Origin of the sequence: Desulfococcus sp., assembly GCF_050178255.1 — a bacterium.
In the GTDB taxonomy this organism is placed as follows: domain Bacteria; phylum Desulfobacterota; class Desulfobacteria; order Desulfobacterales; family Desulfococcaceae; genus Desulfococcus; species Desulfococcus multivorans.
Map to the genome: position 1 here is coordinate 1 of NZ_JBFXGG010000022.1, position 41136 is coordinate 41136.

Here is a 41136-nt window from a genome sequence, read left to right on the forward strand (position 1 = left end):
TTTCTTTTGCTGTTTCCGCTCATCTTCTTTCCTGCTTTTTTTTACGGGCCTCGCTTATCACTTTTTGACAATAAAAAAACGGGCTTCCGCCCGTTTTATTGGTTATAGACCCTACTGCTCAGTGGATGTTATCTAATTCTCATCGGTCTTAAATGAACAAAGGTTTAGATATACACACAGGAAAAGGCGCCGCAGACCGCTTCGTATCCCATTCATGGCCTACCTTTACCAAAAAGGCGGACGTGTAACTGGAGCGGGCAACGAGATTCGAACTCGCGACACCAAGCTTGGGAAGCTTGTACTCTACCAACTGAGCTATGCCCGCTCAAGATGAATAAATTATAGCAAAGCATTCCTGTTGTCAATGATTTTTGCGATTCTTTTTTTATTTTCAACTTTCGACTTTCATGCGATGGCCGGATAGCGGGCGGTTAAAGTCGAACGTTGCGTTTTATTTTCTTGACGCGTTCCGTATGATCCATCGCGCCGCTTCGGCCAGATTTTCCACCGTCATGTCCGGATGCGGCCCTTCATCGACCCCGGGGAACGCTGCCGTGTTTCCGGCGCTCACCAGAACCGAGCCGCCGCATCCGGCCCGTCTGGCGCACTCGATGTCCGTCGTCCGGTCGCCGACCATGTAGCTCTTTTCAAGATCGATGGGATATTTGTTCCGGGCGCGGCGAATGAGACCCGGCCGGGGCTTGCGGCAGTCACATCCTTCCTCCGGAAGATGGGGACAGAAAAAAACATCCGTAATGCAGCCGCCTGCAGCCGCTGCCGCGCGCTTCATGTTGCGGTGAATCCGATCCAACTCCACCGGGGAAATGAGCCCCCGGTGGACCGCCGACTGATTGGTGACGACGATGACCGCGAACCCGGCGTCATTCAGCATCCTGACGGCCGAAAGGCTTCCGGGGATGAAACGGACGTCGGACCAGCGTCGGATGTAATCCGGGGAATCGTGGTTGATCACGCCGTCCCGGTCGAGAAAGACGACCCTGAGCGGTTCCCGGGTCACTGGGCGATGGTGAAGGCATCGGGGAAACCCTCGCACCGCAGAGCGTTCTCATAGGATTCCGCTGTCTCGAGGGATGTGCATTTTCCCACCACCACCCGGTACAGGGGGTGTCGTTTCCCCGGTGAATAGCTGGGCAGGACCTCGGCGCTCCGGTATTTCCCGGTCAAGGCATTCGCCAGTTTGAGCGCCGTTTCCCGGTTTCCGAAGGCGCCCACCTGAATGGCGAAATTTCCCCGGTTCAGATCTCCGGAGGAGAGGATCTCCGCCGCTTGCCCGTGGGGTCTGTGCCGGGGAGCGGCAGTGGCGACGGCCGTGACCTCCACCTTCGCCGTCCCCGGTCCGAGGATATCGAGACGCCTGGCGGCGCCGTAGGAGAGGTCGATGATCCTGCCGGCCACGAAGGGCCCCCTATCGTTGATGGTGAGCCGAAGGGTGCGCCCGTTCTCGATGTTCCGGACCTCGACGTGGGTCCCCATGGGAAGCGTTTTATGGGCCGCGGAGATGCCGTACATATTGTAGGTTTCGCCGTTGGAGGTTTTCCTGCCGTGAAAATCCTTGCCGTACCATGAAGCGATGCCCGTCTTTCGATAGCCGTGGGCCGTCGGGAGGGGGTGGTACCAGATGCCGTTGATCTGGTAGGGCCGCTGCGTGGGGGGGATCCGCTTGAACGCGGGCGCGGCGTCGATGCCTTTCCGCGCCGTCGTCTTTCCGGGGGCGCCGCATCCGGCCAGGGCCCCCGTCAGGAAAAGACCGATAAGGATGCACCAGGGGTGCAAGGTCCGTCTTGCCGGCATTCTCATGGGTTTCCTCCTCCCGATCAGGGTTTTTCCAGTGCGATGCTGAGCACCTGGTGCATTTTGTCCACGAAATGGAACTGGATCTCCTCCCGGACCTTTTCAGGAATGTCTTCCAGATCTTTTTCGTTCTCCCTGGGGAGGATGATGGTCTTGATCTTGGCCCGGTGGGCCGCCAGGACCTTTTCCTTGATGCCGCCCACCGGCAGGACCTGGCCCCGGAGGGTGATCTCGCCCGTCATGGACAGGTCCTTCTGAATGGGTGTGTTGGTGATGAGGGACGTCAGGGCCGTCAGCATCGTGACCCCGGCCGAGGGGCCGTCCTTGGGAATGGCGCCCGCCGGGATATGGATATGGATATCATGTTCCTCGAAGAATCCGTCGGGAATTTTGAGCTTCCCGGCGTTGGCCCGGATGAAGCTCAAGGCCGCGGTGGCCGACTCCTTCATGACGTCCCCGAGTTGTCCAGTCAGGATCAGCCCCTTCTTGCCCGGCATGGCCGTCGCCTCGATGAAGAGGAGGTCTCCCCCCACCGGGGTCCAGGCCATCCCCATGGCGACCCCCGGGGTCTGGAGGCGGGACTTGCTTTCCGAGGTGAACCGGATCGGTCCGAGATATTCGGCGATGTCCCCGATCTTGATGGAAACGGATTCAGCCTCGTTCATGGCGATTTTGGCGGCGACCCCGCGGCAGAGGGCGGCGATCTCGCGCTCCAGGTTCCGGAGGCCCGCCTCCCGGGTGTAGCTGTTGATGATCATCCGGACAGCCCCCGCGGTGATGTTGATCTGTTCCGCCGTAAGGCCGTGGGCCTTTCGCTGTCGGGGGATCAGATACCGGTTCGCGATCTTGATCTTTTCATCCTCGGTGTAGCCCAGAAGCTGCAGAACCTCCATGCGGTCCCGGAGCGGCGGCGGGATGGTGTCGAGCATGTTGGCCGTGGTGATGAACATCACCCGGGACAGGTCGAAGGGAACGTCCAGATAGTGGTCCGAAAACGAGAAATTCTGTTCGGGATCCAGAACCTCGAGCAGGGCCGAGGAGGGATCGCCTCGGAAATCGCTGCCGACCTTGTCGATCTCGTCGAGCATGAAGATGGGGTTGTTGGATTCGGCCCGTCGGATCCCCTGAATGATCCGGCCGGGAAGGGCGCCGACATAGGTGCGCCGGTGGCCCCGGATCTCGGCCTCGTCGCGGACCCCGCCCAGGGAGATCCGAATGAACCTGCGGCCGATCGCCCGGGCGATGGAATGGCCGAGGGAGGTCTTGCCCGTCCCCGGAGGGCCCACGAAACAGAGGATGGGGCTTTTCGATTCGGGATTGAGTTTGCGGACGGCCAGATATTCGATGATGCGCTTCTTGACCTTTTTCAGGCCGTAGTGGTCTTCGTCCAGGATCTTCCGGGCGGCCGCGATGTCGAGGTTGTCCTCGGTGCTCTCGTTCCAGGGCAGGGAGGTGATCCAGTCGAGGTAGGTGGACGCGACGGTGTATTCCGAAGAGGACGGGTGCATCCGGGAGAGCCGGTTCAGCTCCCGCTCCGCCTCTTTCCGTGCTTCTTCCGGAAGCTTCTTGGCTTCGATCCTGGCGCGGTAGTCCTCCACCTCGACGGTGGTCTCGTCGCTTTCCCCCAATTCTTCCCGGATGGCCTTGAGCTGCTCCCGGAGATAGTATTCCCGCTGCCGCTTGTCCATATCGCCCTTGACCTGGGACTGGATCTTGTTGCCCAACTCGAGAATGTCGAGCTGGTAATTGATCAGCCGGGTGACCTCCTTGAGACGCTTCTTGACGTCCTGAATCTCCAGAACCTTCTGCTTCTCCTCCAGGGTGGAATTGATGGTGGAGGCGATCATGTCGGCCAGAACCCCGGCCTCCTGGATCGACTTGGCCATATTGATCAGCTCGGGGGGCAGCCCGGGCGAGAGCTGAACGATCTTGGCGAAGATGTCCAGGATGTTGGACATGAGGGCTTCCACCTCCCTGTCCTTCTTTTCCTCTTCGACGATGTGGGTGATGACCGCCTGGAGGTAGGGCTTTCCTTCGACGTATTCCGCCACCTTGAATCGGCTGATCCCCTGAACCAGGAGCTGGGCCTTGTTGTCGTCGGTTTTGGCCATTTTGAGGATAAGGGCGCTGGTGCCGATCTTTTCCAGTTCCTCCATCGGGTCGGAGTCCGGTTTGATCGGGCCCTTGGCCACCAGCAGCCCGATGATCCGGTCCTTGGCCATGGCCTCGTCGACGAGCTGGACGGATTCCCCCTGCATGACCACCAGGGGCAGGACCATCTTCGGGAAGAGGGCTGCATCGAACAACGGAAGAATAGGAAGTGTTTTCGGTAAATTATCAGGATCAAAATTCTTTTGAGGTTGTGCTTGTTGCATCATGGATGACCTCCGAAACGCTGTTGATGTCGCTCAAGGGTGAAATGGGCTTCCATGCCGATTTCGCCGCCGTCGTTCACGTTCCCGGCGGAAACGGTATCATTCTTCGGAAATGGATATCTTGTGAGGTTTGTCGGCCGGCTGCTTCGCCAGCGTGATATGGAGCATGCCGTCCTGGTAGGCGGCGGTGGCCTTTTCCGTGTTGATGGGCACCGGCATGAAGAGGATGCGTTCGAATCTGCCGCACTGGATTTCGGCCAACCGGTAGGTGGCGCTTTTGTCCCGGGGCATCTCATAGCGTTTGCCGATGATCTTCACGGCCTTGGCGTTGATTTCGATATCCAGGTCCTCTTTTTTGACCCCTGCGATTTCAGCGAGAACGACGATCTCGTTCGGGGTTTCGTAGATGTCCATGGGCGGGGTCCACGAGCATTCGGTGCAGGTGAAACGTGGACTCATGGATCGGAACATCTCCTCGATGTTCCTCTTGAACTCTGCGCTCAATTGATCTAAATCGTTGCCGAATCGAATTTTGATGTAATCCATTGTCAAACCCCCGTCTTCAATCCTGGTGTCCTTATGTTGTCCAAAGCCGTCACTTTGTGAAAGTAACATCATTACAGGCGTCTGTAAAGCAAAATGCTGTGAGGCATCGGCGGCTCGCACCCTTTCCGGCCCTGAAGGAATCCGTTGTGTTTTGTATTTGTTTGCCGTATGAGATCCGCCATGGAACAGCATGACGCAACGGGCCGTCGGGTCATGGGCGGGCAGTATTTCCTCTACTTCGGCGTATTGGGGATGTTTCTGCCCTATTTCAACCTTTACTGCTTTCATCTCGGCTTCAGCGGGATCGAAATCGGCGTCCTTTCGGGGGTGCGGTCCCTGGCGATGATCATCTTCCCCATCGCGTGGGGTATTGTCGCGGACCGCCGGCAGGCCCGGCGGCCCATCTACATCCTCTGCAATTTTGCGGCGACGGGCGTCTGGGCGCTCTATCTTTTCTGGGACGACTTCATCGCCATGTTCTGGATCACGTTGGCCTACGGCGTCTTTTTTTCGCCCATCATCGCCTTCATGGAGGCGTTCACCATGGAGGTCCTGGGCGGGGAGAAGAAGCGCTACGGGCGAATCCGCGCCTGGGGGACGTCGGCCTTCATCGCCGTGGTGATCCTGCTGGGGGAACTCATCGATGCCGCCGCCGTCGACGTCATCCTGGTGCTGATTCTGGCGGGATCCTTTCTTCAGGCGGTATTTTCGGTGAGGGTGCCCCGGACGACCCGGCGCCGCGTCATCGGCACGGGGCGTGCCAAGGACTTTCTACGCCGGCGCGCCACCCTGATTTTTCTGGGGGCCGCCTTCCTGATGCTGGTGAGCCACGGGGCGTATTACGGCTTTTTTTCCATCCATCTGGAAAAGCTGGGTTACGACAAGAGCTTCATCGGCATCGCCTGGGCCCTGGCGTCGGTGGCGGAGATCCTGGTGATGCTCAACTCCGATCGCATCTTCCGCCGGTTTTCCCTGGAAAACGTTCTCCTGCTCTCCCTTCTCATCGCCGTCTTCCGCTGGGCCGTTCTCTCCCGGGCGGGTTCCGCTGCGGCGATACTGGCGTCCCAGGCGCTCCACGCCCTGACCTACGCCGCCTTTCACATCGCCGGGATCCTCTATGTCGACCGCCTCACGCCCGACGGGTCAAAGACCCTTGGACAGGCGGTGAACAACGCCGTGACCTACGGGCTTGGCATGATGGTCGGATTTTTTCTGAGCGGCTGGCTTTACGACGCCGTGGGGGCGTCTCTCCTTTTTCTTGCAAGCGCCGGGATCGCAGGCGGGGGTGCCGTCCTATTTCTGGGGGTCTGGATTCCAGCCAGGCGGACCGGGACGCGGGGGTGACGGATGCCGGATTATCGCTTCGAAACCATCGGCATCATCCGATCGCCGTTCAAGGAAAAATTCGGTATTCCCCGGCAGGCCGGTCTCATGGCCCGTGCCCGGGCCGTCCTTGAGATTTTTCCGCCCTACGACCGGGATGAGGCCTTTCGGGGTCTCGAGCGGTTCTCCCATATCTGGATTCTCTTCGTGTTTCACGGCTGCATCCGCACGAGGTGGCGGCCGACGGTCCGGCCCCCGCGCCTCGGGGGCAACCGGCGGGTGGGTGTCTTCGCCACCCGGTCCGGCTTCAGGCCCAATCCCATCGGCTTGTCGGCCGTCCGGCTGGAAGGGATCGGCGCGTCCGGCACCCGGGACGGATGTCGACTTCACCTCGCCGGGGTCGACATCCTGGACGGGACGCCCGTCCTGGACATCAAGCCCTACCTCCCCTATGCCGACGCCGTTGCGGGTGCCGACGGCGGATTTGCGAGCGATCCGCCCGCCGCCGATCTGCCGGTGTCCTTCAGCTCCGCGGCCGCGGCGGATCTCCGTTCCAGAGAGGCCGCAATGCCGGGCCTTACGGACTTTATCACAGACATGTTGAAGGCCGACCCCCGGCCGGCCTACCATGCCCGTCGCCGGGAGCGGCGGCGCTTCGGCACCCGAGTCTTCGACGTCGATGTGCAGTGGGAGTTCCGGGAGGACGGCATATGGGTGACGGGGGTGGCGGACGGGGGGGATCGCCCTCCGGCGTACTGACGCCGGAGGGCGGGCGTTTCTATTTTTATCCGATGGGGGTGTTTTCCATCATGGACCAGATCCCGCAGGGACAACCGTTGGCGCAGAAGCCGCAGCCGATGCACCGGTCCGGATTCACGACGTATTCAAAGGCGCCGTCGCTTTTTTCCTCCCGGGTGATGGCCGCCTGGGGGCAGAGGGTCGCGCACATGCCGCAGTCGCGGCAGGTGCCGCAGGAGGCGCACTGACTGCCGCAGGCGTCGGTGTTCTCAAAATCCGTCAGGCGCGGATCGAAATACTCGAGGGTGATCCGGCGCGTGTCGATGACGGGCCGGATGCCGCCCTGGGGGCGCTTGCCCGCGAGCATGTCGTCGATGGCCAGGGCGGCTCTCCGTCCGGCCCCGATGGCGTCGGTGATGAGACCCGGCCGGACGATGTCGCCGATGGCGAAGATCCTGGGGTCGGTGGTCTGCTGGCTTTCGTCGGTCACCACATACCCGCGGTCGGTCCGAACGGTGTCCGGCAGGAATGCCACATCGGGGGCGTCGCCGATGGCGATGAAAACGGTGTCGGCCGGCAGGACTTCCCCGGTGTCGAGCACCACCCCCTCCCCGGTGATCTCCCGGGTGAAGCACGGCCAGCGGAATCGGGCCCCCACGGCCTCGGCGTCCGCTTTCTCCTTACCGAAGGCCAGCGGCTTCTGGACGTCGATGAGGGTGATGTCCCGGGCCCCCAGCCGGTGGGCCTCGGTGGCCACGTCGCACCCGACGTTTCCGGCGCCGATGACGATCACCCGTTCTCCCGGCAGGAACGGATCGTCCTTGGACCGGGTCAGGAATTCGAGGGCCGTCATCATGCGCTCCTTGCCGGGGATCGGCAGGGTTCGGGGCTTCTGCGCCCCCGTGGCGATGACGATGTAGTCGAAATCCTCCCGAAGGCGGGCCAGGTCCTCCTTTTTCAGCTCCTGCCGGAGATGGATGTGGGGAATCACCTCGCGGATCCGTTCGAGCTCACGGGTGAGGACCTCCGCGGGCAGACGGCTCTCCGGAACGGCGGCGGCGACCTTGCCGCCCAGGATGTTCCGGGTGTCGTAGAGGATCGCTTCGTGTCCTTTCAGGCGAAGCTGCCAGGCGGTGGAGATGCCTGCGGGGCCGCCGCCGATGACGGCGATGCGCCGTCCGCTCAGGGGGGGGAGTTCAGGCGCTCCGGCGGCGATGCTCGCCCTGCCCAACTGTTTGACGTCCACCGAGGGCATGCGCTGAAGGGTGCGGGTACAGCTTTGCATGCAAAGGTTGGGACAGAGATATCCGCAGACGGTGGCGGGAAAGGGTGTGTAGGTCAGGGCGAGGTCGACGGCCTCGTCCACCCGGCCCTCCCGGATGAGGCGCCACCGCTCCTGGACCGGAATTCCCGTGGGGCAGGAGGCCTCGCACGGGGCCGCGTATTTTCTGTTTTCCCACACCGGCACGAACCGTCGCATGTCGCCGGTGGGGATCAGGGGGATCGGACTGCGGTCCAGGTCCGTCAAATCCCCGATGAGTCCCCCCTTGCCCAGCTCCCGGTCCCAGACTTCTTCCCGGAACGATGCCATGGAGGGGGTTTTGACCACCATCCGCTCCTGGGGCGATCGGGTGGTGATGAGCTGCCATTCGTCCCGGCTGTCCAGATTTTCCAGGATCTCCGTCCGGTCGATGCGTTCCAGGAACATCTTGAGGTTGCTTCTCAACCATCGCCATTCTTCGTCGGAGATGGGGACCTGCTTGGCGTCGGTTCGGCTGAACCCCTTGTGGGGACCCCGGAAGAAGACCTTGCCGCCGACCATCCCCACCAGGGGACGATACCCCAGGACATTGTCGGGGGTCTGGGGGTTCCAGCCGCAGATGACGGCGATGCCGCCGGCCATGAACTCCCCGAAATAATCCCCCGCGGACCCGAGCACCCAGAGTTCCGGGGGATCGAAGCGGGGGTTCTGTTTGGTCATGGTCATGCCCCGGGCGCCGATGTTTCCGGCCACGTAGACCCTGCCCTGGGCCATGGCGTTGCAGGTGCCGTTGCCGGCGTTGCCGTGGACGACGATCTGTGCCCCGGCGTTCAGCCACCCCGTGTCGTCGGAGGCGGGCCCCATCACCGATATCCGGGTGTTGGGGAAGCCCATGGCGCCGACCCGCTGTCCCGGCGGGCCGACGATGCGGACGTTCACGGTCTCGTTTCCGGCCTTCCACAGCCTGCCGCCGATGCCGTGCTGTCCGTAGGCGACGATTTCCAGGTATCTCTGCCCGTGATCGACGGCCTCCTGAATCTGCTCCTCCAGAACCCGGGATTCGATCCGAATGCCGTCCTTTTTGCCTGGTATCCTGTGATATTGATCCTTGTTCATTCAGTACTCCGAATATGATGCATTTCCGATAACGGTCTCCATGGATTCCGCTTTGTTGCCTTAGACGACATATTGAATCTGCAGCCGGTCGGCGATGTCGCGGTCGTCGACGCCGAGAGCGTCGGACATGCCGATGGGAAGCGAGGTGGAGCGTCCCAGCGGGGCGAAAATCTTTCGGATTTCCGTATCAAAGCCGAGATAGAAGTCGACGACGCGCTGGGCCACCTGTTCCGGATCGAGGCGTCTGTAGAGACGGGGATCCTGGGAGGTGATGCCCTTGGGGCACAGGCCGATGTTGCAGATATTGCATCGATCCCCTTCGGAGCCGAGGCAACCGGCCGCGGCCTGCATGACGTATTTGCCGGTGACGACCCCGCTGGCGCCCAGCATGATGAGGGCGGCGGCGTTGGCGGCCAGGTTGCCGTTCTTGCCGACGCCGCCGCCGGCGAAGATGGGGATCTCGTTCTGCTTGCCCAGCCTGACCAGGTTGAGATAGCAGTCCCGGACGTTGCCGGCGATGGGGTATCCCATGTGGTTCATGGAGACGTTGTAGGCTGCGCCGGTGCCGCCGTCCTCGCCGTCGATGAGCAGGCCCGAGGCGTAAGGGTTCCGGGTCAGGTTGTTCAGAACCGCCAGAGCGGTGGAGCTGGCCGAGATCTTGGGATAGACCGGCACCCGGAAGCCCCAGGCCATATACATGGACTGGATCATCTTGGCCACGGCCTCCTCGATGGAATACTTCGTCTGGTGGGTGGGCGGGCTGGGAAGGCTTACCCCCTCGGGCACGCCTCGGATGGCGGCGATGAGCTTGTTGACCTTGTACCACATCAGGAGCCCGCCGTCTCCGGGCTTGGCGCCCTGGCCGTACTTGATCTCCACGGCGCAGGGGTCCACCTTCATTTCGGGAATGGCATGGATGATCTCGTCCCATCCGAAGTATCCGCTGGCGATCTGGAGAATGACGTATTTCAGGAAGCGGCTCCGAAGAAGCCGCGGGGGGCACCCCCCCTCGCCGGTGCATATCCTGACCGGCATCCCCAACGTCTCGTTCAGGTAGGCGACCCCCATCTGGAGACCTTCCCACATGTTGGGGGAGAGGGCGCCGAAGGACATCGCGCCGATGATGAGCGGATAGATCTCCCGGATCGGCGGCACCCACCCGTTCTCCTTGAAATGCCGGAGGCTCTCCTCGGGGGGCAGCACCCGACCCAGGAGGGTCCGGATTTCGAACTCGTGGCGACCGGCGTCGAGGGCCGGGTCGGTAAGCATGGAGATGCGGATGAACTTGATCCGGTCGAGCAGGCTCGCGCCGTTGTTGCGCCGCCCGCCCCGTCGTCGGGGCTGCCCCCCCCGATCGATGTGGAATCTGAGCTTGTCGGCCTCGTCGCTTTTGAGGGGCATGATGCAGTCGTTGGGGCAGACCATGCTGCACATGCCGCAGCCGATGCAGGCGTATGCGGGATCGGTCTTCTGGCGGATGCCGTAGAAGATGTCGTATCCGGTGGAGGAGGATCCCGCCGGTTTGATGTCGGCATGGATATACCTTTTCCGGAAGACGCCCAGTTCAATGGCGTTGACCGGACATACCGCCGTGCAGCTGCCGCAGAGCGAGCATTTGTCCTTCTGCCAGGAGATCTGCCATGGCAGGTCCTTGACACTCAGTGTAGAGGGGGTAACGGGTCGGTTTGACGGCATATTCTAACCTCCTGTCGGTCGGGACCGACGATCGCGGTGTCGAGATACATGGGTTGAAAGTCCTTGGTTTTGTCGCGGTCGGGGATGGCGGCGTCGAGACCGCAGATTTCGGATGAAAAGGCGAAGGTGCCGGGTTTGCCGCCCACGACCCCGGGACGCAGTTTTTTCCGGTCCTGAACCATGAAGAGGCTGTGGTCCGTCAGGGATCCGATGACGCAGTTGGGCCCGTCGATGATCATCCGCCGGCAGCTGTGTTTCAACGCCTTCAGCAGTGCCGCGTTGGGATGGGCCTCGAGGTCCTCGTCGGCGAGAGGGGTGATGACGTGCTTGTAGCCTTCGATGCCGAAGCCCAGGTTTTTCAAAGTGTAGTGGAGGATATGGGTGAACACCTCGGAGTCGGACTGGTAGCCGGTGTAACCCTCAAATCCCCGGGAAGACAGGTACTCCTTGATGGGCACGAATGCCGTGTTCTCCCCGTTGGTCATGGTGGAAAAGCCCTCGAGGAAAAAGGGGTGGCAGGCATACAGGTTGATGGCGTAGTTGGTGTTCTGGCGCCCCTGGGCCATGATGATGCGGGCCTTGAGCTCCTTCCGGTCCAGCTTGAGATGGTTGGCCACCCGCATGGGGTCGCCGATCTCCTTGATCATGACGGCGTCGGGCCACAGGGAGAAGACGATCATGTCCTCCTTCTCCTCCCCCATCCCCCGGAGCGTGAGACGGAGGTGCACCAGTTTCCGAAGCTTCTCCGTTTCGGTCATCTCGTCCCATTCCTCGGGATACTCGTAGGCGCGGATCAGATAGATGTCCCGCTTGGGCACGCCCGGCGGGGGTGCCTTGGGGACCTTGATCGTCAGCTTGTATTTGGTCATGAAACCGAGATTCATCATGAAGGCGTCCAGGCGTTTGAGGCCGGACTCGGTAAAGATGCCCGACAGAATCGGGGCATCCTTCATTTCTTCGAAAGGCCCTCCAAGATCGCGCAGGAAAAGGCCGACGCCGGAGCCGTCATGGCCTTCGCGCATGACGTCCAGGGCCTCTACGGCGACCATCGGAGACAACGGTTCCTTGCTGGTGATGGCAAACAAACGACACATATTTTCTTTTTCTCCTTCATTGCCTGCCCGGGTCGCCCGGCAAGCGAAACCATAGGGCGGCGATGGTTACAGGATAGGCTTGGGGTGCGGTAATCCGGCGGGGTGTCTATCCATGTTGCAAGAGCGCGAACCTCTTCATTTATCGCTTTTGACCCGAAAATTCAAGCTCTTCCTTGCGATGACAGGTCTCAAGGCTGGACCAGGCATCCTGATGCCGTTTTTAACATATTTGAAAACATTTGGAAAACAAGATTTTGGTGAGCTTTTTCGCCGGGGATTTCAGATCGGCTTCAACTTGCTATTGAAAAAAAATATGGTTAGGTTTATTAATGATAGATGTAAACATCCATAATAATTGTGATCCGCGTCCGGAAGGGCGACGGGTCCTTCTGACGGAGGGGGAAGCGACAACCCTCCGGCACCGGATTTTCAAACCCAAGGAGAATGCCATGGCCGAAAAAGAGACGAAGACCTTGAAGCGCGTATGCAAATGCGAACACTGTGGAAACGAGGCTGAGATGGTGGTGACCTGCACGCTGGTCGATGAAGCGGATTCCGCTTCGGCCGAAGCGAAAACCGATGCCGGAAAAGGCTCCCGTCGCGTCAGGGGAACCGGGACCTGCAGTCACTGCGGCAATGAAGCGGACATGTGGCTGGACATCTGAAACGATCGATCCCAGGGGGCCGAACGCGGTTAACGGTCCTTTCCGGGGAATGAAAAAGAGGTGGTGCCTGATGACCGAAGAATGCAAGATTACGATGAACACCGGGCTTCGCGGCGTCACCATCGCGAGCACCCGCATCAGCGATGTGGACGGTGATGCCGGAAAACTGATCTATCGCGGCTATCTGGTCAAGGATCTGGCTGAAAACGCCTCCTTTGAGGAGGTCGCCTATCTGCTTCTCTTCGAGCGGATGCCCAAGGCGGAAGAACTTGCGGCATTCAAGAAGACCCTGGTCGGCCGGATGCCGATTCCGTCCGAGATTATCGATGCCTTGAAAACCCGGCCCCGGGACGCCCTTCCCATGGATATCCTTCAGGCGGGGGTGGCCATGCTGGCCCATCACGACCCCGATGTCCGCGTCGAGGGAAGCCGCGATGCCGCTATCCGTATGGGTATCCGGCTCATCGCCGGGCTGCCCACGCTGGTGGCGGCCTGGGACCGCCTCCGCAACGGCCGGGCGCCGGTGGCGCCATTGCCGGAGCTGGGGCATGCCGCCAATTTTCTTTACATGATGAGCGGCCGGATCCCCGACGAGGAGGCGGCAAGCTTTTTCGACGCATGCCTGGTGCTTCACGCCGAGCATTCCTTTAACGCGTCGACCTTCGCCGCCCGGGAGGTCGCCTCCACCCGAGCCCACATGTACGCCGCCGTCGGCGCAGCCGTGGGGTCCCTGTCGGGTGCGCTTCACGGCGGCGCCAACACCCGGGTCATGCAGATGCTCAAGGAGATCGACACGGTGGAGAACATCGATGCCTACATCGAGAAGCAGCTCGGCTCCGGCGGCAAGATCATGGGGCTGGGGCATGCCGTCTACAAGGTGGACGACCCCCGGGCCCTCATCCTGGCGCCGATGTCCCGGAGGATGGGCGAGCGGATCGGCGAGGTCAAGTGGTACGAGATCTCCAGGCGCCTGGAGGAAAAGGCCAAGGCGGCCTTCAAGCGCCACAAGGATATGGACATCTATGTCAATGTAGACTTCTACAGCGCTTCCCTCTATTACGCCATGGGTATCGCCATGGATCTGTTCACCCCGATCTTCGCCATATCGCGAGTCGCCGGATGGGCGGCCCACGTCCTGGAGGAACAGTTTGCCGGCGCCGCGCCCAAACCGATGCTCTATCGGCCCGAGTCCGAATACATCGGGGACTATTGCGGGCCCGAGGCGTGCGCGTGGGAGCCGATTGACCGCCGGTAGGCCCGCACCGGGCGGCGTCCCGGCTCATCCGGGTTCGGCGCCGGAAGACGTCGGCCCGAGCCGTGGGGCGGAGGGATCACAGGAAGGAAGGAGCGGTTTGACCACAGATCGACTTAACAGTAAGGATGCCGGGCGGAACATCCGGATGACGCGGCAGCGGAAGGTGATTCTGGAGGTGCTGAGAGGGATGGCTTCCCACCCCGGCGCCGAGGAGATCTACGAGGTCGTCCGCCGTGAGCTTCCCCGCATCAGTCTCGGTACTGTCTATCGCAACCTGGAGATCCTGTCGGAGCTGGGAAAGATTCAGAAACTCGAGCTGGGGGGAACCCTCAAGCGGTTTGACTGGAACACCCGCAAACACTATCATATCCGGTGCATCAACTGTGATCGTGTGGACGACGCTCCCATGAACTTCATGGAACATGTGGAAAACAGCCTCGACGATACCACCGGCTATCGGATCACGGGGCATCGGCTGGAATTCCTGGGGCTGTGTCCCGACTGCCTGGAAAAGGCCATCGACCGCCGAACCCTATCCCCCCATCCCGTCGCCGAGCCGTCCGATTCAGCCAAAAGCCCGGACGGCGACGCCCCGATGTCCAGGAAGGCTTCCAATTTCTGATATAAGGCTGAAGGCTGAAGACTGAAGGCTGAAGGGGTGCACCTGTGACAGACGGTATCTTTAACCCCTTCAGCCTATAGCCTTCAGCCTTCAGTCTATTCAGAAGACGAGAGGCTGAAGGGGCGGACCGCAACGGACGGCGCGTTTATTCCCCCTTCAGCCTTCAAGTCTTCAGCCTTCAGCCTACTGTGTGAAACACGATCTCCCCGTTCTGAACCCCCGCCGCCACTGTCGATCCGTCCGGGATCGTACCCTTGAGGATCTCCATGGAGAGGGGATTTTCAATGGTTTTCTGAATGGCCCGCTTGAGGGGCCTTGCACCGTAAATCGGATCATATCCCTTTTCGGCGATGTGTTTTCGGGCCTCGTCGGAGAGGATCAGGGTGATCTGGCGTTCCTCCAGACGCTTCTTGAGTCGCCCGATCTGGATCTCGACGATCTCCCCGATCTGCTCGTGATCGAGGCTGTGAAAGAAGATGATTTCGTCGATGCGGTTCAGGAATTCGGGCTTGAAGGTTCTGCGGAGGCTTTCCTTTACGCGCGCTTCGACCTCCTGGTCGCGGCCGACGCCCATCTCCTGGATGTATTGACTTCCCACGTTGGAGGTCATGATGACGACCGTGTTCTTGAAATCGACGGTTCGGCCGTGGCCGTCGGTCATCCGACCGTCATCCAGGATCTGGAGCAGGACGTTGAAGACCTCGGTGTGGGCCTTCTCGATCTCGTCGAAGAGGATGACGGAATAGGGCCTTCGCCGGACCGCCTCGGTCAGGTATCCGCCTTCCTCGTAGCCCACGTATCCCGGAGGTGCTCCGATGAGCCGGGCCACCGAATGCTTTTCCATGAATTCGGACATGTCGACGCGGACGATGGCCTGCTCGTCGTCGAACATGAATTCCGCCAGCGCTTTTCCGAGTTCCGTTTTTCCCACGCCGGTGGGTCCCATAAAGATAAAGGAGCCGATGGGACGGTTGGGGTCCTGGAGGCCGGAACGGGCTCTCCTGACGGCGTTGGCCACGGCGATAATGGCTTCGCGCTGGCCGACGACCCGACGGGCCAGCCGTTCCTCGGCCTTGAGCAGCTTTTCCCGCTCCCCTTCAAGCATTCTGCTGACGGGGATGCCCGTCCATCGTGAGACGACCTCCGCAACGTCCTCGCTGTCCACCTCTTCTTTCAGCATCTTCTTTTCGGCCTGAAGTCCGGCCAGGTCCTGGTTGGCGGCCTCCAGCCGCTTTTTGAGTTCTCCGGCCTTGCCATAGCGCAGCTCGGCCACCCGGGCGAGATCGCCCTCCCGTTCGGCCGTCTGCTCCTCGACACGCAAATGTTCCAGGTCCTCCTTGATTTTCCGGATGGTCTGGATCAATTCCTTTTCGTTCTGCCAGTGGACCTTCATTCCCGCCATCTCCTCCTTGAGGGAGGCGACGCTTCTGTCGAGCTTCCGGAGACGTTCCTGCGAGACCGGATCGGTCTCCTTTTTCAGGGCTTCGCGCTCGATCTCCATCTGGAGGATCTTGCGCTGGATCTCGTCGATCTCCACCGGCATGCTGTCGATCTCGATGCGGAGCTTGGAGGCGCATTCGTCGATCAGGTCGATAGCCTTGTCGGGAAGGAAGCGGTCGGTGATATAGCGATGGGACAGGGTCGCCGCCGCCACGATGGCCGAGTCCTTGATGCGGACGCCGTGGTGCACCTCGTATTTCTCCTTGAGCCCCCGGAGAATCGAAATGGTGTCCTCAACGTTGGGTTCCCGCACGAGGACCGGCTGGAAGCGCCGTTCCAGGGCGGCGTCCTTTTCGATGTGTTTCCGGTATTCGTTGATGGTGGTGGCCCCCACGCACCGGAGGGTTCCCCGGGCGAGAGCGGGCTTGAGCATGTTGGAGGCGTCCATGGCCCCCTCGGCCGCGCCGGCGCCGACAAGGGTGTGGAGTTCGTCGATGAACAGCACCACCTCTCCTTCGGCCCGCTCCACTTCCTTGAGCACCGCCTTGAGGCGATCTTCGAATTCTCCCCGGTATTTGGCGCCGGCGATCAAGGCGCCCATGTCGAGGGAGACCAGCCGGCGGTTCTTGAGGGTTTCGGACACGTCGCCCCGGACGATGCGCTGGGCCAGCCCCTCCACGATGGCGGTTTTGCCGACGCCGGGATCCCCGATGAGCACCGGATTGTTTTTGGTCCTTCGCGAGAGAACCTGAACGATGCGTCGGATCTCGTCGTCGCGCCCGATTACGGGGTCCAGCTTACCCAGCCGGGCCAGATGGGTCAGGTCCCGACTGAATTTGTCGAGGGCCTGATATTTTTCCTCTGGATTTGGGTCGGTGATGGTCTGACCGCCGCGGATGTCCATGAGGACCTTGAGGATGGATTCGCGTTCGACGCCGTAATGCCTGAGAATCCGGGCCGCCTCCCCCTGCTTCTCGTCGGCGACGGCAATCAGGATGTGCTCGACGCTGACGTACTCGTCCTTCATTTTCGAGGCTTCGGCAAAGGCGGCATCCAGGACGGTCTTGGCCCGGGGAGAGAGATAGGTATCGCTCACGCCGCTCACCTTGGGGAGGTTCTTGAGGGCAAGGGTGACCTCCCGGGCGATCGCGCCCGGCGAGGCGCCAAGCTTTCGGAGCATCGATTTCGCGATGCTTTCAGGCTCCGACAGCATGGCGCTGAGAAGGTGTTCCGGTTCAATCTGCTGATTGCCCAGGCGGGCGGCAAGTGCCTGGGCGTTCTGAATCATTTCCTGGGATTTAAGGGTAAATTTGTCAAATCGCATACAGTTCTCCTCACGGTCGAATACATGTTGGGGTCGGCACGTGGGGTCGCAGTATCATGTCAAAGTCATACAAGAAACGTGCCAAGCATTTTTAACCAACAATAACCATCTGCGATTTGGTGTCAACATCTCATTAGCCGAATTATTTGCGTTTTTTGGCGGCGTTTTTCAGGCGCTTGCTCAGTGCCGGCTGGGAAATACCCAGCATTCTGGCGGCAATCGACTGGTTCCCCCCGGAGCGGCGCATGGCTTCCTCCACCAGCATATGGGTCACTTTCTTGATGGTCGGCAGTTTCCGGAAGGATTTGAAGGGGGCGTCGTCGTCGACATCCAACTCCTCCCGGTAGGGCTTCTCCGCCTTCTTCCGGCTCATGTGCGCCTTGAAAACATCCAGGGACAGAATCTTGGACTTGTGCTCCCGGACGGCTTCGAACACCATCCGCCGAAGTTCGGAGACGTTGCCGGGGAAGCTGTATGTCTTCAGAAGGGTGTACAGCTCCTTCGGGGGGGTGGGTCGCTTCTTTTCCAGAATACGCGCGGACTCCTCGAAGAAATAATCCGTCAGGAGAGGGATGTCGTCGATGCGGTCCCGAAGCGGGGGCAGGTGGACGTGGTGCTCGCGCAGCTTGAGGTTGAGATCCCTTCGAAATCTGCCCGACCGCTGCAGCACCCACAGATCGGCGCTGCTGGCGAAGACGATGTAGGCGTCGGTGTGGGAGGGCTTGTCCTTTCCCAGGGGGATGTATTCCCCGGATTGGAGCAGCTTGTAGATTCGAATCTGGGAGGCGGGGTTGAGGGCGCTGATTTCATCGAGGAAAAGGACGCCGCCCGAGGCTTTTTCGATCAGCCCTCCATGACTTTCCTCCGAACGTGCGAAGGCGCCCCTGGTATAACCGAACAGCGTCGCCGGGAAGAGATCCTCGTCATTCAGATCCATGACGTTGATCTTGGCCAGTCCGCCTCGGAAACCGCCGATCTCGTATATGTAGTCCACCATCAATTCCTTTCCGGTTCCGCTTTCTCCGGTGATGAACAACGGTTTACGCGCGGCCGCGGCGGATTTGACGTCCTCTATGACGGAGAGCATCGCCTCGTTCTGGGTGATGATTATGTTGGAAGGTGCGGTATCTTTCGAAATGCTGGACATGGTTCCATCCTTGGAAAAAAATGAATAAACGATAAAAACGTGCGTATTCCATAATGATGTCGGCATAAAAATGGGTATTCTTTTTTTTATAAATCAATTCTAATTTAGACATCATTTCTTTAAAATGCAAGGCTTTTTCAACAATTTTTTGCCGACGGCGGGTCGGACAGTCGCCTCGGGAAACGTCAGCGGATCGGGAAGAAAACATCCGCTTTATCTTGACACGGCACCTTCGCGCTTTATATATTCCTGTACTTGATGCGACTTTTCCGCCGTCGTCCGGAAAGCGGCCGAATCTCAAGACTTCAGACTGAAAAGAGCCGACAGGATCCCATGTCGCGGACGGCTGTCTTCAGCATAGGTCTATAAATAAATAAATGAATATTCCTGAAAAGCCAAAACATAAAATAGCTTTTTTTGTAGGATCCGCCTGCGGACTGGGATTATCCCCCGTTCTTCCCGGAACCTGCGGGGCGCTGCTGGGGGTTGTTCTTCACGCAGCCGTCGTTCTGGCGCTTCCCGCCTCTCTGAAGATGCCGATGCTCCTGACGATGTTCGCCGCGGTCTGCGCGGCCAATCACCTTCTGACCCCGTGGGCGGAGGCCCACTGGGGTGTCAAGGACCCCCCCCACTTCGTCCTGGACGAGGTGGCGGGCTATCTGCTGATCCCGATCCTGTTCCGGGAAGGGAACCTGTGGCCCGTGGCCGTATGGGGATTCGTCCTTTTCCGGATTCTGGACATTTTCAAGCTCCTGCCGCCGGCCCGCCTGATCGACGAACAGCTTGGCGGCCCGTGGGGTGTGCTCCTGGACGATCTGGTAAGCGCCGGATACGCCGCCTGGATCATGGCGATCGTCTATTGGATGTCACCCGAACTATTCGTGTGATCCCCGCGGCCGTCCAACCACCGGCGTTGCCCCAGTGCGGCGCGTCCGCCGGTATCCAGACCATCGATCGACCGAATTTTGGATGACGATCGGCCGATTTTTCGAAAAATCAACCTAACGAGGTCAACATGTTCAGTTACAAAGGACTCAGCGAAAGGGAGGTCGAGGCCTCCCGCCTGGAACACGGCTCCAACCGGATCAGCCCCCAGGAGGTCGAGACCTTCTGGGACAAATTGAAGGACAACTTCAAGGATCCCATGATCGTCATCCTGGTGGTGGCGCTGGCCGTCGTCACCGTTCTGGCCGTGTTCGGATTCGCCGAATGGTATGAGGGCGTGGCAATCGCCGCGGCCGTGGCCCTGGCGACGTTCGTCGCCACGGCGTCGGAATTCAAGAACGAACAGACCTTTCAGAAGCTTCAGGAGGAAGCCTCCAGGATCCTGATCAATGTTTTCCGGGAGGGCGCGCTCAGGATCGTCGGCATCGACGACATCGTCGTGGGGGACGTGGTGCTGCTTCAGCCCGGCGATAAGATCCCGGCGGACGGACGGATTATCCAAGGGAAGGTCAAGGTCAACCAGGCGGCCCTGACCGGCGAACCGGTACCGGTGACCAAGAAGCCCGGCGAAGCCGAACTCTCGGATCTGGCGAACCCTCATTCGGTGTACCGCGGCACCATCGTGGAGGACGGCGAGGCGGCCATGACCGTTCTGAAGGTCGGAGACCGGACGCAGCTGGGCCGGCTCTCGGAAGGGCTTCAAACGGACAACCGGCAGGGCCCGCTCAGGGTGAAGCTCTCCAGACTGGCCGACGATATCGCCCGGTTCGGCTACATCGGCGCCACTTTCATCGGTGCGGCCTTCATGTTCAAGTCCGTTTATCTCGACAACGGGGGTGACGCCGCGGCCATGATGGCCTATGTCTCCAACTGGCAGGTGCTGCTTCTCGACATCGTGACGGCCCTCATTCTCGCGGTCATCATCATCGTCGTCGCCGTGCCCGAAGGGCTGCCCATGATGATCGCCATCGTTCTGGCCCAGAATATGCGCAAACTCCTCAAATCGAACGTCCTGGTCCGACAATTGGTGGGGGTCGAGACCTCGGGGAGCCTCAACCTCCTCTTCGCCGACAAGACCGGAACCATCACCCAGGGCAAGCTCGACGCCGTCGGGTTCATGGCCGTCGAGGGCGGCGGAGACGACGTCCGGGTCGTGGAATACGATCGGTTCGATGCCGTTCCCGACGCCCTGGCCCGGCTTCTGGATTTGTCGCTTCGCGAGAATACGTCGTGCGTCGTGAACTGCGAGGCCGACAAAGAGGAGGAACGGATCATCGGCGGCAACATTACGGAACGGGCCCTCCTCAGGTTCATCCACGCCGACGTGAGCGCCTGCGTCGAACCGGCGGCGGAGAATGTGTTTCAGGTGCTCTTCAATTCCGCCCGGAAGTTTTCCGCAGCCGGCATCAAAACCCTTGACGGAGAGGAATTGACCCTGATCAAGGGCGCGCCGGAACGGATCCTGGCGCGTGCCGCCCATCACTACGCCCCAACCGGTGAGCGGGTTCCGATTTCCGAGGCCGAGAAGGCCGTGCTCAACCAGGCCATCGACCGGAAGGCCGATGCCGGATTCCGCCTCATCGCCGTCGCCGTTCGGGAGGGCATTTCCCCGGAGGACGCGTCGGATGACATGAAAGACCTGCCGGAAGGGATGACGCTCCTGGGCTTTGCGTTGATCCGGGACGAGCTTCGCCCCGAGTCGCGGCCGGCCATCGAGACCCTTCAGGGCGCGGGAATTCACGTGGTCATGCTGACGGGGGACCGCAGCGGAACGGCCAAGGCCATCGCCCGTGAGGCGGGGCTGTTGAACGGCGAACACAAGAAGGCCATCCGTTCGTCGGAAATGGCCGATATGTCGGATGATGCCCTTCGGGCACTCCTCCCGGATCTGAACGTGGTGTCGCGGTGTCTGCCCCAGGACAAGATGCGGCTGGTGAAGGTGGCCCAGGAAGCCGGCCTGGTGGTGGGGATGACCGGCGACGGAGTCAACGACAGCCCGGCCCTTTCCAAGGCCGACATTGGATTCGGGCTCGGCAGCGGGACGGAGGTGGCCAAGGAGGCTTCGGATATCGTCGTTCTGGACGACAACATCCAGTCCATCACCAGCGCGGTCCACTACGGCCGGACCATCTACCGCTCGATCCAGAAATTCATCACCTTTCAGCTGACCGTCAACGTCAGCGCCATTGCCATCGCCTTCATCGGGCCGTTCATGGGGTTCAAGCTGCCCCTCACCATGATTCAGCTCCTGTGGGTCAACCTGATCATGGACACCCTGGCAGCCCTGGCCTTCTCCGGGGAACCCCCCCTGGCCAGGCACATGGCCGAGAAGCCCAAGCGACGGGATGAAAACCTGATCACCCCCGCCATGTGGTCGTCCATTCTCGGCAACGGCGTTCTCATTACCTTGATCTCCGTCGTCTTTCTGACGGTGCCTGCCGTGCGAGACCTCTTCAACAGCGAGGCGGCATTCATGACGGCTTTTTTCGGCGTGTTTGTCTTTCTGAACAATTTCAATAAATTCAATGTAAGGGTCGAGGACTTCAACCTTTTTGCCCACATTCTGGAGAATCGGGGGTTTTTGAGGATTGTCGGAATCATTTTTCTGATTCAGATCCTCGTGACCTATTTCGGCGGCGAGATGTTCCGAACGGTGCCGCTGCTGCCGGTGGAGTGGCTCTATGTCGTCGCCTTTTCCATCGTCATCATTCCCCTCGACCTTTTACGAAAATATGTGTTCCGGATGTTTGCCTGATGAAAAAAAACAAGGAAAAAATCGGTAGAAACGACCCCTGCCCCTGCGGCAGCGGTCTCAAATACAAACGATGCTGTCTCAGAAAGCGGAAATCCGATCCCGACGATCTGAAGGACCAGTACTGGAAGCGGTACAAGATCCGCCTCAAGGGGCCTGAAGACATCGCGGCCATCGAAAGGGCCGGGCGGCTGGTGATGGCGACCCTCGACGCGGCGGCGCAGATTATCCGCCCGGGCATGGAGACCGAGGAGATCAATACCTTGGTCCACGAGTTCACCCTCAAGCACGGGGCCCGTCCGGCACCGCTTCACTACCGGGGGTTTCCCAAGAGCGTCTGCGTCTCCGTCAACGAGGTGATCTGCCACGGCATCCCCGGTAAGCGGGTGCTCCATGACGGCGATATCGTCAATATCGACGTGACCTCGATTCTGGACGGCTATTATGCCGACGCCAACCAGACCTATTTCGTTGGGACGCCCGGGGCGGATGCCCGAAAGATCGTCCGGGTGGCCCGGGAATGCCTTTTCAGAGGAATCGCCAGGGTGGCCCCCGGAAACACCCTGGGGGATATCGGGTGGGCGATCCAGGAGTACGCCGAGAGTGAGGGGTGTTCCGTCGTTCGGGAATTCGTTGGCCACGGTGTCGGGTTCGATTTCCACGAGGCGCCCCAGATCCCCCACTACGGCCGCCCGGGTGAAGGTGTTGTGCTGGTGCCGGGCATGGTCTTCACCATCGAGCCCATGATCAATCTTGGCGGCAAGGAACTCCGGGTGCTTTCCGATCAATGGACGGCTGTGACCCGGGACGGCTCCCTTTCGGCGCAATTCGAACAGACGGTTCTGGTCACTGAGGAGGGGGTTCGCAGCCTCACCCCCTACGGCCCGGATCCGGAAGCAACCCCATAAAGGAGAAAGACATGGCATCTTCCGTCGACGAGCAGGTGTTACGGGCGGCCAAGGAGATCGTCGTCAAATTCATCGAAACGGGCCGCGTCTCCCCCACGGCGTTTCCCGAGGTGTTCAACGCGGTTTACACCACGATCTTCGAGGCGGTCCACAGACCCCGGGAAGCCGCGGACGACGCGTCGAACGACGCGGTATAGGTCAGGGGGGCACGGGCGTGGCCGACTTCAAGACCCATATCACCGCGGCCTGTGCGGTCAGCGGCCTTGCGGCGACCTGCCTTCTGGCGGGGGGCGCGGCGAGGCCGGAACAGGTGCTGCTCTATTTCGTTCTGGGGAGCGTCGGCGGTGTCCTGCCGGATATCGACGCCGATAATTCCGTCCCGCTCAAGCTCACCTTCGACATCCTCTCCTTTGTCGTCGCCTTTGTCGTCATGTTCAGCCAGCCCTGGGGGGATTCGGTCATCGAACTGGCCCTCATCTGGGTCGCCGTATTCCTGGCCGTCAAGTACCTCGTCTTTTCCTTCTTCATCCGGATGACCGTCCACCGGGGCGTCATCCATTCCATCCCGGCCGGCGTCACCTTCGGCCTCACGGTCGTCATTCTCCTGGACCAGGTACGGGGCATCTCCGCCGGGTACGCCTGGATGGGCGGCTTTTTCCTGTTTATGGGATATCTCGTCCACCTGTTCCTGGACGAGCTCTACAGCATCGATTTTTCCGGGATGCGCATGAGGGGCTCTTTCGGCACTGCCCTGAAGTTCATCAGCTTCAGGGACATGACCGCCACCCTCGTCCTCTATGCCGCCATGATCCTTCTTTTCTTCACCGCCCCGTCTCCCGGGAGATTTCTGAGGCTCATCCTCGACAAATCGACCTACGCCGGCATCCGGTTTCTACCCTGAGGGGGTTGCCGGCCGGCCCCGGCATTCTTCACGCCGTCACCTGGGTGCCTACCGAGAGGTCTGTCACCGCCGCCTCGATCCTGTTCACGGCGGTGATGACGGCCCGCCGGCCGCCCGCCTGGATGAATGCCGCGGCGGCCGCCACCTTGGGTCCCATGGACCCCTCGGGGAAGTGGCCCTGCGCCAGGTAGTGCCCGGCTTCCGCCGTCGTGAGACGATTCAGAAGCCGGGCCTTGTCCGTCCCGAAATGGATCACGGCGCCGTCAACGTCCGTGGCGATCATGAAGATGTCGACGCCGACTTCCAGGGCCAGCCGGACGCTGGCCAGATCCTTGTCGATCACTGCATCCACCCCGCTGAAGGCCCGGCCTTCCCGGATGACGGGAATCCCGCCGCCGCCGCAGCAGATGACGATGAAGTCCATGTCGATGAGTCGCTGGATCTCGCGCCGCTCGACGATGGTGACCGGTTTGGGGGAGGCCGCCACGCGGCGGAACCCCTTGGCGGTTTCCACGGTGGGGTAGGGCAGGGTCCGGGCCTTTTCCCGGGAGAACGCGGGGCCGATGGGCTTGGTGGGCGTCTTGAACGCCGGATCGTTCTTGTCCACCACCACGTAGGTGATCAGGCTCACCAGGGGACGCTCGTCAACCCCCAGGGCCATGAGGGCCTTGTCGAGGGTCGATTCGATCATGTAGCCGATCTGGCCTTCGGTCTGGGCCACCAAAATCTCCAGGGGCAGTTTGGGCACGGCGTCGCAGCATTCCTGCTGGAGCAGGAGGTTGCCCACCTGGGGGCCGTTGCCGTGGGTGATGATGATGCGGTATTCCAGGGAGAGGCGCGCGATCTGCTCGATGGGTACCCGGAGGTTCTCGAACTGCTCGGCGATGGTGCCCTCCTGACCTTTTTTGATCAGGGCGTTGCCGCCGAGGGCGACGAGAAGGACCGGTTTGTCGTGTACGGGGTTCATGACGCCTCCTTTGAATGGCGTCGCCGGGACCGGCGCCGCGGGTTTCGGGGGGCGGTACCTGTTGCGCGTCAGGCGGAGAGCCGTTTGAGGAGCAGCTCCGCCAGGGTGGGCCGGCTGTTGTCCCGATAGGTATATCGGATGCGCTGGACCGGATGCCGGACGGTGATGAGCCGGGCCAGATCGATGGGGGTGGCCGCCAGGACGAGGTCGCACGGCGTCCGGTTGATGGTGGCCTCCAGGTCCCGGATCTGGTCGGGGCCGTAGCCCATGGCCGGCAGAAGCCGGTCGATACGGGGATAGTCCGCGAAGGTCCTGATCAGAGAGCCTTCGAGATAGGGCCGGGGGTCGACCCGCTCCGCCGCCCCGAAGCGCCGGGCCGCGATGACGCCCGCACCGAAGGTCATCTCCCCATGGGTCAGGGTGGGTCCGTCTTCCACAACCAGGACCCGTTTGCCGCGGATGGCCGCCGGATCATCGGGGATGACCGCCGAATCGGCCAGGACGATCCCGGCGGACGGGTTGTGGCGTTCGATGGTCCGGCGCACCTGCAGGACCTTTTCGGGATCGGCGCTGTCCACCTTGTTGATGACGGCGATGTCGGCCATGAGCATGTTGGTTTCGCCGGGGTGGTAGGCGGTTTCGTGCCCGGCCCGATGGGGGTCGAAGACCACGATATGGATGTCGGGTTTGTAGAAAGGGGTGTCGTTGTTGCCGCCGTCCCAGACGATGACGTCGGCTTCCGTTTCCGCGGCACGGAGGATCTTTTCGTAATCGACGCCGGCATAGACGGGGATGCCCATGTCGATCACCGGCTCATACTCCTCCCGCTCCTCGATGGTGCAGCGGTGGCGGTCCATATCCGTGTGGACCGCGAAGCGCTGGACCACCTGTTCGGTGAGGTCGCCGTAGGGCATGGGATGACGGACGGAGACCGCCCGTTTTCCCATCCCCTGGAGAATCCGGAGCACCTCCCGGCTGGTCTGGGACTTGCCGCATCCCGTCCGGACGGCGCAGACGGAGATGACGGTCCGGGTGGAGGAGAGCATGGTGTAGGGGGCGCCGATGATGATGAAATCCGCACCCGCTGCGGTGACGACGGCGGCCTTGTGCATGACCTCGGTGTGGGGGACGTCGCTGTAGGAGAAGACCGCGAGGTCGACGCGATGTTCCCGGATGAGGCGGGCCAGATCCCGGTCGGGATGGATGGGGATGCCCTCGGGGTATTCTTCCCCGGCCAGGACCGCCGGGTAACACCGGCCGTCGATGTTGGGGATCTGGGTGGCGGTGAAGCCGACGACGTGATAGCGGGGGTTGCCCCTGAAGTAGACATTGAAGTTGTGGAAATCGCGCCCGGCGGCGCCCATGATGATGACGTTTTCCACCATTCTTTCGCGCTCCTTTCCGGCGCCCCCGGAAGGGGCGTTTCAGTCGGCCGTCAACAGCAGGTAGAGCAGGGCCATGCGGATATAGAGGCCGTTTTGGGCCTGCTCGAAGTAGTGGGCCCGGGGATCGTCGTCCACGGCCCGAGGGATCTCGTCAAGTCGGGGCAGCGGATGCATGATGATGGCGTCCGGTTTCATCCGACGGACCTTTTCGGGCGTGAGGACGTATTTCCCGACGGCGTCGTCGTAGTCCTCCGGAATGATGAAGCGCTCCTTCTGGATCCGGGTCATGTAGACGCAGTCGACCTGGGGCAGTACGTTGTCGAGGTCGGTGTCCTCCGCCCAGGGAATCCCCTCCTTGTCCAGGTAGCTCTTGATGTCCGATGCCATCCGGCAGACCGGGGGCGACACGAAAACGATCCGGATTCCCGAATATTTGGTCAGGAGATAGGAGAGGGAACGGACGGTGCGCCCGTATTTCAGGTCGCCGACCATGGCGACCTTGAGGTTGTTGATCTCGGAAAAATGATCCTTGATGGTATAGAGGTCGAGGAGCGCCTGGGTCGGGTGCTGGCCGGCGCCGTCCCCGGCGTTGATGACGGGGATCGTGGAAACCCGGGCGGCTTTCTCGGCGCTCCCGGCCTCGTGGTGTCGCATGACGATGATGTCGGCGTATCCGTTCATGATCCGGGTCGAGTCGTAGAGGCTCTCCCCCTTGGCGGCACTGGAAAACTCCCGGGCGTTTTCCGTGGTGATGAGGTTGCCCCCCAGGCGCATCATGGCGGCCTCGAAGGAGAACCGGGTTCGGGTCGAGGGCTCGTAGAAGAGAGAGGCCATGATCTTGTTGGCCAGAGACCGTCCATAGCGCCGGCCGCCTTCGGCCATGTCGCGCTTCATGTCGTCCGCCGTCTCAAAGACCGTGTCCAGCAGTCGGCGATCGAATTGCTGGGCTTCATACACATGCTTCAGGGGAAACGCGCCCATGGGGCCCTCCTGTCGTCTCGATTCATGTTGAAGATTACGGGGCGGTCTTTCCCGGAGATCATGCCCCCAGGGTGGCGACCATGACCGCCTTGATGGTGTGGACCCGGTTTTCCGCCTGATCGAACACGACGGATGCCCGGGATTCGAACACGTCGTCGGTGACCTCCATGGCCGGGATGCCGAATTTCCGGTAAATGGCCTCCCCCACGGCGGTGTCCCGGTTGTGGAACGCCGGGAGACAGTGCAGAAACCGGGTATCGGGATTTCCGGTCATGGCCATGACGTCGGCGTTGACCTGATAGGGCTTCAAGAGGTCGACCCGCTCCTGCCAGACCTCGTCCGGCTCGCCCATGGAGACCCAGACGTCGGTGTAGAGGAAGTCGCATCCTCGGACCCCCGCTTCGACCTGGTCGGTAATCGTGATGCGGGCGCCGGTCCCGGCGGCGATATCCCGTGCCTTTCCCACCAGCGCCGGACTCGGCTGGAGAGACCGGGGGGCGACGGCGCGGAAATCGAGGCCCATCTTGGCGGCCCCCACCAGAAGGGAGTTGCCCATGTTGTTCCGGGCGTCTCCCAGGTAGGCCAGCGCCATCCGCCGGAGGGGTTTGTCGCAGTGCTCCGTCATGGTCATCAGGTCGGCCAGCACCTGGGTCGGATGGAATTCGTTGGTCAGGCCGTTCCACACCGGCACCCCCGCGTATCGGGCCAGGGTCTCCACCGCCTCCTGGGCGAACCCGCGGTACTCGATGCCGTCATACATCCGGCCCAACACGCGGGCGGTGTCCTTGAGGGATTCCTTTTTCCCCATCTGGGAGCCGGAAGGCCCCAGGTAGGTGACGTTGGCGCCCTGGTCCCAGGCGGCGGTTTCAAAGGCGCATCGGGTCCGGGTGGAGTCTTTTTCGAAGATCAGCACGATGTTTCTGCCCTTGAGCCGCGGCTGCTCCATGCCGGCGTATCTGGCCCGTTTGAGATCCCCCGCAAGCCGGAGCAGAAAATCGATCTCGTCGGGGGTAAAATCCAGCAGTGTCAGAAAATGCCTGTTTTTCAGGTTGAATGCCATCGCTCGTCTCCCTGCCTCGGATGCGGGGTTGTCGTCGATCCGTCCTTTGGAGCGATCGATCAGGATCGCTTCCGCAGATGCCGTCGGACGGTTAAAGGGCGATGATCACCGAATCATCGCATCTCTCCCCCCGGGGCGGCGCCCCGGGGGCGTCCCATAAGGATCTACCGTCGATTCTGTATCGGATGGCGGAGAATAATTCAACCCCTAATCGCGTGGCGTTCACCCCTCGATGACGGACCGAATGATGTCGAGGGCCCAGTCGACTGTCTCCCGGGTGATCACCAGAGGCGGCGCGAACCGGATGGTGTGTTCGTGGGTCTCCTTGCAGAGGATGCCCTTTTCCTTGAGGCGTTGGCAATAGGGCCGGGCACCGCCCATCTCGGGATGGAATTCCATCCCGATCATGAGCCCCTTGCCCCGGATCTCCCTGACGCCGGGCGTCCGGATCTGGTTCAATCCCTTCAGGAAGTAGTCCCCCATCCGGGCGGCGTTCTCGATCATCCCCTCCTCGACGAGGACCTTGAGGGCCTCCCGGGCCACGGCGCAGGCCAGGGGATTGCCGCCGAAGGTGCTGCCGTGCTCCCCGGGCTGGAGGACGCCCAGGACCTCGCTGTTGGAGAGGACCGCCGATATCGGGTAGAAGCCGCCGGAGAGCGCCTTCCCAACGAGGGTCAGGTCGGCCTCGATGCCTTCGTGTTCCTCGGCCAGGAGCTTTCCCGTGCGGCCGAGGCCGGTCTGGATTTCATCGAGGATCAGGACGATGTTGCGGTCCCGGCAGAGGGCCCTGGCTGCCTTGAGGTATCCGGCCGGGGGGAGGATCACCCCGGCCTCGCCCTGGATCGGCTCCACCAGAAAGCCTACCGTGTTCGGGGTGACGGCCGAAGAAAGGGCGTCGATGTCCCCGAACGGGACGATCCGGAACCCCGGCGTGAAGGGGCCGAACCCGTCCCTGGAGGCGTCGTCGGTGCTGAAGCTGATGACGGTGATGGTCCTGCCGTGAAAATTGTTGCGGCAGACGATGATCTCCGCCTGATCCTCCGGAACCCCCTTGACCCGGTACCCCCACTTCCGAACGGTTTTGACGGCGGTTTCCACCGCTTCCGCACCGCTGTTCATGGGCAGCACCTTGTGGCTGCGGGTCAGGTCGCAGATCTCCTCATAGAAGCGGCCCAGTTGGTCGTTTCTGAAGGCCCTCGAGGTCAGCGTCAGGCGGGCGGCCTGTTCGACCATGGCCTTGAAGATCCTTGGGTGGCAGTGGCCCTGGTTGACCGCGGAATAGGCGGAGAGGCAGTCCAGGTATTTCCGGCCGTCCACGTCCCAGACCCAGACCCCCTCTCCCCGTGTCAGTACGACGTCCAGGGGATGGTAATTGTGGGCCCCCAGCCGTTCTTCCATGGCGATGAACGCATCCGCCTTCACGCGATTATTCCTCCCAGTGAATGCAACTCACCGGACAGGTTTCCATGGCCTCCTCCACGCAGGCTTCATCATAGCTGTCGGCGGATATGACCACGGCCTTTTCCAGATCATCGTCAAATTCGAAAACCTCCGGGCACAGTTCCACGCAGCTTTCGCAGCCGATGCACTCCTCCGTATCGATGATTACTTTTTTTCCCATAACTGACACTCCTTGTCTTTAAGGTTTCAGGTGATGACCGATCACGGTTCACGGTCGCGGACGGGATTCGCCCGCGCGCCTATTCGCTGCGGATCATGATCAGCAGCATCTTGAACCGCTTCCCGGCATGAAGCGCATGGGGCACGTTTGCCGGCATGATCAGGGATTCACCGGCGGCGACGTCGAACTTTTTGCCGCCGATGGTGATCTCGCCCTCACCGTCGAGGATATAGACCACCGCATCGAAAGGGGCGGTATGTTCACTGAGCCCCTGTCCCGCGTCAAAGGAAAACAGGGTGATGTTGCCGGCGTTTTTCTTGAGCAGGGTCTTGCTCACCACTGAGCCGATGGCATAGGCCACGCTGTTTTCGAGATTGAAAGGTACGCCTTTGGGGGTTGAGTTTTGCGTGTTCATGTCGGTTTCCTTTATGGGTTGACCGCTTCGACGACAACGGTCGGATTTTCGGAAATGCGGGCCCGGGCTCGGGTTGCCGCCCTATCTGTTCCACGAGAACATCCATGAGCCGAAAACGAGGAAAATCAATGTCATGGCCCCAAGAATACCCACCTCCGGCCAGACCTCCGCCAGGCCGGCGCCGTCGTTCATGATGCTGCGGACGGCCCGCAGCATGTGTGTGAGGGGGAAGACCTCCGCCGTCAGTTTCAGCCAATGGGGCGCTCCCTCCAGGGAAAACCAGACCTCCGAGAGAAACATCATGGGCCATCCGATGAAATTGACGACGCCGCTGGTGAACTCTTCGCTGGTCCCTCTTGCGGCGACGACCAGTCCCAGTGCGCAGAGGCTGAGGCCGCCGAGCACGAACGTGATGCAAATATCAATATAAGAGCCCTGAACGTTGAAGTCAAAGAAGAGGTCGCACCCGATCCACATGATCACCCCGGTGAAGATCAGGAGAAAGATCCTGGAGAGCATCTGGGCCGTCAGGTACTCGAAAGCCGTCAATGGGGTAACCTTCAGGCGTTTGAGCACGCCGGTCTTCCGGTAGCGCACGATGACGAAGCCGACCCCCCAGAGGGCGCTGAACATCATGTTCATGGCCAGGATACCGGGAAAAAGCCAGTCGATGTATCGGATCGGAGTGCCCTCGATCTCCTGCTTTTGCCTCGCTTTCAGGCATTCGGGGGGCGCCAGGGCGGCGAGAAAGAGCCGTTCCGCCACGTGTCCCCGCGGCCCGTCGGTCACCCAGTATCGCCTGTCCGAGGTGTTCGTCGCCGTCAAAAGATCGATCTTGTGGTGCCGCAGGGCTTCTATGCCGTCGGCAACGGTTTCGAATTCCACGAAACTGAGCATGGGGGCAGTTTCGAGGGCCTCGGGCAGGGATGTGTCTGCCGGGGTCACCGTCCCCTCCAGGTGGTGGAAGATGCCGATCTTGTAGTCGTTGCGGACGTCGCTGCCGAAAATGAGCCCGAACCCCGCCACGATCAGGAACGGAAAGAGAAAATTCCACCCGAAGGAGGCGCGGTCCCTGAAAAATTCGGCGTTTCGGGCCTTGAACATCATCCAGGTTCGCTTGAAACGCATGGTCAGTCCCTCAGCTTTCGACCGGTCAGTTTGAGGAAGACGTCTTCCAGGTTGGGGGAGTGGATGATCACGTCGTTGAGATCCACCGACCGGTCCATGAGGGTCTTGAGGCAGGCGTTGATCTCCTCGGTTTCGACGATGACGTTCTCGCCCGCGGCGCGCCATTGAAGGCCGAGCCGGTCCGGGGAAGAGGGGAGAACACCCCTGGGCAGCACCACCGTGGTGCCGCGGCAGTGGCGTCGGATCAGCGCGTCCGGGGCTCCCTGGGCAATGATCCTGCCGTGGTCCATGATGGCGACCTCGTCGCAGAGGTGCTGGGCCTCCTCCATGTAGTGGGTGGTGAGGACCACGGTTTTGCCCCGCGCCTTGATGTCGAGAACGATGTCCCAGAGATTCCGCCGGGCCTGGGGGTCCAGTCCGGTGGAAGGTTCGTCGAGGAAGACCAGTTTCGGGTCGTTGACCAGGGCCAGGGCCAGCAGCATCCGTTGTTTCTGGCCCCCGGATATCCGGTCGGCGTATTGCTCGAGGATATCCTCGAGCCGGCAGAGGGCCGACAGTTCGTCGATGCCGGAACGGATATCGTAAAAGGCCTGAAACGTGGCGAGCATTTCGCGCACCGTCAGGAAGTCCAGGAGCGTCGTGTGCTGGAACTGAACGCCGATCTCCCGCTTGAAAGCCGGCGTTCGGGGGCGGCCGCGATAGAGGATCTCTCCGGCCGTCAGGGGGAGGATATCCTCGATCACCTCGATGGTGGTGGTTTTTCCGGCGCCGTTGGGCCCCAAGAGTCCGAAGCAGATCCCGGGCGGAATGGCGAAACTGATCCCGTCGACGGCCCTGGTATCGCCGTAGGCCTTGACAAGCCCCCGGACCTCGAGAACGGCCTTCACGGCCGAAGCGGTTTCCATTGCGGCAGGCTACTTCGGAGCGGGAAGGGCTTCCGCCAGGGCCCGACCGGTTCGATATGCCTCTTCCAGGTACTCGGGGTGTTCCAGGACGTCCCCTTCGAAGTCGAGACCCCGGTAAAGCAGCGATCGCCAGAGGTCCATGTCCAGGACGTCGAAAAAGTAGCGTACGGTGAGGAGGGCCCCCTCGAAGAGCCTTTTCCCCCGGGTCGCCCCCACGGCGATGAAGAGCCCCTTGCGGGTGGGGGGCCGTTTTCCGAAGGCGGCCTTGTCGATCCAGTATTTCTTGACCCAGCAGGACTGGCAGCGGTCCATCAGAATCTTGGTGTGGGCGCTCACGGTGTAGAAAAAGATCGGGGAGGCGATCATCATGCCTTCGGCGGAGAGGATGTCGTCATGGACCGTCTGAAAGTCGTCCCGGATGGCGCACCGACCGTTCTCCCTGCATTTGTAGATTTCAAGGCAGGGCGACATCCTGAGGTCCCGCAATACGAATTCCCGGACCTCGGCGCCGGCGTCCCGGGCGCCCCTGACGGCCGCTTTCAGCAGGGTCGCGGTGTTCCCGTTTCGTCTCGGGCTGCCGTAAACGGCGACAATCTTGGGCATGTTTCGACTCCTTCACGGCGGGGACCGGCGACGGCGCCCCGCTTCAGGGTTTGGATATCAGGGTGCGATAGGCCTCGTGGATTTCTTTGAACCGCTTTTCGGCCGTTTTCTGGAAATCCTCCCCCAGGTGGGCGAACTTGTCGGGGTGGTATTTGGCCGCCAGGGTCCGATAGGCTTTTTTGACAGCCTCGGGTGAAGCGCCCCGGTCGATGCCCAGGATCTCATAGGGGTCCTTCGGGGCGTCCCCGGTCGGCGGCCTCTGGTCGGTCCCTCCCCGCTCGTCGCGGCCGCCCCGGAAGGTCCGGGAGCGATCCCGACGGGGGTCGGCATCTTCCGAAGCGGGTGTTTCCGTTGCGCCGGGGCGCAGGAAGAGATACCAGAAGAGGAGGACCCACAGGGCAACATCGTCCAGAAATCCCACAAACGGCATGTCGGGGATGATATCTACGGGCCACAGGGTGTAGATCAGGCCGATGATGATGCCGATGAGCTTCATGGGGCGATGACGGCTGCGAAGTCGCGCCGGAGGGTCTCGTAGAGCAGCCTGCCGACGGCGAGGCCCATGTCGATGAAGCGCGGGCCGTAGACCTTCCCCGTTTCAGTGCGGAAGGTCCGCTTGATGTCGGCGATCCTTGCCATACCCTGGGGGTATCGACCGATGAAATCCTCGATCGGCACCCGCAGGTAGGATACCATGGTCCATACGGTGTCGGTAAAATTGTCGTACCCCCATCGGAACTTGTCGGCGTCGTAGAGACAGTCCGATATCATCCGGTCTTTCCCGCCCGGGATGGGCAGGTTTCGCTTGAAGGCTTCGTGGTTCAGGATGGCGCCGCAGACAGCGTCGATCTCCGACGACGTGAACAGCCCGCTTCCTTCCAGAAGCTTCCGGGCATGTATCGATCCCGCCAGGGCATGATCGGCATCCTTGCGTCGGATATCGTGGAGCAGCCCCGCCGATTGGGCCAGCCGAAGCCGCTTCCGGATGCACCGGAGGGAGAGGCCGATGCGCCGGCTCTCGATGATCGCGAGGGCTCCGGCATCCAGGCTCACCTTGTCGGCGTGGGGCAGTCCGTGTCCCAGATCGTCCTCCAGTTCCCGGACGGCGATGCGTCGTATGGCGCAAACGGTTGGATCCAGTTCGAAAAAACGCTGGGAAAAAGCGAACTCCAGGGGAAAATCGACGTAAAATTCCGGGACGGGGAATCGGGCCGCGATCCGTCTGGCGCAGCGCCGAATGTCGGTGTAGGGCACGCCGATATCTTTCGAGGGGTGCAATGTCACATCGGTCTGAACACCGGCGGGGCGGCGGGGCCGCCCTGCCGGGATCGAGGACTTCTCAATCGGGTAACGGGAAGGGGTTATGCCTTGTCGAGGGAGAGAAGATCGGTGCAGACCTTCCATTTGCCGTCCTCTCTGACAAGGTCGAAGGTGAGGTCCACCGGATGGACGTCTTCCCTGGAGAAGAAGGTCCTCAGGCCGGACTTGCGCTCGGCCGTCAGGCGGACCCTGGCCTTGTCGAAGGATTCCTCGAGGATTTCGGTCTCCACATGATAGAGATCGTTCTTGACGTACATTCCCAGGTCGTATCCCCGGGCCTCGGCCTTCCGGGCGGCATCGTATATGTACTGATCGACGACGTTCACCTCGTCGACCACCCGGCTGCTTTCACAGAGTCGTTCCCCCAGCCCCGTCTTGTCGAATCCGTAGTAGGCTTCCGCGAAGGCTACGGCCGCCTTGTTCGGCGTTTCTTGCATGTCCGCGAAGACGAACAACACCTGGACCAGGATGCCCAACAGGATGACCAGCGTCAAGGGTATGATCTTGGGTAAGCCTTTGCTGCTCTGCGCCATTTCTACGTTCTCCTTTCAAAACAGGAATGCATCAATTCTTCATGTGGTTTTATCCGGAAAAGAAAAATCGATTTCCGATACCACGGCGGAGAAAAATATACAAGGAGAAAAACGGGTTCCGTCTCCAGAGGGGGCGTCCGGAGACGGGATGCCGCCCCGTCTCCGACAAAAAATTATCCGGGACCGCCCGGACGTCCTTCGTTGCGGCGGGAGTGATCAGGACAGGTTTCGCACCTCAAAGGGCCATCCGATGATGCCGCCCTCGATGAACCGGACCCGGTCGAACCCCGCGGCGTTGAGGATCAGCTGGGCTTCGTATCCCCGCATGCTCACCTTGCAGAAGGCGAGGATGTCCCGGTCGCGGGGCAGTTCCGCCGATTTTTCCCTGAGGGCCCCCAGGGGGATGTGGACGACGTCGTAGGGGAGCTGCACTGTTGCGAATTCCTGGGGTGTGCGGACATCGAGAAGCAGGGCGTCGCCCCGGTCGATGATCGCCTTGGCCTCAAAGGCCGAGATTCCCCTGGCCAGGCCGTCCAGTTTGTTGGTGAGCACGTGGGCGCAGGTGGCCAGGGGATCGATGGGCGGACTGTAGGGCGGGGCGTAGCCGAAATCGACGTCGCTCACGTCGTCGAGGGTGCCGCCCAGGAGAATGACCGCGGCTGATACGTCGATCCGTTTGGCCCCGTTGCCCATGCCGGCCACCTGGACCCCCAGCAGCTTACGATCCCGTTTGGAGGCGATCATCTTGATGATGAAGGGGCCGCTGCCGGGCATGTAGTGGGGCATGTCCGGGCCCGACCAGGTGACGGTCTCGATCTCCATGTTCAGGTTGCGGGCCTGCTGCTCGCTGAGACCGGTCCGACCAAGGGTGAAATCGAAGGCGCGGACGATGCCGGTGCAGGTGATGCCGGAAAAGGGCGTGGCCTTTCCGGCGATGTGGTTGGCGATGATCCGGCCGTGCTTGTTGGCCGTGGAGCCCAGGGCCACGAAGAGACGGCTTCCGGCGATCTTCCCGGCATACCGGTTGACCACGCAGTCGCCCCCCGCGTAGATATTCGGATCGCTGGTCTGGCAGTATTCATTGATGATGATGCCCCCCCGGGCCATGCAGTCGAGGTCGGCGGCCCGGGCCAGACGGTCGTTGGGGCGGGTGCCCACGGCGATGACCACGAGATCGGCGTCGATCTTCTGCCGGTCGGTCTTGACGGCGGCGGCCCGGGTGTCCCCTTCGATGGCGGTGACCCGTTCGCCCAGTACCAGTTTGACGCCTTTGGCCCGGAGATGCTTGGCCGCGAAGGTCGCCACATCCTTGTCCAGGATGCCGGGCATGATCTGATCCACCATCTCCACCACCGTGACGTCGAGGCCCCGGTGCTTGAGGGCTTCGGCCATCTCGATGCCGATGAAGCCCGCACCCACCATCACCGCTTTTTTCAGCCCCTGGGCCTGGATCTCCTCCACCAAAGTGCGGGCGTCGTCGGGATGGGTCATGAACCAGACGTTTTTGAGGTCCACTCCGGGAATCGGCGGCCTGAACGGATAGCCGCCGGTGGCGATCACCAGCTTGTCATAGGGCAGATCGGCCTCCTCACCCGAATCCAGGTTGCGGACCCGGACCTGCCTGTTCTTCCGATCGATGGCAAGGGCTTCGGTGCGGGTTCTCACCGAGAATCCCTTGACCTTGTCGAAGAAGACCGGGGTCCGGGCCACGCCGACAGGGGTCTCCATGAGGGTGTTGATGTCGTCGAAGAGGCCCTCCACATAGTAGGGCAGGCCGCAGGCCCCGTAGGAGACGATTCGGTCCTTGTCGATGAGGGTTACGCGGGCTTCAGGCATGATTCGTTTCAGCCGGGCGGCGGTCTTGGGGCCGGCGGCGACGCCGCCGATCACAACGACGTTTAACGGTGATGTCATCTGATGGGTCCTTTCTGGCTTGGGGTTGGGTGTTCAACAGGGGGCGTCCGCTCCGGAACGGCGGTCTTGGACACCCGAATCCGGCAGCGGGCGGCCGCGCCTTCGCCGCCGGCGTCGTCGATGCCCAGACGACGGGTTTCCGGAGGCAGGATCCGAAGGAGATCGGAACGGGTTTCGGGATCGCACTCCCGGATTTCAAGGGTATCGCCTGGCGCCATACCCTTGAAGACCCGGCTGATTTTCAGGAGGGTAAACGGGGAGAAGATCCCCTTGACATCGATGATGTAATCGGGCGGCCGTTCCATGACGCCTCTCTGTCTTTGAATTCATCGGATAATGGGTGATCCCCGGACCACGATGTCGTGAACGCGGTATGCAGTGGCGACATCCGGGGTTTCGCATTTCGACTGTAGAGCATAGCAATTTAAATGCCAGCATCGCGTATTTTTCATGGGGCGCTCCCGCATCCCCATTAGCCGAAAGGCACGGGCGATGTCGTTCCTTGACACTGGACGTTGGCGGCCGGATGTGTTAAATTCGTTAATGATCGATTTTTAACATTCGTTAAAGGTTAACAGGAGCGGTCGTGTTTGAAACGGAGATGAACAATTATTGGAAAACGGTCGTCGACACCATCCAGGACGGGGTCATGATCGTGGACAAGGACGGGACCATCGTTTCCGTCAATCGGGGGATGGTGCGGATGACCGGCTATGAAAAGGCGGAGATCGTGGGGAAGCCGTGTTCGTTTCTGAACTGCGACACCTGTGAAATCGCCCGGGAAAGAAAGGGGGATCACTGGTGCGTGCTCTTCAGAACCGGTGCCATGAACATGCGGCGCTGCACCTTCAGCCGAAAGGACGGCCGGCCGGTTCATGTGCTCAAAAACGCCTCTCTGCTCCGGGACCGCGACGGCGTGGTTCTGGGGGCGGTGGAGACCATGACCGACGTCTCGGAGCTTGTCGAAAAGGATACCCAGATAGAAGCCTTCCGCCGGGAACTCCGTCAGGAGGACGGGTTTCACGGGATCCTGGGGACCTCGGCCCCCATGCAGCGGGTCTTCGATCTCATCGCCAATGCGGCCCGCTCCGAGGCGCCGGTGATCATCCTCGGCGAGAGCGGCACCGGAAAGGAGCTCGCCGCCAAGGCCATCCACGACATCCGGGGAGACGACAGGCGCCCCTTTGTGAAGGTCAACTGTGCCTCACTCAACCCCGCCCTTCTGGAGAGCGAGCTGTTCGGGCACGTCAAGGGCGCCTTCACGGGCGCCTACCGGAGTCGGGAGGGGCGGTTCGCGGCGGCGGGGGGCGGAGATATCTTCCTCGACGAGATCGGCGACATCCCCCTTTCGGTTCAGGTCAAGCTGCTTCGGGTGCTCGAGGAGAAGGTGGTGGAGCGGGTGGGCGACCATACCCCCATTCCCATCAACGTCCGCATTCTGTCGGCCACCAACCGGAATCTCACGGAGATGGTTCGGGAAGGCGCGTTCCGGGAGGACCTCTTCTACCGCATCAACGTGATTCCCATTCACATCCCGCCGCTGCGCGAGCGGCCGGGCGACATCTCCCTCCTGGCCGATCATTTCTTCCGGCGGATCCGGCTCAAGAGCGGAAAAAAGATCGAAGGCATATCCCGGGAGGCCATGCGGCTGTTGGCGGCATATCCCTGGCCGGGCAACGTGAGGGAGATGAAAAGCGCCTTCGAGTTCGCCTTTGTCTCCTGCCGGGACGATGTGATCCTGCCCCGGCACTTTCCGCCCGCCCTTTTCGGGGGCGGCACCTCCCCTGCTCCGGGGCCTCCGGAAGCGGCGCCCCATCCCCTTGAGGAAGCGCAGGCAAAACGGCGTCGGCTCGTCCAGGCCCTGGAGGCGGCCGATGGGAACCAATCCGAGGCCGCCCGGATTCTGGGCGTTTCCCGGGTCACCGTGTGGCACTGGATGAAGCGCTACCAGATTCGCTTCGAGCGAAAGATCAAATGACGGGATCGGGCTTGTCCCTGCCGGGTCGAAGAGCGCCGTGCCGGATCCGTTCGGCGGTGAGCCGGCCCTCGATGTAGAGGGCCAGGGCCCGGACCGCCCGATCCGAGGATCGAAAGACGGCCATGCCCTTTTCCACGAGGGCATCCACCAGCGGGTCATAGAGGCGTCCGGCATCCACCACCCCCACCACCGGCTTGTCCAGGGCGTCCACCTGCCGGGGCAGTTCAAAGGCGATGCTCCCGGGAGCGTCGAAATTGTACCGGCCGCTTTCGCAGGTGGCGAGGGTCCGCATGGCCGGCGACAGGGGGTCGAGGCCCACGACCACCGCATCCACGTTCGGATCCTCGGCCAGATGCCGGACCGCCAGGATGTGGGCCTCGTCGTCGGCGCCTGGGTTGATGTCCATAGGGTTGCCCACCTCCACCAGCCGGTCGAGACCCTTTGCCGTAAGAAGGGCGGCCATCCTGTCCACGGTGACCGGGGTGAAGCGCGCCAGCGTCATGGCGTAGTCGTCCGACTGGATGTTGTCGGCCATGCCCACGGCCTCGAAGCCGGCGCCGCTCAGGGCCGCCAGACGGTTGCCGTTGATGCGTTTTCCGTGAAGGCGCTGGGCGAGCATCAGGAGATCCTCGAACTGGGGAAAGGTCTGAGCCGGGATGCCTCCTGCCTGGCGGATGCAGGATTCGCAGACCATGTAGTCCCCGGCCAGAGACGCGGTGTGGCCCGACGTGGCGGATTTGCCCTCGGGCGTGCGGCCGGCCTTGTAGAGGATGACGTCCTTGCCCGACGCCACCGCCTCCCGCAGCGCCCGGGTGAAGTCGAGGCCGTCCAGGTCCTTGAAGCCCTCGGCATAGACGGCGATGACGTCGATGTCGGGGTCGGTTTTGAGATAGTGCATCATGTCTCCCAGGGTCAGATCGTTCTGGTTGCCCACGGAGATCATGTAGGCGGGATCCAGCTCCGGCCGCTTGCTGAGCCGCGTGATCATGAAGGCGCCGCTCTGGCTCACGAAGGCGGCGTTGCGCTTCCGGACCTCCCACCGCCTTGAAAGCTTCGCGTCGGGGATGAAGAGCGTGTCGTAGCGGCCGGGGTGGGAGACGACCCCCAGGCAGTTGCCCCCCAGGAAGATCGGTCCGCCTGAAGGCGATCGATGGGCGCGTTGGACGGCTGCCGTCACCTGCTCGGCCCGCTGAACGCTCTCCCGGGTCTCTCCCAGCCCCCCCGGGATGAGCATGACCGTGTGGGCCGCATCCCTTTCGATGATCAAGTCCACCAGGTCCGGCACCTGATCGGATCCCACGGCGATGACCAGAAGATCCGGCTTCACGTCCAGTGCCCCGATGTCGGGAACGCACCGGACCCCCTCCAGAACCGTGATCCCCGGCCGGATGATACGGATCCGGTCGGCGGGAAACCCGGCGGCCAGGATATTGTTCAGGATGATCCGTCCGAAGTTGACCCGGGAGGCCGACACCCCGATGAGGGCGATGATCCCGGGGCGGAGCAGACGGCGGATCTTCCAGTAGGGCCTTGGCACGGAGCGGGTTCCGGGTCGGGAGAATCGGCACAGCCCGTCCAGGGGCACCATGAGATAATCGGTAAAGGCGAAGGGGTTGATTTCCAGCGTGTCGATGACGTAGGGGGCCGTCGGGTTGACCGGGGAATAGTGGTTGGCCATGGCGATGAAGGCGGCGAAACACTCGACGAGCTGTTCGTCGGTGACGATGCGCCGCTGTCCCCGGGTCAGCCCGGCCAGTTTCCGGTAGCTGATGGTGCCCCGGAACAGATCGAAAAAGGCCTCGCCGTCGGTCAGGGCCGTTGCCGCGGCCACGACGGCCTGCCCTTTCCGGAAACGCTCGGCGTAAAGCTCGGTGTCGGTGCCGCCCAGTCCGGCGCTGATGATCATACCGAATTCGCGGCTGAACCGGATGCCCACGATCATCTCATTGCCGAAGGCCTCCGAGTCCGGCGGCATGAACCGCGCCATCAACACGCCCTTGATATCCCGGGAGACGGCCTGCCGGAGCCGCTCCCCCTCGAGGCCGAGATAGTCCGCGACGGCAAGGGTCGGATTTCGCTCCATCACGGCGGCATAGGCCTCGGGGACTTCGGACATCATGCGGCGCCATGCCGACCGGACCTTTTCGGGGGTGTTGGGTACGATCCTCACCCCGCCTACGTCGCTTTTGTGGACGATGGCGGGGGAGACGATCTTGAGCACCACCCGATCCCCCGGCAGGGCCGTGAGATCCGCATCCGAGGGCCGCGATCCCTTCGGCAGGAGGCGGGTCGCAGGCGGCGTCTCGGCGCCGGATGCGCGGAGGAGATCGTAGACCTCGTATTCGAACAGGAAATATCGTCCCGCCGCTTCGGCGGCGGCAAACAGCCGGGTAATCGCCTCGAAATC

Annotated in this window: 36 protein-coding genes and 1 tRNA gene; 11 read left to right on the forward strand and 26 right to left on the reverse strand. The window is 61.6% G+C overall.

Features of this window, described 5'->3' with window-relative positions:
- Positions 1 to 249: 249 nt before the first annotated feature.
- The 5 genes from AB7S84_RS06385 to AB7S84_RS06405 form a co-directional block, all read right to left on the reverse strand.
- Positions 250 to 325 (reverse strand) — tRNA-Gly (locus AB7S84_RS06385).
- 126 nt (positions 326 to 451) lie between these two features.
- A complete protein-coding gene (gene gmhB / locus AB7S84_RS06390) occupies positions 452 to 1018 on the reverse strand; it encodes a D-glycero-beta-D-manno-heptose 1,7-bisphosphate 7-phosphatase (protein ID WP_428153511.1) in 567 nt (188 codons plus the stop codon).
- Positions 1015 to 1818, reverse strand: coding sequence for a septal ring lytic transglycosylase RlpA family protein (locus tag AB7S84_RS06395; RefSeq protein ID WP_020877485.1), 804 nt, complete (start codon positions 1816 to 1818; stop codon positions 1015 to 1017). The genes gmhB and AB7S84_RS06395 overlap by 4 nt, the downstream gene beginning before the upstream one ends.
- Before the next feature lie 17 nt (positions 1819 to 1835).
- Complete coding sequence (gene lon, locus AB7S84_RS06400; protein ID WP_020877484.1) at positions 1836 to 4190, reverse strand: endopeptidase La; 2355 nt, start codon at positions 4188 to 4190, stop codon at positions 1836 to 1838.
- Positions 4191 to 4286: 96 nt separating this feature from the next.
- Positions 4287 to 4733 (reverse strand): Hsp20/alpha crystallin family protein, encoded by a 447-nt coding sequence (locus AB7S84_RS06405; protein ID WP_020877483.1) that lies wholly within the window; start codon positions 4731 to 4733, stop codon positions 4287 to 4289.
- 180 nt (positions 4734 to 4913) lie between these two features.
- Here AB7S84_RS06405 and AB7S84_RS06410 point away from each other — a divergent pair, with 180 nt between their 5' ends.
- The gene (locus AB7S84_RS06410) at positions 4914 to 6077 is read left to right on the forward strand and encodes an MFS transporter (protein ID WP_020877482.1); all 1164 of its coding nucleotides are present in this window, start codon (positions 4914 to 4916) and stop codon (positions 6075 to 6077) included.
- 3 nt (positions 6078 to 6080) lie between these two features.
- Positions 6081 to 6815, forward strand: coding sequence for a tRNA (N6-threonylcarbamoyladenosine(37)-N6)-methyltransferase TrmO (gene tsaA, locus AB7S84_RS06415; RefSeq protein WP_020877481.1), 735 nt, complete (start codon positions 6081 to 6083; stop codon positions 6813 to 6815).
- Between the two features lie 25 nt (positions 6816 to 6840).
- Here the strand turns inward: tsaA and AB7S84_RS06420 are convergent, their stop codons facing one another.
- From AB7S84_RS06420 to AB7S84_RS06430, 3 genes are read right to left on the reverse strand one after another with little or no spacing between them, the layout of a single operon-like run.
- Positions 6841 to 9171: an FAD-dependent oxidoreductase gene (locus AB7S84_RS06420; protein ID WP_020877480.1), complete on the reverse strand. Its 2331-nt coding sequence runs from the start codon at positions 9169 to 9171 to the stop codon at positions 6841 to 6843.
- A gap of 60 nt (positions 9172 to 9231) precedes the next feature.
- Positions 9232 to 10866 (reverse strand): glutamate synthase-related protein, encoded by a 1635-nt coding sequence (locus tag AB7S84_RS06425; RefSeq protein WP_020877479.1) that lies wholly within the window; start codon positions 10864 to 10866, stop codon positions 9232 to 9234.
- Positions 10830 to 11960 carry a glutamine amidotransferase gene (locus AB7S84_RS06430; protein ID WP_020877478.1) on the reverse strand — a complete coding sequence of 377 codons (1131 nt, stop codon included), beginning with the start codon at positions 11958 to 11960 and terminating at the stop codon, positions 10830 to 10832. Before AB7S84_RS06430 ends, AB7S84_RS06425 begins: the two co-directional genes overlap by 37 nt.
- Positions 11961 to 12289: 329 nt before the next feature.
- On the opposite strand from AB7S84_RS06430, the gene AB7S84_RS06435 reads away from it, so the two are divergent.
- The 3 genes from AB7S84_RS06435 to AB7S84_RS06445 all read left to right on the forward strand — a co-directional run bounded on the left by AB7S84_RS06435 (position 12290) and on the right by AB7S84_RS06445 (position 14502).
- A complete protein-coding gene (locus AB7S84_RS06435) occupies positions 12290 to 12625 on the forward strand; it encodes a hypothetical protein (RefSeq protein ID WP_020877477.1) in 336 nt (111 codons plus the stop codon).
- Between the two features lie 70 nt (positions 12626 to 12695).
- A complete protein-coding gene (locus AB7S84_RS06440) occupies positions 12696 to 13880 on the forward strand; it encodes a citrate/2-methylcitrate synthase (protein ID WP_020877476.1) in 1185 nt (394 codons plus the stop codon).
- 97 nt (positions 13881 to 13977) lie between these two features.
- A complete protein-coding gene (locus tag AB7S84_RS06445) occupies positions 13978 to 14502 on the forward strand; it encodes a Fur family transcriptional regulator (RefSeq protein ID WP_234979126.1) in 525 nt (174 codons plus the stop codon).
- 178 nt (positions 14503 to 14680) lie between these two features.
- On the opposite strand, the gene clpB is transcribed toward AB7S84_RS06445, so the two are convergent.
- Both clpB and AB7S84_RS06455 read right to left on the reverse strand, forming a co-directional pair.
- The gene (gene clpB / locus AB7S84_RS06450) at positions 14681 to 17266 is read right to left on the reverse strand and encodes an ATP-dependent chaperone ClpB (protein ID WP_020877474.1); all 2586 of its coding nucleotides are present in this window, start codon (positions 17264 to 17266) and stop codon (positions 14681 to 14683) included.
- A gap of 142 nt (positions 17267 to 17408) precedes the next feature.
- Positions 17409 to 18413 (reverse strand): sigma-54-dependent transcriptional regulator, encoded by a 1005-nt coding sequence (locus AB7S84_RS06455; RefSeq protein ID WP_020877473.1) that lies wholly within the window; start codon positions 18411 to 18413, stop codon positions 17409 to 17411.
- A 377-nt stretch (positions 18414 to 18790) separates the two neighbouring features.
- Here AB7S84_RS06455 and AB7S84_RS06460 point away from each other — a divergent pair, with 377 nt between their 5' ends.
- The 5 genes from AB7S84_RS06460 (at position 18791) to AB7S84_RS06480 (ending at position 23919) form a co-directional block, all read left to right on the forward strand.
- Positions 18791 to 19300 (forward strand): phosphatidylglycerophosphatase A family protein, encoded by a 510-nt coding sequence (locus AB7S84_RS06460; protein WP_020877472.1) that lies wholly within the window; start codon positions 18791 to 18793, stop codon positions 19298 to 19300.
- A 128-nt stretch (positions 19301 to 19428) separates the two neighbouring features.
- The gene (locus tag AB7S84_RS06465; RefSeq protein WP_428153520.1) at positions 19429 to 22113 is read left to right on the forward strand and encodes a calcium-translocating P-type ATPase, PMCA-type; all 2685 of its coding nucleotides are present in this window, start codon (positions 19429 to 19431) and stop codon (positions 22111 to 22113) included.
- A complete protein-coding gene (gene map, locus AB7S84_RS06470) occupies positions 22113 to 23018 on the forward strand; it encodes a type I methionyl aminopeptidase (RefSeq protein WP_020877470.1) in 906 nt (301 codons plus the stop codon). The genes AB7S84_RS06465 and map overlap by 1 nt, the downstream gene beginning before the upstream one ends.
- Before the next feature lie 11 nt (positions 23019 to 23029).
- Positions 23030 to 23215 carry a hypothetical protein gene (locus AB7S84_RS06475; protein ID WP_020877469.1) on the forward strand — a complete coding sequence of 62 codons (186 nt, stop codon included), beginning with the start codon at positions 23030 to 23032 and terminating at the stop codon, positions 23213 to 23215.
- 17 nt (positions 23216 to 23232) lie between these two features.
- Complete coding sequence (locus tag AB7S84_RS06480) at positions 23233 to 23919, forward strand: metal-dependent hydrolase (protein WP_020877468.1); 687 nt, start codon at positions 23233 to 23235, stop codon at positions 23917 to 23919.
- 28 nt (positions 23920 to 23947) lie between these two features.
- Here the strand turns inward: AB7S84_RS06480 and arcC are convergent, their stop codons facing one another.
- From arcC to AB7S84_RS06555, 15 genes are all read right to left on the reverse strand, one after another.
- Positions 23948 to 24886 carry a carbamate kinase gene (gene arcC / locus AB7S84_RS06485; protein ID WP_020877467.1) on the reverse strand — a complete coding sequence of 313 codons (939 nt, stop codon included), beginning with the start codon at positions 24884 to 24886 and terminating at the stop codon, positions 23948 to 23950.
- A 68-nt stretch (positions 24887 to 24954) separates the two neighbouring features.
- Positions 24955 to 26271: a cyclic 2,3-diphosphoglycerate synthase gene (locus AB7S84_RS06490; protein ID WP_428153526.1), complete on the reverse strand. Its 1317-nt coding sequence runs from the start codon at positions 26269 to 26271 to the stop codon at positions 24955 to 24957.
- Positions 26272 to 26310: 39 nt separating this feature from the next.
- A complete protein-coding gene (gene pyrB / locus AB7S84_RS06495) occupies positions 26311 to 27252 on the reverse strand; it encodes an aspartate carbamoyltransferase (RefSeq protein WP_020877465.1) in 942 nt (313 codons plus the stop codon).
- 58 nt (positions 27253 to 27310) lie between these two features.
- Complete coding sequence (gene argF, locus AB7S84_RS06500) at positions 27311 to 28312, reverse strand: ornithine carbamoyltransferase (RefSeq protein ID WP_428153529.1); 1002 nt, start codon at positions 28310 to 28312, stop codon at positions 27311 to 27313.
- A 222-nt stretch (positions 28313 to 28534) separates the two neighbouring features.
- Positions 28535 to 29734: an ornithine--oxo-acid transaminase gene (gene rocD, locus AB7S84_RS06505; RefSeq protein ID WP_428153531.1), complete on the reverse strand. Its 1200-nt coding sequence runs from the start codon at positions 29732 to 29734 to the stop codon at positions 28535 to 28537.
- Positions 29735 to 29738: 4 nt separating this feature from the next.
- Positions 29739 to 29933 carry a ferredoxin gene (locus AB7S84_RS06510; protein WP_020877462.1) on the reverse strand — a complete coding sequence of 65 codons (195 nt, stop codon included), beginning with the start codon at positions 29931 to 29933 and terminating at the stop codon, positions 29739 to 29741.
- A 79-nt stretch (positions 29934 to 30012) separates the two neighbouring features.
- Positions 30013 to 30348 carry a cupin domain-containing protein gene (locus AB7S84_RS06515; protein ID WP_020877461.1) on the reverse strand — a complete coding sequence of 112 codons (336 nt, stop codon included), beginning with the start codon at positions 30346 to 30348 and terminating at the stop codon, positions 30013 to 30015.
- Positions 30349 to 30429: 81 nt separating this feature from the next.
- Positions 30430 to 31476 carry an ABC transporter permease gene (locus AB7S84_RS06520; RefSeq protein WP_428153534.1) on the reverse strand — a complete coding sequence of 349 codons (1047 nt, stop codon included), beginning with the start codon at positions 31474 to 31476 and terminating at the stop codon, positions 30430 to 30432.
- A gap of 2 nt (positions 31477 to 31478) precedes the next feature.
- Complete coding sequence (locus AB7S84_RS06525) at positions 31479 to 32381, reverse strand: ABC transporter ATP-binding protein (RefSeq protein ID WP_020877459.1); 903 nt, start codon at positions 32379 to 32381, stop codon at positions 31479 to 31481.
- Positions 32382 to 32390: 9 nt separating this feature from the next.
- Positions 32391 to 32984: a flavodoxin family protein gene (locus AB7S84_RS06530; RefSeq protein ID WP_020877458.1), complete on the reverse strand. Its 594-nt coding sequence runs from the start codon at positions 32982 to 32984 to the stop codon at positions 32391 to 32393.
- A 43-nt stretch (positions 32985 to 33027) separates the two neighbouring features.
- On the reverse strand, positions 33028 to 33480 hold the full coding sequence (locus AB7S84_RS06535; protein ID WP_020877457.1) for a DnaJ domain-containing protein: 453 nt from the start codon (positions 33478 to 33480) through the stop codon (positions 33028 to 33030).
- A complete protein-coding gene (locus AB7S84_RS06540) occupies positions 33477 to 34268 on the reverse strand; it encodes a hypothetical protein (RefSeq protein ID WP_428153538.1) in 792 nt (263 codons plus the stop codon). Before AB7S84_RS06540 ends, AB7S84_RS06535 begins: the two co-directional genes overlap by 4 nt.
- 77 nt (positions 34269 to 34345) lie before the next feature.
- Positions 34346 to 34837: a hypothetical protein gene (locus AB7S84_RS06545; RefSeq protein WP_020877455.1), complete on the reverse strand. Its 492-nt coding sequence runs from the start codon at positions 34835 to 34837 to the stop codon at positions 34346 to 34348.
- Positions 34838 to 35053: 216 nt separating this feature from the next.
- On the reverse strand, positions 35054 to 36751 hold the full coding sequence (locus AB7S84_RS06550; protein ID WP_020877454.1) for an FAD-dependent oxidoreductase: 1698 nt from the start codon (positions 36749 to 36751) through the stop codon (positions 35054 to 35056).
- Positions 36748 to 37056: a sulfurtransferase TusA family protein gene (locus tag AB7S84_RS06555; RefSeq protein ID WP_020877453.1), complete on the reverse strand. Its 309-nt coding sequence runs from the start codon at positions 37054 to 37056 to the stop codon at positions 36748 to 36750. The genes AB7S84_RS06550 and AB7S84_RS06555 overlap by 4 nt, the downstream gene beginning before the upstream one ends.
- 281 nt (positions 37057 to 37337) lie before the next feature.
- Here AB7S84_RS06555 and AB7S84_RS06560 point away from each other — a divergent pair, with 281 nt between their 5' ends.
- Positions 37338 to 38729: a sigma-54 interaction domain-containing protein gene (locus tag AB7S84_RS06560; RefSeq protein WP_020877452.1), complete on the forward strand. Its 1392-nt coding sequence runs from the start codon at positions 37338 to 37340 to the stop codon at positions 38727 to 38729.
- Here AB7S84_RS06560 and AB7S84_RS06565 read toward each other — a convergent pair.
- Positions 38722 to 41136: acetate--CoA ligase family protein (locus tag AB7S84_RS06565; protein ID WP_428153541.1), on the reverse strand; the 2415-nt coding region annotated here is incomplete at its 5' end. The genes AB7S84_RS06560 and AB7S84_RS06565 overlap by 8 nt on opposite strands.

What these genes read in the sequence shown, in the direction of transcription:
- AB7S84_RS06395 (WP_020877485.1), bottom strand. Translation starts at nt 1,818, where the DNA reads ATGAGAATGCCGGCAAGACGGACCTTGCACCCCTGGTGCATCCTTATC.
- lon (WP_020877484.1), bottom strand. Translation starts at nt 4,190, where the DNA reads ATGATGCAACAAGCACAACCTCAAAAGAATTTTGATCCTGATAATTTA.
- AB7S84_RS06405 (WP_020877483.1), bottom strand. Translation starts at nt 4,733, where the DNA reads ATGGATTACATCAAAATTCGATTCGGCAACGATTTAGATCAATTGAGC.
- AB7S84_RS06410 (WP_020877482.1), top strand. Translation starts at nt 4,914, where the DNA reads ATGGAACAGCATGACGCAACGGGCCGTCGGGTCATGGGCGGGCAGTAT.
- tsaA (WP_020877481.1), top strand. Translation starts at nt 6,081, where the DNA reads ATGCCGGATTATCGCTTCGAAACCATCGGCATCATCCGATCGCCGTTC.
- AB7S84_RS06420 (WP_020877480.1), bottom strand. Translation starts at nt 9,171, where the DNA reads ATGAACAAGGATCAATATCACAGGATACCAGGCAAAAAGGACGGCATT.
- AB7S84_RS06425 (WP_020877479.1), bottom strand. Translation starts at nt 10,866, where the DNA reads ATGCCGTCAAACCGACCCGTTACCCCCTCTACACTGAGTGTCAAGGAC.
- AB7S84_RS06430 (WP_020877478.1), bottom strand. Translation starts at nt 11,960, where the DNA reads ATGTGTCGTTTGTTTGCCATCACCAGCAAGGAACCGTTGTCTCCGATG.
- AB7S84_RS06435 (WP_020877477.1), top strand. Translation starts at nt 12,290, where the DNA reads ATGATAGATGTAAACATCCATAATAATTGTGATCCGCGTCCGGAAGGG.
- AB7S84_RS06440 (WP_020877476.1), top strand. Translation starts at nt 12,696, where the DNA reads ATGACCGAAGAATGCAAGATTACGATGAACACCGGGCTTCGCGGCGTC.
- clpB (WP_020877474.1), bottom strand. Translation starts at nt 17,266, where the DNA reads ATGCGATTTGACAAATTTACCCTTAAATCCCAGGAAATGATTCAGAAC.
- AB7S84_RS06455 (WP_020877473.1), bottom strand. Translation starts at nt 18,413, where the DNA reads ATGTCCAGCATTTCGAAAGATACCGCACCTTCCAACATAATCATCACC.
- AB7S84_RS06460 (WP_020877472.1), top strand. Translation starts at nt 18,791, where the DNA reads ATGAATATTCCTGAAAAGCCAAAACATAAAATAGCTTTTTTTGTAGGA.
- AB7S84_RS06465 (WP_428153520.1), top strand. Translation starts at nt 19,429, where the DNA reads ATGTTCAGTTACAAAGGACTCAGCGAAAGGGAGGTCGAGGCCTCCCGC.
- map (WP_020877470.1), top strand. Translation starts at nt 22,113, where the DNA reads ATGAAAAAAAACAAGGAAAAAATCGGTAGAAACGACCCCTGCCCCTGC.
- AB7S84_RS06475 (WP_020877469.1), top strand. Translation starts at nt 23,030, where the DNA reads ATGGCATCTTCCGTCGACGAGCAGGTGTTACGGGCGGCCAAGGAGATC.
- arcC (WP_020877467.1), bottom strand. Translation starts at nt 24,886, where the DNA reads ATGAACCCCGTACACGACAAACCGGTCCTTCTCGTCGCCCTCGGCGGC.
- AB7S84_RS06490 (WP_428153526.1), bottom strand. Translation starts at nt 26,271, where the DNA reads ATGGTGGAAAACGTCATCATCATGGGCGCCGCCGGGCGCGATTTCCAC.
- pyrB (WP_020877465.1), bottom strand. Translation starts at nt 27,252, where the DNA reads ATGGGCGCGTTTCCCCTGAAGCATGTGTATGAAGCCCAGCAATTCGAT.
- argF (WP_428153529.1), bottom strand. Translation starts at nt 28,312, where the DNA reads ATGGCATTCAACCTGAAAAACAGGCATTTTCTGACACTGCTGGATTTT.
- AB7S84_RS06510 (WP_020877462.1), bottom strand. Translation starts at nt 29,933, where the DNA reads ATGGGAAAAAAAGTAATCATCGATACGGAGGAGTGCATCGGCTGCGAA.
- AB7S84_RS06515 (WP_020877461.1), bottom strand. Translation starts at nt 30,348, where the DNA reads ATGAACACGCAAAACTCAACCCCCAAAGGCGTACCTTTCAATCTCGAA.
- AB7S84_RS06520 (WP_428153534.1), bottom strand. Translation starts at nt 31,476, where the DNA reads ATGCGTTTCAAGCGAACCTGGATGATGTTCAAGGCCCGAAACGCCGAA.
- AB7S84_RS06525 (WP_020877459.1), bottom strand. Translation starts at nt 32,381, where the DNA reads ATGGAAACCGCTTCGGCCGTGAAGGCCGTTCTCGAGGTCCGGGGGCTT.
- AB7S84_RS06530 (WP_020877458.1), bottom strand. Translation starts at nt 32,984, where the DNA reads ATGCCCAAGATTGTCGCCGTTTACGGCAGCCCGAGACGAAACGGGAAC.
- AB7S84_RS06535 (WP_020877457.1), bottom strand. Translation starts at nt 33,480, where the DNA reads ATGAAGCTCATCGGCATCATCATCGGCCTGATCTACACCCTGTGGCCC.
- AB7S84_RS06545 (WP_020877455.1), bottom strand. Translation starts at nt 34,837, where the DNA reads ATGGCGCAGAGCAGCAAAGGCTTACCCAAGATCATACCCTTGACGCTG.
- AB7S84_RS06550 (WP_020877454.1), bottom strand. Translation starts at nt 36,751, where the DNA reads ATGACATCACCGTTAAACGTCGTTGTGATCGGCGGCGTCGCCGCCGGC.
- AB7S84_RS06555 (WP_020877453.1), bottom strand. Translation starts at nt 37,056, where the DNA reads ATGGAACGGCCGCCCGATTACATCATCGATGTCAAGGGGATCTTCTCC.